Here is a 56,837-nt window from a genome sequence, read left to right as displayed (position 1 = left end):
GTAACTGAAGAATATTTGGATACATTTTTAACAACCAATTTAAAAGGAACATTCTTCACAACACAGGCAATTCTTCCGCAAATGATTAAGCAAAAAGATGGCGTTGTCATCAATGTTGGAACACCGCTTGTTGATCACGCGATTGCACAATCTCCTTCCACTGCGCCGATTTCGAGCAAAGGAGCAATTCACGCTTTGACGTTGCAATTGGCGGCAGAATTTGGAAAAGATAATATCAGAGTAAATACTGTTGCACCGGGCTTAATCAGGACTCCGATGCATGATGAAAGTATTGATAACAATGCGGGAATTCATTTAATCAACCGCATTGGAGAACCGGAAGAAGTGGCGCAAATGATCCACTCGATTGCTAAGAATTCGTTTATTTCAGGCGCTATCATTAATGTAGACGGAGGAATGGGCGCTGGTCATAGTTTATAAAAATGAAAGTTTTAATTGTAATGGCGTGGCTGTTTATTGTACCGATAAACAGCTATGCTCAAAAAATAAATGTCATGAAAACAGACAAAACAGAAGAAACAGCCATAAAAAATGTGATTGAACAATTGTATTTTAAAGGAATTTATGAAGGAAACACCGAACTTTTAAAGGAAATTTTTCATAAAGATGCTTTGCTTTTCGGAGATATTAAAGGTGTACCTTATTACAAAACTGCAGCACAATATATTGAAGGGGTCGGAAGTCGTGTAAGTCCGGAAAAATCTGGAAAAGATTTTAAGCCAACCATCATCTCGATTGATGTCATAAATACTATTGCCACTGCAAAATTAAATGTAAAAATGTACGATTTCAATTACTATAATTTTATAACTTTCCATAAAATTGATGGTAAATGGCTCATCGTAAATAAAACATTAACCGATGTAGAACCTTAACCAAATTTTCTCAACCAAAATCATCAAAAATCATGTGGAACAAAAACAGAATAACCGATTTACTCGGCATAGAATATCCAATTTTCCAAGGACCTTTCGGCGGTGGATTATCAACTGTTGAATTGACAACAACCGTCAGCAAACTCGGCGGATTGGGAGGCTACGGAGCTTATACTTTGTCGCCTCAGGAAATTTATGATGCAGATCAGCAGATAAAATCCATCACAGATAAACCTTATAATCTGAATCTTTGGGTAAATGATCACGACATTATCGATCAGGAACATACTGAAAATCAATATAAAAAAGCAGTTGAAATTTTTAAACCTTATTATGATAGCTTAAGCATTGAGGTTCCACCACTTCCACCTTCTTTTGAATCGAGATTTCAGAACCAATTGCAGGTTATTTTTGATATTAAACCGAAAGTTTTCAGCTTTATGTTTGGGCTTTTGGATCCGGAAATTATTGAAAGATTAAAAAGTCAGGGAACAGTTGTGGTCGGAAATGCAACGACAGTAGATGAAGCCATTGCTTTGGAGAATATTGGCGTTGATGTTATTGCAGCTTCAGGTTTCGAAAGTGGCGGTCACAGACCTTCGTTTTTGGAAAAAGCCGAACTTTCAACAACGGGAACTTTTGCTTTAATTCAATTGGTTAAAGATAAGGTTAAAACTCCGCTCGTAGCCGCAGGTGGAATCGCAAATGGTCGCGGAATCGCAGCCGCAATGACTTTGGGAGCAGAAGCTGTACAAATCGGAACTGCATTTTTAGCAACAGAAGAATCCGGAGCGTTGCCAATTCATAAAGAGTTTTTATTCTCGGAAGCAGCAAAATCCACCACCCTTTCCAGAGCTTATACCGGAAGATTAGGACGCGGAATTACTACAGAAATTACACGAAAATTGTTAACAGCAACCGATCAAACATTACCTTTTCCTTTGCAGACAACCTTTATTGCATCAATGAGAAAAGCAGCATTGGAGCAGAAAAAACACGAATTGGTTTTCTTCTGGTCTGGTCAGATCGCACCGATTTTAAAACATAAAACAGCATCAACTTTAATGAGATCTTTAATTGAAGAGTCGAACGAATTGATGGGATAATTGGCTTTAAAGTTGGAAGATCAATTCTGGAAATTACAACAAATGCAGCCTTTATCTTCCAACTTTAAACCATATATTACACCGTCATACCAATATCAATTCCTTTGATTTTTCTGTATAAATCGGTTGCATAATTATCCGTCATTCCTGAAACGAAGTCAATCACTCCAAGTACTTTCTGATAGTCTGCACCGTCCTTATAAACGAATTGTTTAGGAAGAAGTTTCAGTGCTTTTTTATCGTAAGATTTTCTTTCGTCTTCATGTTTTAGAATAGAAGGAATAAAATGATCTAGCAATTCATACATTACATTGTAACCGGCATTTTCTATTTCTACGACCGCTTTATGATTGTAGATTTTTTCAATTGAAAAGCTTTCAATATCCTGTAGAGCTTTATTTTCAGACTTATAAATATCAAGAAGTCCGTGATCTAAATTACCTTTCAGAATAGTCTCAAAATTACTTTTATATAGATGAATCGACTTATTAATCAAAGCATTGATCACTTTGGCTCTTAAATAAGAAATCTGCTCGTTTTCATTTCCGATGGAGTTCAACTTCTGCTCTACTCTATTCACATCGTCCGTTTCAGATTTTACCAGCTCAAAAAATAGATTTTTACAGTCTGCTGTTGAAACAATCCCCAATCGGTGTGCATCTTCCATATCGATAATATTGTAGCAAATATCATCGGCAGCTTCTACCAACCATACAAATGGATGTCTTTTGAAAATATAAGGTTCTTCGCTTTCTGAAATTAAATTGGTTCCTTTTGCAATCTCTAAGAAAATATCTTTTTCATTCTGAAAGAAACCAAATTTCTTTCTGTGAATAATTCCTTTCTTTTTAGCAATGGCTTCACATGGGTATTTTGCAATACTTGCCAATGTTGAAAATGTCAGCTGAATTCCTCCTTCATCTTTCCCCTGCTGTTGATGCGCCAAGACTCTGATTGCATTTGCATTCCCTTCAAAATTCACTAAATCTGCCCATTCTTTTGCATTGAATTTAGGCTTTAAATCATTTTCATTGCGTTCAAAATAACTGGCAATAGCATCTTCTCCGGAATGTCCAAAAGCGGGATTTCCCACATCATGGCAAAGACAAGCTGCAGCAATAACGTTTCCTAAATTATGAAGGTAAAAACTTTTGGAATCTTCTGTTAAATCATTTTTGAAGTTATCATGAATAAATTCGCCGATGATGCTTCCCAAACTTCTTCCCACCGACGAAACCTCCAAAGAATGCGTCAAACGGTTGTGTACAAAAACACTTCCCGGAAGCGGAAAAACCTGGGTTTTATTTTGTAATCTTCTGAAAGCTGAAGAAAATATAATTCTGTCAAAATCTCTCTGAAAATCTGTTCTTGAAGCCTTTGTATTCGGATTGTTTCCTGTACGTTGATTGGTGAAAATCTGGTTTAAATTCATCATTTTTCAAAATTACTCCAAATTTTATTTTTATGGAATAGTATTTTGTTTTTTTCAAAAAAGTACATCAAAAATCTAGTCTAAACTGAAGCTTCCGCCTGAATATTTTCTAAAAAAATCTGATCTGTAGACTTCCCCCAAAGGGACTTCCGACTCTCCGATATAAATGTTATGATTATCAAACGAATCAATATAATCAATATTGACAACAAAAGATTTGCTCACCCGAAGGAAAATATCTGTCGGAACTTTTTGATGAATTGTTTTTAAATTCATCGCTGTAATCAGCTTTTGAGTCTGGGTATGAATAACCACATAATCTTTCAGCCCTTCTATAAACCGAATATCTGAAAAGTATATTTTATAGTATTTCCTATCTGCCTTTATGAATAAAAAATCAGCCGTATTCGATTCTATTGTATTTTTTACCGTTTTAGATGATAGCAATTCCTTGTAAAGAACAGCTTTTTCAATTGATTTTTCAAGCCGATGCTTATCGATAGGTTTTAACAGATAATCTACCGCATCCAATTCATAACTTTTCAAAGCGTATTGTGAATAAGCGGTTGTGAAAATAACTAATGTATTTTCAGGAAGCATTGCCGCAAATTCTAACCCTGAAATCATTGGCATTTCAATATCAAGAAAAATCAAATCCGTATTTGAAGTTTTTAAAAACTCCATTGCAGCAGGAGCATTTGAAAAGCTTCCCGAAATTTCCAACTGTGAAACTTCCTGAATCAAAGATTTCATTTCTGCTCTTGCTAAAGGTTCGTCATCAACAATTATACAATTCATAGGGGAACGATTAAGGTTACAATATATTCTTTATCTGTCGAAATAATATCTAGTTCGTGGGTATTCTGATATAATAATTCTAATCTCCGTTTAATATTGGCCAAGCCTAAACCTCCGTACTTATTATTAAAAGCAGAAAAGTCTGAGCTTTTAGAATTGATACAGGTAAAATACAGTCTGTTATCTTCCATTTTTATATCAATGTTAATATAATTTTCTTTTCCATTAATACTTACACTATGTTTTACCGCATTTTCCACGAATGTTGTAAAGAGGTTTGGAGGAATAAAAATACTGTTCACGGTACGTTTATCAATTGCCACATGAATATCTACAGACAAATCTTCTCTTCTTATTTTCTCAAGATTAATAAAATTAGAAAGAAAATCAATTTCTGAAGTGAGCAATGTTTTTTCTTCATCATTTTCATACAACTGATACCGCAAAAATTCCGAAAGCTTCATAATGACAGTAGTTGCTTTTTCCGGATCTGTTCTTATCAACGCTTTAACGTTGTTCAGCATATTAAACAGGAAATGAGGATTGATCTGGTTTCTCAGTTCATTCAACTCCATTCTTAATGTAAGATCATTAAGCTCTGTGATTCGTTGACTGTCTTTAATCCATTTCTGTAAAAGTTTAACCGTTGTTGTGGTCAAAATAATAGGAATACACATTAAAACTCCTTCATAAATTCCTCCTTTCTCACGAGGTAAATTAATCACACGATATTCTGAAAAAAACCGGTCGAAACAATATCCAATGCCATTTAAAGCAACAACACCAAGGGCAACCAATAAAATAAAATAGGTTACATAACGGGTTTTGAAGAAAAATAAAGGAACTAATACATATATATTAATATAGACCATCCCAATCAGTATACTATATACAAAAAACAAGATATAATACTTAGAATCTTCCGAATACCAATTCCAAAATCTTGCATTGTAGATCAGCAGAAAAAAGAAAATCAGAAACAAAAAATGTCTCAAAAATCTAAATCGATCTTCAAGCAGAAAATCCATGACAAGGGTTTCTTTAAAATTCTGAGAAGAATATTTCATGTTTTATTTCGGGCTTAATAACTTAACAAAAATAGGTAATAACGTCAATTTCACTTAAAATATTATACCAAACCTCTATTTTATTATACAAATTTTAAAGTTCGGGATTTCGTATAAAATAACGGGGAACTTGTATAAAAAATAAGTTTCCAAAACCCATTCTCCATTCCTTTGCTCTGTAAAATTTTCAAATTATGGAACTGACCACTTTCCAGGAACTGACCGAGCAAATTGCAGTAGAATGTTTTTATATGACCGATTGTGAACAAGAGGAAAAGGTAATTCAGCTTATTGATCTGCATCACTTTATTGATTGCTACCATTCTAACTTTACAATCCTTGAATACATCAATCATCCTGTCAATATTATAGAAGAGCATGGAATAAAAAAAGGAATTTTATTTTATGATATCAAACACCCTATTTCATTAGATTTTAATCTTTTCGAAGCTTTTAAAAGACAGAATCAGCTCAAAGAAATGTGGTTTGTATTTGTAGAGGAAGATGCAATTGCTCATTCTGAAAAATATTTCAGGTTCATTATTGAAAACTGTATTGAAATTTTTTACGATAAAATTTTCCTTTTCAATTTCTTCCAATCTACCATTAAAGAACTTAAATAATTATGAAAATACTCAGAAAAGCAATTCTGCCATTTACTATTCTTCCTTTAAAACACGTAGTATATGCTCAAAAGAGAGACAGTATTCCCTTAAAAGTAAGAGCGTTTGTAGCTGACAAATTTCCGCAAACAAGAGATTTTAATCTTGAATTTACTCAGACTACACCTTATAAATTTTCTTCTGCGTTACAGGGAAACGATTTACCGGAAAATAAAATGAAAGAATTTTACCAGGTAAAAGCAAATGCCAATATCTATTTTATTAAAAGTAAAAGCTGGTTATTAAGTACTTCCTTAAACTACCGCTATACTTCGATGAATATGGAAAACTCTATTTCAAATTATCCTACTAATAAAGATTTTCATTATCATTCGGAAGGAATTAATGCAAGCTATTATTCTAAGCTCTTTAATAAAATCGCCGTATACTCCGCTTCCGTTTCTGTTGACGGAAGTGATCAGCATTTTGAAAGAATTCGTGGGGTTGTAACAGGAGCTCTAATTTTAAAAGCTAATCAGAAAACAAAAATGACAGTAGGAATTGCTGCTTTCATCGATCCTAGCTCACAAGTTCCGGCTCTTCCTATTTTTACTTATGAGCATAAATTTGACAACGGTTGGATAGCAGATATTCTTTTACCTAAAAAAGTCCTGATCAGAAAAAATATGTTTTCCAATGGAAGAGTTTCTTTTGGAACTGAGATGGATAATACTTCTTTTTACCACTACTTATCAGGAAAAACCTATGAATACAGACAGGTGGAAATTAATTCAGGAGCTATTTATGAACATAATTTAGGCGGAAATTTCATCGGTACTTTAAAAACAGGAATCAGAGCAACTCCCAATGCAAGGGTTTTCGAAAAGCAGGAATCTTTTAAAGATTATATTTTTGAAGCCAAATACAAACCTTCATTCTATTTCAATATCGGTGTCTCTTATAATCCTTTTGGAAAGCCCAGAACCAAATAATAAAATAAAACAGTTTCCTATTTCATAGCATAACTTGTTGATATTTAATCTTGAGTCTACCCATTTCGGTAGACTTTTTTCATTTTCTTACAATCTCACTCTCCTTTCATTTTTTGAAACTGAAATACCAAAATAAATTCATCATCAAGTGATAAAAATTACTAGCCGCTGCATAATATTACCAACTGTTAACATTGCGAATCTCTAAATAACAAATATAGAAACATTAATAATTTCACATTTTTTTGAGAATAATTTAATTAAAAACAATGTAAAAAACAGAAAAAACATATCACAAAACGAATATAAAAAAGCTCAAAACAACCTCACAATTAACGTAAAATACTGATAAACATCATTATAATTTAATTTAGATTCCCATATAATTGCCGTAATATTGCAAATGTAAAATTGATAATAAAAAGTCAAATAATTAAAAATAAAACAAATGGTAACTTACATCGGAATTGCAACATGTCTAATAGTATTCTCATCTTACTTCATGACTGCTAGAAAAGAAGGGAATTAATTAAATCCTTTATAAGAATAAATATCTTATAGAGTAGATTTACTAATTGTATTGTTATATGTTTTCAATCTGACACAGATTGTTCGCTCTTTTACTCAATTGGAGTAAAAGGGCAAAAAAAACATAATGTAAGAAAAATTCAACGCAACAAATTTTAATTTTTATAATAGCCGATAGGGTCGAACTTCACGTTCGGCTTTTTTGTTTTATAAACCTTTATCTTTGCATAAATCTTATACAATGAACCTGTACAACCTTATTATTCAAGATAAAGAAGAAGTAACCCTGGATGACGTTTTCCTTGATTCCCACAATAAGGAACAAATTGTACAGCTCATAAAAGAAAATACCTATTCCAAAGAATTGCAGGAATATGGACTTCCTGTAAATAATAAAGTACTTCTGGAGGGAAGTTCCGGTTGTGGAAAAACCATGACTGCAAAAGCGATTGCAAATGCATTAGGTAAGAGTATTATTATCCTTAATCTAAGTAATATCGTTTCTTCCAGAATTGGAGAAACCTCACAGAATATCAAAATGATCTTTGATAAAGCCTCACGTGAAAGATCTGTCCTTTTTCTTGACGAACTTGATCAAATTGGAAAAGCGAGAGGCAGCGATGACAAAGATGTAGGCGAGATGAGACGACTGGTGAATACTTTGATCCAGTTGATCGATTATTATCCCGAGAATGCACTTTTATTGTGCGCTACCAACCATCCTGAAATCATTGATACTGCTTTAATCAGACGTTTTCAGTTGAAGATCAATTATCAAATGCCTTCTGATCAGTTTCTGGACCAGTTTTATGATACTTTATTATCAAAATTCCCGGAAGATTTGAGAAAAATTGATAGAAAATACAATATTTCTTTTGCGGAAACGAAGGATTATACTTTTACCGTGGTGAAGGGAAATTTGATTGAAAAACTGGAAGGAAAGCATGAAATACAGCTATAAAATATATTCTTTATTACTATTTATTAGCCTAACCTCGTGTTCTAAAAAATACAAAGGAGAAGTGAGTTTCAAAAACTGTAAAGCCATTTATCCTGTTCACGATGAGGAAAAAGAAAGGAAACTTTATCAAGGTCACAACACCCCTAATCAATGGGAATACGAATCCGCATTAAGAAAATTAGCAATTTGTCTTTGTGAACAATATATTCAGAAGAGGGATCCTGAAACTAAAGAAAAAATAATAGAAATTTATAACTATAAATTCGAATTTTATAATAGAAACAATACATTCCAAAAAATCAGTTTTGATTCTATTTTAGCAAACAGAAAAGACGTTTTTAATTCTGAAATTTTAATTGATTAAAAGCAAATTATCTATATTTAAATGATTCAAAATTTAATCCTGATAAATTATTTATGAAAACGAATAAGCTTTTAAGAAAACTAGGCTCAGAATTTTTAATGGGAATTGCAGGAATTTTGGGAACTCATATTGAAACCAAAATAGGTTTGGGTATATTTTTGCTCATTCCGGGAATTGCTATATTTTTTTCTAAAGAAGTTGCTCATGAAGATAATCCAGAAGCATCTTATATCATTGGAACTTTTCTAATTTTCATTGCTATTTTGCTATTCTTTATAAGATATAAAGAACTGAGAAAAAAAACTGAATAAACCACCTCTCACTTGAGCTTTAGTATATAAATAAAGAGATTGCTTCGTCGCTTCGCTCCTCGCAATGACATAAAAAAAATCCCTCTCATTACTGAGAGGGATTTTTTATATATAAAAAACTTTTAATTACATATAAGCTTCAATTGGCTCACAAGTACAAACTAAGTTTCTATCTCCGTAAGCTTCATCAACTCTTGAAACAGAAGCAAAGAATTTGTGATCTCTTACCCACTCTAGTGGATAAGCTGCTTTTTCTCTGCTATATGGTTTATCCCAAGAATCAGAGATTACCACTTGCTCTGTGTGAGGAGCGTTTTTCAACACGTTATTTGCAGCATCTGCTTCTCCGTTTGCAATCTCTTCAATTTCTTGTTTAATGGCAATTAGAGCTTCTGCAAAACGATCGATTTCTGCTTTGCTTTCAGATTCAGTCGGTTCAATCATCAATGTTCCTGCAACCGGGAAAGAAACTGTTGGAGCGTGGAATCCGTAGTCCATCAATCTCTTTGCAACATCAGCAACTTCAATTCCTAACGACTTGAACTGTCTGAAATCTACGATACATTCGTGAGCTACTTTTCCGTTTTCGTTTGAATATAAAATCGGGAAATGCTCAGCTAAAATTTCTTTCAGATAATTAGCATTTAAGATCGCATGTTCAGTTGCTTTTTTCAATCCTGAAGTTCCTAACATTTTGATGTAAGCATAAGAAATATTCAGGATCAATCCAGAACCGTAAGGTGCAGCAGAAATACCGTCGATAGCTTCTTTAGCTCCAATTCTGATGTTTGCGTTTGAAGGCAAGAAAGGAACCAAATGTTTAGCTACACAGATTGGACCAACTCCAGGACCTCCACCTCCGTGAGGAATAGCGAAAGTTTTGTGAAGATTCAAGTGACAAACGTCTGCTCCGATGTTTCCAGGACTTGTATATCCTACCTGAGCGTTCATGTTGGCACCATCCATATATACTTGTCCGCCATGTTGGTGGATTAAGTTTGTAATTTCGATAATGTTCGCATCAAAGAATCCGTAAGTTGACGGATACGTGATCATTACACAAGAAAGGTTTTCTGAATGCTGTTCTGTTTTAGCTTTTAAATCTTCGAAATCAATTTCTCCGTTTTCAAGGTTTTTAACAACAACGATCTTCATACCTGCCATTGCTGCAGAAGCCGGATTTGTTCCGTGTGCAGACTGAGGAATCAATACTACATTTCTGTGACCTTCACCTCTTGAGATATGATATTCTCTGATTACCATTAATCCCGCATATTCTCCCTGAGCTCCAGAGTTTGGCTGAAGAGAAGTTCCTGCGAAACCAGTGATTTCAGCTAAATCTTTCTCTAACTCACGAATCATTTCCTGATATCCTCCAGCTTGATTTACCGGTACAAAAGGGTGAACTGCTCCCCAGTTTTCCCAAGAAAGTGGTAGCATTTCAGTTGCTGCGTTCAATTTCATCGTACAAGAACCCAAAGAAATCATTGAATGTGTCAATGATAAATCTTTTCTTTCCAGACGCTTGATGTAACGCATCAATTCTGTTTCCGTATGATATTTATTGAATACTTCTTCTGTAAGAATTTCGTCTTTTCTTAAATTCTCTTCAGGAATACTGTATCCTTCTTTAATTTCTAATTTGAAAGTCTGCTTATCTTTAAATTGAGCGAAAGAAGCCATCAGAACATTTAATTTCTCCAATGTTGTACTCTCATTGATTGCGATACTCACCACTCCTTCTGTGAAGTAGTTTAAGTTCAATCTATGATCAAGCATCATTCTCATCAATCTTCCTTTCTCATCTTCATTCATCGTGATTTTTACCGTATCAAAGATCGGCTCTTCAACGATTTCATACCCTAAAGCTTTCAAACCTCCTTTCAAAGCATTTGCTTTAAAGTGAATCTGATCGGCAATATAATTTAATCCTTTCGGACCGTGATAAACCGCATACATTCCAGCCATTACAGCCAATAAAACCTGAGCAGTACAAATGTTTGAAGTTGCTCTTTCTCTCTTAATATGTTGTTCTCTGGTTTGTAGCGCCATTCTTAATGCACGTCTTCCGTACATATCCTGAGAAACTCCGATGATTCTTCCCGGAATATCTCTTTTATATTCTTCTTTACAAGAGAAAAATGCTGCGTGAGGACCTCCATACCCTAATGGAATACCAAATCTCTGACTTGTTCCAACAGCACAATCAGCACCCATTGAAGCCGGAGACTTCAATTTAACCAAAGCCATAGGATCACAAGCTACAACCACCTGAAGATCTAATTTCTTATATTCAACGATGTTTTCTGTATAGTCTAAAACGATACCGTTTTTACCCGGATATTGTAATAAAACACCATAGTAAGAACCATCAAACTCATGAGTTTTGTGATCGCCTTCTACGATTTCGATATCCAATCCTTCAGCCTTTGTTTTTAAAACTGAAATGGTTTGTGGTAAAACAAGGTCAGAAACAAAGAATTTGTTTGCTCCTGTTTTCTTCTGATCTTTTGTTCTGTTATTAAAGAACATATGCATAGCTTCTGCTGCAGCCGTAGATTCATCTAATAATGAAGCATTTGCCAAAGCAAAACCTGTAAGATCACACACAACAGTCTGGAAATTAAGAAGAGCCTCCAATCTTCCTTGTGCGATTTCCGCCTGATAAGGAGTATACGCTGTATACCAACTTGGATTCTCAAAAATATTTCTCTGAATTGCTGATGGCAACAATGTATTGTGATATCCAAAACCAATGTAGCTTGTATAATCAGTATTTTTCGAAGCCAATTCTTTTGAGTGAATCAGCATTTCGTATTCTGAAAGCGGTTCTGAGATTTCAAGATCTTTTTCTAAACGGATAGAAGAAGGGATGGTTTGAGAAATTAACTCTTCGATACTTGAAACGCCAACTTTTTCCAACATAGCCTGTTTATCGGCTTCATTCAAGGAAATGTGACGGCTCACAAACTGTTCTGTATTCATTTTTTATATTAGATTTTGTTTGTAAAAAAGATGGGTAAAATTACGAATTTTTAGAAAATTGCACAAGTAAGTTGAAAACGCAAACGATTTGAATAATTAATCTATCTTATTCAATATTAGCACTATTTCATTATTGTTAAAATCATAAAAACAGTTAAAATATGTATTAATATTAAATTAACATTAATTTTAAAAACTTCAGATTCCTGTAAAAAGAAGAGATTTTACTTGAAAATTTCATTTTTACCCTCCACTTTAGATTTTAGGAGATTGTTTTTCATTTTTTTCATTCAAAAACCCTCTTTAAAAACATTTAAGCAATTATAAATCAATACAATAATATTTTAACAAATTTTATTATCTGTATTTATTCTAAATTAATATATTTGCAACATGAATATGATTGTCCCTTTCAAAGTTGCACCTTTGACTCCTGCTTTTTCTATGACTCCTGAAGAAATGTATTGTGGCGATAAGAAATCTTGCTGCAAGAAATTCAAAAAAGGAAAAAGATGTAAAAAGTGTCCGGGAAGGAAAAAAATGGCTTAATTGCTAAAGCTTTTTACTAAGAAATAAATTGCCAAAACCAATAATACAATCCCAGCGATTATTTTAATAATTTTTGGTTGCCCATGCGGATTTACGACGGTTCTCGGTTGTGACTTGAATAATTCTTCCGCTTTATCTTTGAATTTTTCTGTATTATTTTCAAAAACTTCAGTAATCGTAATTCCTTGAACTGCCGTTTTATGCAACAGCGAATTCGTTGCATGAAGTAAAATTTGGAATTTCCCGTCTTTAAATTCGGTTATTTTAAAAACTCTTTCCCCGTAAGGTTTTTCCAGTCCAAAAGGCAAGACTTTTACCACATCGGCATTTTGTGTTTGCCAATTGATAATAATCTCTTCTCCTTTTTTCGCATGAATTTTATTGGCTGTAAAAGTTTTAATCGAAGGCGGAACATTATATCTAAAACTCTTCTGATGGCTTTCTAAATTCTGATCATAAGAATATCTTCTGCTTTTGTCGCTCAACGTCTCATAAGCTTCCTGAATTTCACGAAAACGGTCGGCAAAGAAATCATCGTTCTCATTTTTATCAGGATGGTATTTTAAGGATAATTTTCTATAAGCTTTTTTGATGTCCTCTTCTGAAGCATCGTGAGAAATCCCGAGAAAATAGTAGTAATCTTTCATTGAACTCTACAAAAATAAGGATTTTTGTTATTGCGGGCAAAGGGAACCCATCTGTTTTTAATTCTATTTTTTGTCATTTGGGAAGTAGAGAATCTATTCTTTTAACGCGTATTTTAATGCAAAGTCCTCAAAGGTTTTTCTTTGAGATGATTGGGGATATTTTTTGATCGCAAAGGCGTTTCACTCAGCTAAGTATATAGTTTCTATAAAACGCTTAAAAAATTCCCCTTCTTTGAAGGGGTGGATTTTTGCGAAGCAAAAAGACGGGGTAGTTTAATAGCTGCAATGCTAACAAAGACAAAATCATTTAATACGATTTAAAACCACCCCGTCAAAAATTCTTTGAATTTTCGCCACCCCTCCAATGGAGGGAAATGAATGGCAAGTCAGAATACGGCAGGTAAAAGTTTTAAATAAATGTTTGGGAATGTTTTGAGATTGCTTCGCTTTGTTCGCAATGACGTATAAAAAAAGTTCCGGCGCGGGAAGCTTCGCTTCCCGCGCCGGAACTAACAATTTCATTTAGTTACTTTCTATTTATGCTTCCGCAATGTTTTCTTTTCTTTCAAAACCTCTATGGTGGCATCTTGAAGCAAATTCTTTCTTGAATTTCCCTTTTAATTCCTGATATTGCTCCTCATTCATTTCTCTGATTTTATCTGCCAATCCGAAAGGAGATTTTTCTTTGATTCCGTATTCTTCAAAAATACCTTTTACAAATCTTTTTCTTTGGATCGCTTTTTTTGCGATGATGGCAACTCCGGCAACTGCTAATGCTCCCAAAGCTCCTTTTAATACTGAATTTTTCATTTTTTCAAAATTTTAAATTTTACTACTTTGTTTTTTATATAGACGAATGAATCTTTAATTTTACTTTACTACTTCTAAAATTTAATTATTCGTTTGTTCTGTTGTTTCTGTTAAAGAATCCCCCTTCGCATTTACTTCTCCATACTTCTTTGAATTTTTCTCTTTCTTCAAGGGACAAATACATCATTTTCTCTCTCATTTTTCTTTCTTTAAAGTCTTTCATTCCTTTTCCGAAATGGAAACCTCCGAAAAGTATTTTACTTAAAATCAATATTCCCATTGCCTGCCAATATGTTATCGATTTCACTCCTAAAATATCAGGAAGAAGGCAATTCCAAAGTGCCATGACAATCCATGTAACTCCTAAAAAAATCAACGGGGGACATAGTATTAAAAAAATCCACCCTTTTTTATGTTTATGATTCATAATCTTTCTTTTTACTAACTATTTAAATCTTCGTATAATTTTCTCAATCTGTTTCTCAGATGCTTTACAGCATAGTTTTTACGACTGATAATTGTTTTTATGTTTTCGCCATGCTCATCGGCAATTTCCTGGAGTGTTTTGTCGTTGAGTTCGTTTTCTACGTAGACTAACCTTTGCTTTTCGGGTAATTCTTCTAATGCTTCAAACAGCTTTTTCCAGATTTCATCCTGAAACATTTTTACTTCCGGTCCTGCGCTTTCGTCCATCAGTAAAATATCTTTGATGGAAAAATCTCCGTCTTCATCTTCGTAGACGAAATCCTCTAAGTTTTCGGTTTTCTTTTTACGGTATTTATCCGTGATTTTATTAGCCGTAACTCTGTACAGCCAACCACCCACATTCACAATCTCAGACAAATTGGTGAGACTACTGAACTGATACCACACCTCCTGCAGAATATCTTCTGCATCTTCCGTATTTTTCACTTTCGGGCGAATGTACGACATCAGCTTTCCTCCGTACTTTGAAACGGTTTGCGAGATGATATTTTCCTTCTCCTTCTGTGGCATTGTTACTTTTTCGACAACCTCCATATTGCTATGACGATTGAAATTTTTGTTTTACTTTAATAAATTTAAAATATTTTTTGGAATTTTCAATTTTTCTTTTATTAATGGGATTTTGTAAGCTTCTTAATTTAACCACAAAAGTCACAAAAGATTTAGGTAAAATCTTTAAAGTTTATCTTTAGACTAAAAAAAGAACAAATAAGCCTTTAAAAATTCTGATTTTATTCTTTTGAGAGCTTTTATTATCTCATTAATATATTTGTAAATAGCTTTTTGTATCTTTTGTGGTTAAATTTAAAATTGATTTAAACGATTCAAAAAACAAAAACGGAAAGTAAAAAATTACCTTCCGTTCATTAATTATAAAAATATCGGTTTTACTTTTTCAGATTCTCAGCGAAGAAACCAAGCATCGATTTATAAAAATCTAGTCTGTTCTGTTCTTTTCCAAATCCGTGTCCTTCATCATATTTTACCATATACGGAACTTCAAAGCCTTTGCTTCTCAATCCTTTTACAATTTGGTCAGATTCGTTGATATTCACTCTTGGATCATTCGCTCCCTGAACCACAAATAATGGTTTTTTAATTTTATCGATCTGGAAAACCGGAGAAACTTCTTTGGCAATTTTTGCTTCTTCAGGATTATCAAGATCATACCAGATCTGTTTTACCATTTCTTTGTAAGGTTTCCAGTATTCAGGGAATGAGTCGAAGAAGGTAAAGATGTTGGAAACTCCTACATAATCAACCCCACAAGAATATAAATCAGGAGTTTTAATTAAGCCCATCAAAGTAGCATAACCTCCATGGCTTCCTCCATAAATAGCCACTTTATCTTTATCTACCCAACCTTGCTGAATAGCATATTTTACTCCGTCTTCTACATCATCCATTGCTTTTCTTCCGATCTGTTTGTATCCTGAAGTCTGGAATTCTTTCCCGTATCCTCCAGAAATTCTGAAGTTTACCTGTAATGTTGCGTATCCTCTGCTTGCAAACAATTGTGTTTCAGGATTGAATCCCCAATTGTCTCTAATTCCTTGCGGACCACCATGAGGGTTTACAATTAACGGAACTTTTTTACCGTCCAGAGCTGCTTTTGGGAGTGTAATATACCCATGAATCGTCAAACCATCACGGCTTTTAAATTCAATCGGTCTCATTTCTGCCATATCTTCTTCTTTCAGCTGTGGCATTAGATCGAAAAGTAGTTTTAGGCTTTTTGATTTGGTATCGTACTCGTAGTATTTCCCGTACAATTTATCGCTGCTTACGACAACCAGAAGTTTATTTTCATTATCATCTGAGGAAACAACGTAATATTGTTTATCTCCAAATTCTGATTTCAGTTTTGCATATACTTCTTTGTAAAATGTACTTACAGGAATCACCTCGTCTTTAATTCCGTTATAATTAATATAGTCCAGTTCGTAATTTCTATTTTTTTCAGCGGTACTTATTGAACTTACATCAAATGTCGGATTTGAATAGACTTCTTTGATGATTGCATTCTTCTTCAGATCATACAAAACGATTCTTGCTTTATCACTGTCTAAATTGGTTACAATGTAAGCCTCATCTTTATTTTTAGAATTATAATTAAAACCAATCACACTGAACGTATCTTTCCAGTCGGTTGATTTTAAAAGATTAAACTTTCCGGTCTGTAAGTCTTTATAATATGTTTTTGTGGTCAAACCGTTTTCAAGCACAGTATATCCTCTCAAATTTCCGTCTTTATCGAAAATATAGTCATCAATAGGACTTTTAGCATCTTTATTTTCATACAGCTGCGTCATTTCTCCCGTCTTGAAATTGATTTTATAAGGTTCAAAAATCTGCTTATTGTTCTTATTCATTGTCACAACAACATAATCAGTATCTTTAATTAACCTTATGGTTCCTAAAGTAATTCCTTCAAAAGGTGTTAAATCTTTAAGGTTTTTCCCATCGATATCTGCCGCATACAAATGAATATTTTCATTTCCGCCTTTGTCCTGGGTATAAAAAAGACGACTTTTATTGAGCCAGCCATAACTTCTTATAAGATCTTCTTTTTCAACAAGGGCTTTTGTGATTTTTCCGGATTTTAAGTCTTTTACATACACATGGTTTTTCATGTCTTTATCTTTCTCTTTGTAAGAAAGGTATTGTCCGTCCGGAGAAATTTTAAACTGTGAAGCTTTAGGTCTTGCAAAATAATCTTCAACTTTATATTTAAAGTTTCCTTTATCGTAAGAAATCAGTTTTTCTAAAGTAGCTTTGGAAGATACCAAAGTAGGATCGCCCGGTAATTTTGCCGTCGAGCTTTGTGCATGGATCATAATCGTAGATATTACAATGTGAGCGGTGGTTAGGATTTTGTGATTGAGGTTCATAACTTATATTTTAATTAGGTTTGTGATATTCATTTCATATAAAATAAACATTTAATAATAAGACACTTAAACTCCCCAAAAAGTTACATTATTTTTCAAATATTTGTGAAAAAACTTCAATATAAAAACCCGAAAGTTAATTTCCGGGTTATATATTATTTTAAATTGATTTTAAAATTAAGTGAGGTAAATTCCAAAATACCAGGTCCAAGCAATTAAAATGAGCTGCATCGGAATTCTTTCTTTATATAAATAATTCATTCCGGGACCGGTGTAATCGGCTTTGAAAATATTGATCTTTTTCTTTGAGGAATTGATATTGACCACAAAAACCAACACATAAAATATAATCAGCAAAATGGCTGTAGTTTCACGAATGGAAGGAATCATTAATCCAATTCCGGCTGCAATTTCAATAATTCCGGTAAAATATACCCAAAACATTTTAGCAGGAATAAATTCAGGAATCATCATTGCCATTCCTTTCTGAAATTTAAAATGAGAAAGTCCTGTGAATATGATAAAAACAGCCATTCCCAAATTTCCGGAAAATAAAAAATTCCAGCTTCCCTGAAAAATTTTAGTTCCCAACAAAGCCAGAATAAAAGTTACGAAAAGGATTCCTAATAATTTCATACTTTATATTTTCTCATCAATTACAAGAGTCTTTTTAGTTATTTTCAGCAAGGTTTTTTACCACTTCTAATCCTTTTGTAAAGCCTGTGTTCATATGTTCTTGCCATTCTTTTTCTACCTGAACTTCTGTATGAAGTTTCGTTTTCCCATCAAAATCGATCAGAATATATTTCTCAAAACAACCACTCCATTCCATTACTTCTTTACTATGAATATCCTCATTACCTTCTTTATCCACCATTCCTAAATGTTTAAAAATGATCTGATCAGGTTTTTCAATACTGTCAATCGTTGAAACCATTCCCGCTCCTTCTGCACTAAAAAAATAGGTTTTCCCTCCTACTTTCCAATCTGTCTTCATGATACATCCGGGAGCAAAGAATTTTGTCCATTCACCATACGTTTCAGCTCCCCAAAGAATATCCCAGATTTTCTCTTTCGGAGCATCGATTATTTTTTCGTAAGATAAAGTTTCCATAATGTTAATTTTAGCGATGATTTTATATTTTTCAAAGCTGATTTTCAGAGAGATTTTTTACAATTCCCAATGCCTTTGGAAATTTTTCTTCAAAAAATCCTTTGAACTCGGCCGGTGTCTGAATTTCACTTTTCAGTTTTGTACCTTCATCATTTTCTTCCAAGATATATGCTTCCGTTGCTTCTCCCCAATCCTGAGGAGCTTCTACTCCGCTATAAATTTCTCCAAGGTGTAAAAATTTAATTTCTTTTCCGGGAATGCTTTTTTCTACCCTGCTAAACATTCCGTTATTATTAGGATCTAAGAATTTTATTGTATTCCCCTCTTCTAATGTTCCCTGATAAAAGGAACCTTCCGTAAAAGCTGTTGTCCACTGTCTATACGAAATATCATCCCAAAGTACACTCCATACTTTTTCCGGAGATGCATTTATTTGTATTTCAAAAACTAGTTTTTCCATTACTTCAAATATTTTTTAGATTAATTTAAAATCACTTTTCGCAAACAAAATCTTCCCTACATCACATCAAACAACACGCCGAAAAATGAAAATAAATTATCTTTAAGAATTATAGGCATTTTCTAACTCTGCAATACTGATTTTCTGCATTTTCATCATTGCCTGTACCACCTTTTGAGCTTTTGCCTGATCCGGATCGCTCATCAGCTGAATGAGTTTTTTGGGAACAATCTGCCAGCTAAAACCAAATGGGTCTTTCAGCCAGCCACACATGCTTTCTCTTCCTCCATTAGAAGTCAGAGAGTCCCAATACTTATCTGTTTGCTCCTGATCATCGGTCATTACCACCATTGAAATTCCTTCGTTAAAATCAAATGGATGATCGTAAGAATTATCCATGCAGAAGAAATCGTAGCCATTAATTTCAAAGTGTGCGTGCTGAATATTTTCAGCCGGTTCAGGGATTGGATGTCCTTCACTTCCTTCTCCATATTTTAAAATATTACCTATTTTAGAGTTAGGGAAAATACTGGTGTATAATTGCATGGCTTTCATCGCTTTTCCATTGTTTTCATGAATGAACATCAAGGTTGGAATAATTTTCTGTTCGCTTGCTTTTTCTCCCAGAAAAATCTGCCAACTCACTCCGTATTTATCTTTAACCCATCCGTATTTTTTACTCCAAGAATAAGAGTCTAAAGGCATTAAAGCCATTCCGCCATCTAGTAACTGATCCCAATATTTTTGAACTTCAGCTTCTGTATCGCAAATGACCATAAAGGAAACGGAAGCATTTTTTGTAAAATGAGGTCCGCCATTTAAAAGCATTAGTTTTTGACCGAAAAGCTCAATATTCATTACAACAGGCGTATCTGCTGTAATTTTTCCGTCAAAAACTGTACAATAAAAATCTGCAGACTCTTTTGCTTCTCCGTCATACCAAAGACACGGAAAAATATCGTTATTCATAATTTTAAATTTATTTTTTATCGTTTAGTTAAAAGGAAGCAGTTAAGACTTTACTTCTTTTCAATACTAAACAATATTATTGATTTTCTAATTTTCTTTAAAAGAAACATTATTTTCTTTCATATAGTTCTTCAGCTTTTCCATTGTATTTTTCCCGAAACCATGCATCTGCATAATTTCTTTTTCAGAATAATCGGAAAGCTTTTCCAAAGAGTCTATCTTCTCCTTTCCTAAGGCTCTTCTCGCAGGCATTGCAATAACTCCTCTCAAAAAATCATTTTCTACAACATGATTAACAACGCAAATAGAGGTCAAACACTTCGCCATTATTATTAAGTTTATCATGATGGTTCAAAAGGTTTTTAATGATTTTCTACGTACTTATGGAAGTTATTCAGGATGGCATACCAACCGTCTCTTTGCATCTCAACAGAGTTTTGTTTTTCCGGATCGAAGTTTATTTTAACATTCGTCGTATTTTCATCAATTGTATCAAAAACCACTTCTACATTTCTTCCGTCTTCCATATGATATTTTATTTTTTCATTAGGAATCACTTCATCATAAACGCCTTCAAAATCAAACCCAAAGCTTCCGTCTTTTGCTTCCATTCTGTTCTTGAATTTTCCGCCCACTTTTAGATCGTTTTCAGATTTTGGGCATTGCCAAGATTCATGGGCAAAATTCCATTTTGTGATGTGCTTCGGACCGTTATAATAATCCCAAACCTTTTGTACAGGGGCCAAAATAGTGATGTCAATTTTAATAGGTTCCATATTTAATATTTTTGTGGTGGTAGAAAAGGGCAACTACAGTCAGTTACCCTTTTATATAATTTAGTTTTAAAGATAAGATTATTTCGTGTACTCTTCATTATAGTTTACCATCCAATGAACACCATATTTGTCTTGGAAGCTACCAAAATAGTCTCCCCAAAACTGATCTTCAATCGGCATTTCTACATTTCCGCCTTCAGAAAGACCTTTGAAAAGTCTGTCAGCTTCTTCTCTTGATTCCGGGAAAATTGAAACGTAATTGTTATTTCCAACATTCAGGTTCTGTCCGAAACTTGGAACAATATCCGAAGCCATTAACAAATCTCCTCCAATTGGAAGTGCAATGTGCATCACCCTGTTTTTTTCCTCATCTGATAGATTTTCAGTTCCCGGAGCATTTCCCATTTTGTGAATTTCACCTAAAAATTCACCTCCGAAAACGGATTTGTAAAAGTTGAAAGCTTCTTCTGCTTTTCCATCAAAATTTAAGTAAGGATTTAATTTAGCCATGATTTCTATTTTTTTAAGTTTTTTAGTTATTGTGAGCAAAGTAAACAGATTACTTTACTCTGATGTTTTGTTTTTAACGCAAAGAGCGCAAAGGTTTTCTTTAAATTTTTGAAAATATTTTTTTGTTCGCAAAGGCGTTTCACTCAGCGAAGTGCTGAGATTTTCATATACAATTCATTTGTCATTCTGAAGAAGGAAGAATCTATTTTGAATCGTGAGATTCTTCGCTCCACTCCGTTTCACTCAGAATGACAGTATTATCATTGAGTACTGAAACAGATAATTATTTTCTTTAATTCAAAAATTTCTCAACTTCACTTACTGTAAAGTCAATTAATTTTACGTCAACATTGCCCTCAAAATCTGCCATCATATAAGAACCGTGAGTCGCAGGAAGAATCATCAATTGAGAACTTTTCACTAAACGCCACATTTCTACAACATGTTCAGGTTTTATTACATCTTTGTCTCCTGAAATAAACAAAGTAGGAGATTTTATGCCTTTCAAAATATCTTCGTTCCAGTCTTCAAAAGCTTTCATTCTTCCGCTGTCTTTTTCAAACATATTTTCAAGGGCAGAAAAGTCCGGATTTAAGCTCAAAAAATTAATTTTCAAAGGTTCAGGCATTGAATCCAAAGTTGCATCCATCATACTTTCAAAAAAACCTTCTATCATTCCGCTTCTTTTAAAAAGTGCAGAAGCTACAACTAGTTTTTCTACCATTTCAGGATAAAGATGAGCGATTTGCATTACCGTGCTTCCCCCATTACTGAAGCCCCAAAACAAAGCTTTTTCGATATTAATTTCCTTCAGAAGAGCTGCAACATCATGTGCATCCTGTTCAAAAGTCTCTGGAATATCGCGATGTTCGGTCATTCCATGATTTTGCAGATCAATTCCTATTAACTGAAATTGATTTTCTAGTCTAGAAACGATTTCTTTGTAATCGAACAGAAATGAAGAACCTCCTCCGTGAATCAACACCAAAGGTTTTCCGGAACCATATATTTCGTAATACATTTTGATTCCATTCACCTCCTTATATCCTTTTTCTCGAAGATTCATTCTTAATATTTTAAGTCTTTATCAAAATCGTACTTCATTCCTTCGTAGCCCAGAATTCTTCGCATCAATCCGATTTGTCCGCACAGATAATCTTCACGGCCAATGCACATTCCTACAAAATTCAAGACCGTTTCCGGAAAGAAGTCAATATTCATTCCCATAGGAAAAGCTTTATCTAGTTCTTCGTCTGTTGCCTCCAGTAATCTTTGATAGACTAAAGGGGAAATTTTATGAAATTCTTCTTTCAATTCCTGTAAAGTAGGATACGTGAAGCTTTCATCTAAAGCCTTCCCCTGAAAGAAAAAGTCTTTATATTTAAATTCTTCGGTAAACCCGAGAACAAATCCTAATCCATAACGCATATCCAGAAAATTCCCAACCATCCAAATGATGTGATTGGTTCTTCCTTCTATTCTTTTTAAAGCGTCTTCTTCTGAAATTCCGTCAAGAACCAACAAAAAAGTCTGACTGTGTCCTCGATAAGCAGGAATTATGATCTCTAATTTTTTTGATATTGGTGTGTCCATTTTGTTTGATTTTTATTAATTGTTTTAAAAATTATCTCTTTCCGAATAAGGAATATGAAAACCTTCTTCCACAAATTTTCTTAGAATTCGTAAGTACATCGCCCAACAGAAAGAGGTTTGCTTAAAATGCTCATTTGTCAATTTCCAATCGTTGTGGTAAAAACTTAATTTGGTTCCGTTTTGAGTTTCTTTTAAAATAAACCCGACTCTTGTTCCTGTCCAGTCTTGGTCTGCCTCAGTCATGAGATATTCAATTTCAAAAGGTGGATTAAGTTTTGTAACTTTTCCTTTCCACTTATATTCTTCTGAAAATTCAAAAACATACTCTGAACCTAGCTCCGGTTTTCCTTGGGAATAATGCGTCCACCATTCATTTAAAAATTCGGGAACGGAAACCATTCTAAAAGTATTTTCTATGGTTGCCCCGACTTTTAGATCATGTAGAATTGAAAAAGAGTTTTCCATAATGAGTATTTTATTTGATAGCACCGGGTTTCCCAAGAATTCTTCTTACATAACCTAATTGTCCACTATGGTAAATTTCATGAAAACAAAGTATGGAAACATCTTTAATTTGTTCCGGATTGAAGCTTTCCATTGTATTCAATTTTGACTCTAGTCTATCCTGAGATTGTTTTAAATAGGATGTAAGCTCATCAAAAGACACAAATTCATCTTTTCTCTCTAAAGGAATTGCACCTCTGTTATAACATGAAAATTTTTCATTATCCCAAACCGATTCTTCCCCTAAAATATTCAGTAAGGGATTTCTGATGTAGATTAAATGTCCTAACACCCAGTTCAGACAATTGGCTTCACCATTAGGAAAAATCAAAGCTTCCTCATTGGTAGTCCCCTCAATATTCATTAAGATTACTTTATAGTTGCTTGAAATTTGAATCTTGATAATTTCAATATCCTTTTTCATATTTTTGGATTTGGAGGTTTGAATTTTCCCACAGTTTTTTACAAATAATGATGCTTATAGTGAGATTTTTAAATTTATATGTCTTGACCACCCCGTCAAAAATTCTTTGAATTTTCGCCACCCCTTCACTGGAGGGGAATTTGAAGTGCTTTCAATAATTCTGAGTGAGATTAATTTATTCGGTCGGGAGTTGAGAAGAATCTGCAAAAATGACATTCCAACCGTGTCCGTTGATGTCCCAAAAAGAATTTTGATACATCCAACCATGATCCTGCGGTTCTTCATGCTGATAAGCTCCGTTGGCTACAGCAGCATTTACCACCTGATCTACTTCTTCCCGACTATCTAAACCGATTGCCACCAAAACCTGTGTAGTATCTCCTTTTGGAACCGGTCTTTCAGAAAAAGTCTGGAAAAATTCTTCCGTCAGAAACATGATCTGCATATTCTCATTCATCATTACACAAACTGCCTTTTCATCAGTAATCTGTTCGTTGATCGGAAATCCTACGTTTGTCCAGAATTCCTTAGTTTTCTGAATATCTTTTACCGGAAGATTAACATAAATCTGATTGATTTTCATTGTATAATTTTTTAGTGTTAAACTTGAGCAAAGTAGCTGTATTATTCGGTCGGAAGCTTAGACATGTCTGCAAACATTACTTCCCACTGGTGCCCGTTTAAATCTGAAAAAGCACTTTGATACATCCAGCCGTGATCTTGTGGCTCGCTATATTTTGAGCCGCCGTTTTCAATAGCCGTTTTTACCATTCCATCCACTTCTTCACGACTGTTGACTCCAATGGCAAGAAGTGTCTGAGTAGTCTCTCCTTTTGCAACCGGTCTGTCTGTAAACGTCTGAAAAAACTCTTCTTTTAAAAACATGGTATAAATATGATCTTCTTTCATAATGACACAAATTGCTTTTTCATCTGAGAATTGTTCATTAATGGAAAACCCTAGTTTCGTCCAAAATTCTCTTGTTTTCTGAACATCTTTTACCGGAAGGTTTACGTAAATTTGATTGATTTTCATTTTGTAATTTTTTTAGTGTTAAACTTTTATTCAAAATTACCAAGTCACCATGAAAGTCAACTTGCCATAAGGCAAGATTTAATTTTTATTTGGATGTGATACCAATTCTTTACGAATTCGGCTCAAAGAAGTATCGGTAACTCCCAGATAGGAAGCAATTTGCTTTAACGGAGCAAACTGTATCACATGAGGTTTCTGTTCTAATAGATTAAGGTAGCGTTTCGTTGCGGAAAGCGTAAACATTTCTACCGAACGTTGTTTGTATACAAAAAGCTGCTGAGACATCCATGCTCTTCCCCATTCTCTGAGGTTGGGAATCTTGTGGAATAGCTCCTGAAAAGTTTCAAAATCAAATTTCCAGCATTCACAGTCTGTAATGCAGACAATATTTTCCTGTGTCGGAATCCTCTGAAATAATGAAGAAACTTCAATAATCACTTCATTTTCCACAAAAAAGTGAGTCGTCACTTCATTCCCGTTAAAATCATTGACAAATGAACGAACCAGTCCTTTCTCCAAAATATAGTACTCATTGGCTGTTTTTCCTTCTTCCAAGATGAAATCGCCTTTCTGAAAAAATACTTTTTCATGAGCCTGAAATATCTCATCGAGCTCTTCCTGTAGGAAAAACGGGAAATCATAGCAGATCTCTAAGGCTTTATTGCTCATCAAATTCAATGTTTTTTTATAGGGTTTTAAAATTAGAATTTTTATCTGAACTGATGAAGAAAATATTAAACAAAATAATAAATACGACATGACATATTAATGTAATCCATTACATATAAGTACCATAAACTATTTATATTAATTACAAATTATTAAACAATAACTTTATGGTTGTTATTATAAATCTAATAAAGTAAAATGAAGAACCTTAAAATAAAGAAAGCTGAATTGGTTTTGGAGAAGATGGTTTCTGGGCATCTCCAAAAACGGTTTTACCGCCAAAACGCCATGAATTTTGCCTTTCTTCTTCAATAACCTGCTCAATATCAAAATCGGGTGTAAAATCTTTCTCTGTTGCTTCAATAATCTGATGAAGTTTATTAAGTGTATTTAATTTATCCGAGTTTCCAAGCTTGGATTTTTCAATTCCTGTTTTAAGAATTTGAATACTTTCGTCATAGATTTTTGTCGGAACAGGAAAAGGATGGCCGTCTTTTCCGCCATGAGCAAAAGAAAATCTTGCAGGATCTTTGAATCTCGAAGGTGCTCCGTGAATCACTTCACTCACCAAAGCCAAAGACTGCATCGTTCTTGGCCCTACTCCTTCCAACATCAATAAATCTTCAAAGTTTTGCGGCTGTTGTTCTCTTGTTATATACAAAAGGGCACCTAGGCGCTTCAAATCTACATCGGAAGCCTGAACATCATGATGAGCGGGAAGAATAAGTCTTGCGAAATCGCTCATAATTTCCGCAGAATCAGTATGAGAGATTTCTAAAATCCCTTTCCGATTTTCTGAAGCTTCAGAAGCTGTTAAATTTAAAATCTGACCTCTGGAAATTCCATTAATTCCTGTATGAGGTTCTTCAACAAAGGATTTTATATTTTCTGAATGCCAATGATAGCGTCTTGCTGTTCCATCAGATTCGTGCATTCCTTGCTGAACGACGCTCCAATTTCCGTTATCGGATAGAATAAAATTATGCAGATATAATTGATACCCATCCTGAATAGCCGTATTATCAACTTTTGCAGAAAGTTTGCTTGCTTTTACCAGATCTTTTCCATTCAAACCTGTTTTATCAGCAATCTGAAGTAATTCTGAAGGAGTATCTCTGGAAAATTTACCTTTTCCTCCACAAATATAAAGTCCCAGAGACTGAGAATTTGGATTAATCGATCGTTTCAAAGCGCCCATGACAGAGGTTGTAATTCCTGAAGAATGCCAATCCATTCCCATCACCGCACCAAAACTCTGAAACCAAAACGGATCTGCCAATCGACGAAGAACTTCATCTTTACCATAATCCATTAAGATCACCTCCACAATAGAAAGTCCGAGAATTGACATACGCTCATACAGCCAAGGTGGTACTTTGCCATAATGTAAAGGTAAATCTGCTGTTCCGGAGCGTTTCATTTTGTAAAGGTAGGCGTATTGTTTTTAATTTTTATTGATTTGAGTCAGCAATTGTAAATGTAGATTTCTCCTTTCGTCGAAAGCACAGTCCTTATTTTTGAATCATGCATATTTAAACAAAAAGTCCTGCAAAAAATTTTCACAGGACCTTATAGAATTTTTTATTTCTATTATCTTATTTTAATGCTGCTAGAGCTACTTCATAATTTGGTTCGTGTACAATTTCAGAAACCTGTTCTGTATACACTACTTTATTATTTTCATCTGTAACAATTACAGCACGGCTCAAAAGACCTTTCATTGGAGAATCAGCAATTGTCACTTCATAATCATCACCAAAGCTACCTCTGAAATCTGAAAGAGTTTCTACATTGTTCAACCCTTCAGCTGCACAGAATCTTCCTAATGCAAAAGGCAAATCTTTAGAAACGTTGATTACAACAGTGTTTTCTAAATTTGAAGCTTCTTCATTAAATTTTCTTGCAGAAGCTGCACAAATTCCTGTATCAATAGAAGGAAAAATATTGATCACTTTTTTCTTTCCATCAAAGTTTTCCAAAGTCTTCACATTCAAATTAGAATCTACCAAAGCAAAATCTCTGATTGTTGTTCCTACTGACGGAAGAACTCCTACTGTATGTATTGCGTTTCCTTTTAACGTAATAGTCGTTGACATAAATTTATTTTTTAAGTTTTTTCAAATTTAATCAAAATGATGAGCTTTTTAAACTTATTCAAGGTTAAATTAATCATAAAGTGAGAATAAAAATACTTATATCCGACAATCATAATTTTAAATTAAAATTTATTTATCTTCGCAGACTTAAAAAACATTAACCATGCGAAGAAAAATTACTTTCCTTTTATTCGCTGTACCTGTTTTCGGTTTTGCACAATCTGTGATTGGCAATATTAACTCCGGAGCAGTTTCTGCGGATAATTTCACACATTCTGTCGGGGAAATCTACGTGATTCCTATCGATCCTGACCAGGCAAACTCCGGCACAATGGGAATTTATTATCAATCTGTTTTACAAGTATTAGGTATTTCTGAACTTGAAAAAGACGATATAAAAATCTACCCCAACCCTACAGCTGATTTCATTTATGTAAAATTAAATTCAAAATCAAAAATTGAAGGTGTAGAAATTTATGATCTTTCAGGAAAACTTGTTTCAAAAACAAAACTGGAATCAGAAAAATTAGATTTAAGACATCTTCCACAAGGTGTCTATATGATTGTTTTCAAAAATTCTGACATCAAACCAATTAAAATCATTAAAAAACCTTAAAAACCATTTGAACATGAAAAAATTATACGCAACTATAGGATTATTTCTTGCAACATTATTAAGCGCGCAAGTTCCACAAGCTTTTAGTTATCAAACAATTGCATTCAATGCATCCGGAGCGCCTATTGCTAACGGTAATGTTGCTTTGAGAATAAGCATTTTAGAAAACTCTGCGACAGGAACAGTTTTATACACAGAAACCCATACTAAAACAACCAATGCTAAAGGTTTGGTCAACCTAAATATTGGACAAGGTACAGCAACAACAGGAACTTTTGCAGGTATTAACTGGGGAACCAACACAAAATTTGTGAAAGTGGAAATGGATCCTGCAGGCGGAAGTAATTATACAAATGTTGGGGTAAATCAATTAATGACAGTCCCTTATGCTCAAGTGAGTAAAACTGTTGTAACAGGTGCAGGGCAAGGAATTACTTTAGTTTCTCCAAATGGAACAAATTATACTTTAAATGTTGATGACGCTGGAAATTTAAATTTACCTCAATCTTCTAGTGGAAGCAGTTCTTTACCTTTGAATCTTTATCTTTACGGCTCATATAATTCATTTAACCCTTCAGGAGCAGAACTTTTGAGAGTTGTAAATTCTTGGAAACAAGGTTACAAATATTTTCCTGCAAACACTCAATTAAAATTTATTGCTGCACAAAATGCTTCTGCGCAAGTTTATGGAAGTGATACAAACAATCTAATTATTCCTAATGGAAACAGTTATACAGCATCTTCAAACGGCTTTTATTCCATAAAAGTCTTTAATTCCACAATATGGGGAAGTGTTGCAATGTATTCTGCTACTTTAGAAAATTTTACACCTCAAATTGATTTCATAGGTTCAGGTCCTTCTTCAATGACACCTTTAACTTACAATGTTGCGACCAACAAATTTTCAACACAGGTTTATGGAGTTACAAGTAATTCTCCAACATTTGTCATTACATTAAATCAAGAAGAATTAGGTGATAATTTAAATGATGGAAATTTTGATATAGATGGAGCACCAATTATGATTCCTAATACAACGACAACTCCAAAAAATTATAAAATTGAATTTAATGTAAATTTTGACGGAACCGGAACTTACACAATTACTCAAATATAAATTTAAAGAGGCAACAGCCTCTTTTTTTATGTAAAAGAAGTTGAAAAAAGAATCATAATCACTAAATTTGTGAGTCTTAAAAAATCAAATAATAAATAACAGTATAATGTCAGACAAATCAAAAATCTATTACACCCTTACGGATGAGGCTCCAATGTTGGCGACACACTCGTTTTTACCGATTGTAAAAGCTTTTACAAAATCAGCAAACATCGAGATCGCAGTTCCGGATATTTCTTTGGCTGGAAGAATTTTAGCAAACTTCCCTGAATTTTTGAATGATGATCAGAAAATCGGTGATGCTTTAGCTGAATTGGGTCAATTGGCTACTCAACCTGATGCAAACATTATCAAATTACCCAATATTTCAGCTTCTGCGCCTCAATTAGATGCTGCTATCGCTGAATTACAGGCTAAAGGTTTCGCAGTTCCAAATTATCCTGCAGAGCCTAAAAATGACGAAGAAAAAGCAATTAAAGCTAAATATGCTAAAGTTTTAGGAAGTGCTGTAAACCCTGTATTAAGAGAAGGAAATTCTGACAGACGTGCTCCAAAAGCTGTTAAAAATTATGCAAAAGCAAATCCTCACAGAATGGGAGATTGGGCTTCTGATAGCAAAACTGACGTTGCTCACATGGACAACGGAGATTTCTACGGAACTGAAACTTCTACCACTCTTGAGAATGCTACAAAATATAAAATCGTTTTCAAAGGAAATGATGGTGCTGAAACTTTATTAAAAGATTTCGCAGGTCTTCAGGCTGGTGAAGTGATCGATTCTTCTGTAATGAACTTAAACGCTTTGAGAGCTTTTGTACAACAAGCTATTGAAGAAGCTAAAAACAGAAACGTACTTCTTTCTGCTCACCTGAAAGCTACGATGATGAAAATCTCTGATCCAATTATCTTCGGAGCTATCGTAGAAACTTTCTTTAAAGATGTTTTCACTAAATATGCTGAAACTTTCAAGTCTTTAGATATTAATCCAAACAACGGTCTTGCTGATCTTTTCGATAAAATCAAAGGAAATGCTCAGGAAGCTGAAATTAAAGCTGATATCGAAGCTGCTTTGGCAAACGGACCAAGAGTGGCAATGGTGAATTCTGATAAAGGAATTACGAATTTCCATGTTCCTTCAGACATCATTGTTGATGCTTCTATGGCTGCTTTAGTAAGAGGTGGAGGTAAAATGTGGAACAAAGAAGGAAAAGAAGAAGATACAGTGGCTATCATTCCAGATCGTTCTTACGCAGGTTTCTACCAAGCTGTAATTGATGATATGAAAGCTCACGGGAAGTTAGATCCTACAACGATGGGTTCTGTTCCAAACGTTGGTTTGATGGCTCAAAAAGCTGAGGAATACGGTTCTCACGACAAAACATTCCAGGCTTCTGCTGAAGGAACTATTGAAGTTCAGGATGAAAACGGAAACGTTCTTCTTTCTCAGAAAGTAGAAAAAGGAGATATTTTCAGAATGTGTCAAACTAAAGATGCTCCAATCCAAGACTGGGTAAAATTAGCGGTAAACAGAGCTAGACTTTCTGATACGCCTGCTATTTTCTGGTTAGATAAAGGAAGAGCTCATGATAGAGAAATGATTAAAAAAGTTGAAAAATACTTAGCTGATCACGATACAAACGGTCTTGATATTAAAATTCTTGACGTAAAAGATGCAATGACTGAAACGTTGCAAAGAGCAAGAGAAGGAAAAGATACGATTTCTGTTTCTGGAAACGTATTGAGAGATTATTTAACAGATCTTTTCCCAATTCTTGAGCTTGGAACTTCTGCTAAAATGCTTTCTATCGTTCCATTAATGAATGGTGGTGGTTTATTTGAAACTGGAGCTGGAGGTTCTGCACCAAAACACGTTGAGCAGTTCATCGAAGAAGGATATTTAAGATGGGATTCTCTAGGTGAATTCTTAGCACTTCAGGCTTCTTTAGAGCATTTGGCACAAACTCAAGGGAATACAAAATCTCAGGTTTTAGCTGATGCGTTGGATGAAGCAAACGCAAAATTCTTAGCAACAGATAAATCTCCTGCAAGAAAAGTAGGACAAATCGATAACAGAGGTTCTCACTTCTATTTAGCAATGTATTGGGCTGAAGCATTGGCAAACCAGACTGCAGATGCTGAATTAGCTGCTCAGTTCGCTCCTGTTGCTGATGCAATGAAAGAAAACGAAGAAGTGATTAATGCTGAATTAATCGGTGCTCAAGGAAAACCTCAACAAATTGACGGTTACTACAAAACTGACACGTACAAAACGTATGCAGCTATGAGACCAAGCACTGTTTTAAATGAAATCATCGACGGAATTTAATTTTCGGTTTTGATATATAAATAAAAGCTCCTTTTTTAAGGGGCTTTTTTTATTTGAAAAAAGATGATGTAATTGAATCTATTTTTACCACCCCGTCAAAAATTCTTTGAATTTTCGCCACCCCTCCAAAGGAGGGGAATTATGGAGGATGTCCATTATAAAATACCGACGAGCTTTCAAATCATACCGCATCTATTACCTATTACCTAGCCTCTACAATCACTCTCCGATGTTCCCTCCCCCAAATAATCATTTCCTGAATGATATTTCCAAACGTTCGGCAATATTCTGTAGGTTCGTATTCTATTAAGACAGGCGTTTCCGGATAAACGGTTCGTTTTACCAGTTTATTCAGTTCCATATCTTTTAATTCTTTTGAAAGCATTCTTGTAGTAATCCCGGGAATACTTCTTTCAATTTCACGAAAACGTCTGTTACCGTTGCATAATGAATTAATTACAGGAATTCTCCACTTACCTCCGATAAAGTAAAGGGTGTCTTGCAATGCTCTAAGCTCTTCGGTCTGATCTCTTTCCATAGATGCAAAATTAAATGATATCATTGATGATGCTGGTATACTCTGTGATACTGATTACAAAAGTATACCAATTTGAAATAACTTTGTCAAAAATTTTAAAGAAATGAAAAAGTTTAACAACAAATTAGCCATCGTAACTGGCGGAAACAGCGGAATCGGATATGCAACCGCAAAAGAATTAATAGAAGAAGGTGCAAAAGTAATCATCACAGGAAGAAGAAAAGAAGCAGTTGAAAAAGCAGCAGAAGAATTGGGAGCAATTCCGTTTGTGGCAGATCAGGCTAATCTTGATGATATTGAGGTATTAAAAAAAGAAGTTGAATCCCAATATGGAAAAGTAGACATTCTATTTATCAATGCAGGAATTACAGGAGGTTTAATTCCTATTGAAAATATGTCTGTTGAAAATTTTGACAGTGTCATGAATATTAACTTCAGAGGAGCTTATTTCACTTTAAGCAAATTCATTCCTTTGCTGAATGACGGAGCTTCTGTTGTTGTTTTATCATCAATTGTAGCCTCAACTTACAAACCTAACAGTTCAGTTTATCAGGCGAGTAAAGCGGCTTTAAATTCAATTGCAAAAACGGCAGCAGCAGAATTAGCACCAAGAAAAATTCGTGTAAATATGGTAAGTCCGGGACCTACAAAAACCGAAGTAATGACTAAAGCAGGATTGGATGAAGCAACCTTAAACGGATTAAACGACTATTTAATCGATCTTATTCCCTTGAAAAAAATGGGAACGGCAGAAGATGTTGCAAAGCTCGTCACTTATTTATCAGACAATACTATTTCAAGTTTCATCACCGGAACAGAAATCATTGTAGACGGAGGAATGGTATTATAAGAAATCTGTTTACGTTTTTTCTTTAACCACAAAAGAGGCAAAAGCTATTTATACATATATAGATCTTTTACTTCTTTTGTGGTTAATTTTAGCATTAACTTAAACATATTTAAGAATAAAACAGGATGATAGAAGCTCAAAATCGTACAAAACGTTTTTTCATGATCCTTGCTTTCCAATTAAACTTTCAAAATTCCATTTTCACCTTCCGATTTGTCCGGTTCACCTAATTTCATATTTCAAAACCTTCTTCAAGCCTCTACTTTTGAGCCATAAAAAAATCAATTATGGACTCAATAAAGAAAAAAAGAAAGGTAAATCTCATTGCCATAGTGTTTCTAGCAATTCTGGGCATCTTCGGTGTTTTACAGCTTTTCAATAAGCCATTAGAAGGAAAATCTGTTGCAAAGAAAATTGAAGCTCCCCGCGAAGTTCTCGCTATTCTGGAAAATTCATGTTTTGCCTGTCATTCCAACGAGCAAAAACTAGCTTGGTATGATAAAATTGCCCCCATTTCTTGGGCAGTGGATAAAGATGTAAAAAGAGCCCGAGAAGTTCTTAATTTTTCAGAATGGAATTATTCCGAAGGTGAGCATCAAGGAAAAATGTATGCTATCCTTAATATGATGCAAAGCGGAAAGATGCCACTTCACGAATATACACTCCTTCACCCTTCTGCAAAGATTACTCCTGAAAATATTGAAACAATAAGAAAATATACGCTTTCACTTTCCAGTGTTTCACCTGTAAAAAAAGAAACGCAAGATGTTCATGAGAATGCTCAAACATCAGAAAAAATTAGCCCTTCAACATTTCCAGTTTCTCCCAACGGTGTAAAATATACGGATGAATATAAAAAATGGAAAGTTATCAGTATGAGTACGCTTTTTGACAATTCAATCCGTGTCATTTACGGAAATGATATTGCGGTAAAAGCCATTGAAACAGAAAATTTTCATCCTTGGCCAGATGGAAGTGTTGTTGTAAAATCTGTCTGGAAACAGGAAAAATCAGCCAATGGAGAAATTCGAGCCGGAGACTTTGTAAATGCCCAGTTCATGGTTAAAGATTCTAAAAAATATACTGATACAGAAGGTTGGGGATTTGCAAAATTTTCAGGAAATGATCTTCATCCTACAGGAAAAACAGCATCATTTGCAAAAGAATCTTGCATTGCCTGTCACAGACAGTTAGCTGAAAAAACGGGATATCTGTTTGATGTACCCATGAAAGTAAATACCGAAAGATTAATTAAAAACCTACAGAAATAATGAAAAAAATATTCCTAATCATCGTATCAATTTGTGCCCTATTCACTGCCTGTAAAATAGATGAACCCGATAAAGATTTAAAACGAATCGTTTTTGATCCCGGAAATTTACAGTTCATTTCAACTTCATTAAATCCAACAAAAGAAACATCTTCTGCTTTGTATGGAAATCCAGAAGCTTTGAAATCTTTAACCCATGAAAATCATCAGCCAGATCCCAATTCTGAATTTAAACTGGTGACTTGGAAATACCATGAAAATCCGCAGTACATCGGAGGAACCATCACAGGAGAACTGCTAAGTATAGAAACTCTCAGCGTTGATAAAAACGGAAATATTTCCTACAAGATCCAAAACTCTTCAGAAAAAGAAAAAATTCAGCCGAATAAAGAAGAAAAAATACAATATATTTTGAGTTACAACCCCGTCGTAAGACCTTAAATAAAATTAAAAATGAAATCTGAAAGTCTGGAGTTGAAAAATCAGCTCCGGATTTTTGAGTGAAATGTAAATTATCAATTCACTATTAAATTCAAAGCATTTTACCTACCTTAACACCTTTAAAATCCGCAGTTGTCATGCAACAACAAAAAATAAAAATCTCACAGGCCGTTATTTGGATAAGCTCCCTTTTTTTGGGAATATTATCTTCGGTTCCGCAACTCGCTTCCCATGCATTCAACTGGGAAGAAGCGGTAGTAAATTCAGCCATAACCGCTGCTTTTTCTGTCATCATGTGGTATCTCAATATTTATATGCTGAACCGGAATTCAGGAAAAAGACGTCAGAATATTTCCTATTCAAGACTGATGATTGTTCTGGCTTTCGGGATGATCGTGATGCTTGGTTTGGCGTGGATTCAGCAGCTTATCTTATCGCATATTAATTTTGGACCGACCATGTTAATGATCGAAGTTCGCGGAATCCTGATCAACCTCGTATGTTATATGTTTCTCACTTTATTGCAAAATAATTATGCCGGACAACAGGTTCAGCTGGAGTTGGAAAAAGTAAAAAGCGACAATCTGGGTGCTCAGTTTGAGCTATTAAAGCAGCAGATCAATCCACATTTTCTTTTTAACAGTTTAAATACATTAAAATCTATGGCGGAAACGAATGATTCTGAAACCGTGGATTTCATCATGAAGCTTTCTGATTTTTACAGATTTACACTGGAAAGCAGAAAACTGGATCTTATTACCGTTCAGGAAGAAATGAACATCATCAATTCGTATATTTTTCTACAAAAAGCCCGTTTTGGTGAAGGAATTACACTTACTCAGAAATTAAATGAAAATGTTCTAAAAACATTAATTCCTCCTTTTACTTTGCAATTATTGGTGGAAAACTGTATTAAACATAATATTGTTTCACAAAGCAAACCTTTACACATCAAAATCTACGATACGGACAACAAGATCGTCATTGAAAATCCCATTCAGAAAAAAATGACTGTTGAAGATTCACTGGGAATCGGACTCGACAATGTAAAATTACGTTACCAACACCTGCTTGAACAGGAAATTGAAATTAATTCCGACGAAAAAACCTTTCAAATAAAACTCCCTCTTATCCATGAATATAATCATTATTGAAGACGAATTCAGAGCTGCAAAATCCCTTCAGAATTTAATCACAGAATTAAAACCTGAAGCAAAAATCATTGGAGTTTACGACAGCATTGAAATGAGCATTGAAGCGCTGAAAGACAGCAAACCTGATCTTATTTTCATGGATATTCATCTGTCAGACGGATTATCCTTTGAAATCTTTAAGCAGGCTGAAATCACCTGTCCAGTGGTTTTCTGTACCGCTTTCGATCAGTACATGCTCGATGCCTTTAAAAGTAAAGGAGTCGATTATGTGCTGAAACCTTTTTCACGTGAAGATATTGCCGAAGCTTTCAGAAAAGTGGATGAATTAAAGAAATTCTTTCAGAAAACAGAACTTCCCGACCTTGAAGCTCTCATACAGAAAATTACGCAGCCCCAGACTCCTGCAAAAACAAGTTTTTTAGTTTTTAAAAATCAGAAATACACGACTATTCTAACGGAAAACATTGCCTATTTCTTTATTCACAATGAGATTACGCATTTGATGACTTTTGATAAGCAACAGTTTCAGCTTACCCAAACACTCGGGCAAATTGCAGAACAGGTTTCTCAAAAGCAGTTTTTCAGAGTGAACCGACAATACATCGTCAATTTCAGTGCGATCAAAGAAATGGAGCATTATTTTCAGCGAAAAATATTAGTAAAGTTAACCGTTGAAACTCCGGAGCAGCTCTTGATCAATAAAGAAAAATCTCATAGTTTTTTCAGCTGGTTGGAAGACCGCTAAAACTACAATCTTCCCTCTTTCAGCATCCTGCTAAAAAATTTTAAGTTTATAAAATACAGGTTCACCATTCATTTTGTCCGGTTGAACCTTTTTTGTATTCTTTTGCCTCGGAAAGGTATCTACTTTTGAATCAAAATTAAAAGAAATGATACTAAAGAATCTAATAGGAACGGCAGTTTTCGTAGCATTACTATTCGCCGTATCCGCATTCGTTTACCAGGAAAAAAACGAAACGGCACCACAACGTACCTCAACAAAAGCAAACAATAACAGATTTGCCGTGTTGGAATTATTCACTTCCGAAGGCTGTTCAAGCTGTCCACCCGCAGATAAGCTGATGGGAGAAATTGAAGAAAAGTATAAAGATCAGCCGGTCTATATTCTCTCTTATCATGTAGATTACTGGAATAATCTGGGTTGGAAAGATAAATTCAGCAGCGCGGAAAATTCCAGACGCCAACAGCAATATGCCCAGACTTTACATTCACAGGTGTACACACCACAATTGATCGTAAACGGTAAAAAGGAATTTGTAGGTTCTGATCAGGAAGCGGTAGAAAATTCAATCCAAACTGCTTTACTAAATTCTGATAATGCTACAATTGATCTGTCTGCAAAGGCTTCTGAAAAAGAAATCAGTGTAAATTTTAAAACTTCAGAAAGTAATTCTCAAAATAAAGTACTCATTACGCTGGTTGAAAAAAAATCTTCCACTCATGTACAAAAAGGTGAAAATGAAGGCCGTCATCTGATTCACTGGCAGATTGTTCATCAACAGAATCAAATTGCTTTAAAAAACACTACAACAGGAGCAACAAGCTTTAAACTTCCGAAAAATTTCAATACAAATGACTGGGAAATTATCGGAATGATCCAGAATATGAAATCGGGGGAAATTCTTGGTTCTACAAAAGCTTCTTTATAAAACATCATCTCCTTTGTCATTCTGAATGAAGTGAGAGCTAAATGAAGAATCTATTATTTGAAGTTGAGATTCTTCCTTCGTCAGAATGACAACGGACTGCAAAAATTATTATAAAAAATCAACTTAAAAATATTAACAACTTAAAACAATAAAAAAAATGGAAACAAAAACAGAAAAAATCATCTTTTGGTCAGGCGCAATCTTTATGTCTCTTTGGTTTGGAGCAAGCGGTTTCTTTGAACTGACAAAAAATCCGGTAGTTTGGGATATCACACAACAATTAGGTTATCCGTCTCATTTCATCTACATTTTGGGCGTATTCAAATTATCCGGGATTATCGTTTTATTACTTCCAAATAGGTTATTAAGATTAAAAGAATGGGTATTTGCTGGAATGTTCTTTGATATTATTTTCGCCTTTTTCTCAAAAATTGCAGTGCTTGGTTTTCCGGCAACCATTGATGCCATCGTCGCATTCACTGTGCTTTCTGTCACTTATTTTATGTTCAGAAGAATCTATGATCAGAAAGTAGTTTTAGAAAGAATTTAAAGTAAAAATAAAACTCATCCGTCTTTAATAAGACAAATATCAACTTTTCAAATTACTTATGTAAAGATAAAACCTCTCAATATCCGAGAGGTTTTATTGTAGAAAATTATGAGTAGAAAATATAAATATGGGTATTAACGATTAAGAAAGTATTCTGGATGTTAATCAATAAAACAGACATAAGCCTATTATTCTTAAATACAACTTAATGGTTCAAATTCTTTATTTTTAAAATTAAGTATGTGCTTTTCTGAATTTAATCATACTTAAAATAAACAATCCCAGCATTCCTAAGACAAAGTAACCTTCTGCAACCTGTAACTGAATCTGAGGTTTAATGATCGCCACAATTCCGTAGCTGAGTGCCGATGTGATGATAAAAGCAATTCCGCCTGTCAAACCACCTGCAATTCCTGCCGAATTCGGGAATCTTCCGATACAGTATGAAAAATAGTTATTAAAAATAAATCCGGCCGTCACATGAATTAAAAAAGCAAATGCAACCAGGCTGTAAATATTATTTGAGAAATAAGAAGCTGCAAACATCAGAATGATCAACATCAACTGAATAAAGTTAGCATAGCGAATTTTAGGTAAAAATGCTTTATTAATCAATGCTTTTCCTAAAAACCCTCCCGTCATCCATGCAAAACCAAGGATAAGGGAAACGTAGCCTGCAACCACTTCCGAATAGCCCATTTTATGCTCAATGATAAATGATCCACATAGATTGAAAAACATAATCATTGAATAGCTCAATCCGCACATCAGCATTCCGTAGAAGAAATCTTTTGCTTTAAACATAGACTCATATTCTTTCAACAGGAATTCAATGTGAAAAGGATTTCTTTTTTTCAGTGTCTCTCCGGAGAATAGGAATTCTAACACTAAAAGCAATGCACTGTATCCCGCCAATACATAGAAGTTTGACTGCCATCCGAAATTTTTCTGCAAATACCCTCCGATAAACGGTGCAATGATGGGCCCGACAGACCAAACAATGGTCATGATGCTCAAATAATGTTTTCGTTCGTCTCCTTCATACACATCTACGAAAAATGCTCTTTTAGAAACTACGGCAAAACCTGACAAAACACCTTGTAATATACGCATTGCATAGATCACAAAAATATTCTGAGTGGTCGCTGTGATTAAAAACGATACCACAAATAAAGCCAGTGAAGCCATTGAAACTTTATACCTTCCGAAAGAGTCTACGATGCTTCCCGCAAAGAACTGGGTAAGTCCGTAACTGATTAAAAATATGGATAAAGTAAGCTGAATATTGCTTTCCGTCTGATGCAGTTCGGTCGCCATACTCGGCATTGAAGGCAGATAAATATCGGTTGCTAAACCCGACATCGGAATTACGGCGAATGCTAAAATTGTAGCAATAAATTTATTTTTTTCTTTGAGTGTTACCATTTCTTTGATTACATCTTTTCATAAAAAATCAGATTCCTAAACATGCATTCAGGAATCTAAAGTATATCATTTTAGTTATTTACTAATTTCATAGAACCTTCGCTGTATCTTTCACCAATATTGGGATATTTTTTCAAGATCGCATTGATGGTTTCCAAGTCTGATGAAGAAAGGTCGAGGTTGATGGCCTCTACATTTTCTTCTAAATATTTGATACGTTTTGTTCCCGGAATAGGAATAATATCTTCCCCTTGGTTTAATACCCACGCAAGAGCTAATTGAGTTCCTTTCACTCCTTTTGAAGCGGCAAAATCATTGATCTCTTTCGCTAAATTCTTGTTATTTTCAAGATATTCCGCCTGATAACGAGGTAATGATTTTCTGAAATCTTCTTCACCAAAATTCTGAACTTCATTGATATTAGAAAAAAGCCCTCTCGCCAAAGGAGAATAAGGAACTAAAGCAATTCCCAGCTCTCTGATAGTCGGCAGAATTTCTTTTTCAACATCTTTCGTTAAGATAGAATATTCTGATTGCAAGGCGGTAATCGGATGAATCTTATTTACTTTTCTAATAGATTCTGGTGAAGCTTCGGATAATCCTAAATATCTTACTTTTCCTGCTTTTACAAGATCTGCCATTGCTCCTACTGTTTCTTCAACAGGAATATTCGGATCTACTCTGTGAGCGTAATACAAATCAATCTCATCAATTTTTAATCTTTGAAGGCTTAGATCAACGGCCTGTTTGATCCATTCCGGAGAACCGTCAAAATAAGTTCCGGGAGCACCGCTGTGACTGGCTTTTCCGTCTTTAAATCTGAATCCAAATTTCGTAGCGATAAAAATTTTGTCACGGTTCGGAACCAATACTTTGGAGATCAGTTTTTCATTTTCTCCGTTTGCATACATATCTGCTGTATCCCAGAAGTTCACTCCCAGATCTAAAGCTCTATGCAGCGTATTAATACTCTCCTGTTCGTCTGCCGGTCCATACGCAAAACTCATTCCCATACATCCCAAACCGATGGCAGATAACTGCTCTTCTGTGTTTCCTAATTTTCTAAATTTCATGATATGCTGTGATTTTAAATTTACAGGACAAAATTATCACCGAAATTTTTCAATTTCAATATAGAATTCAAACGAAGAATTATAAAATTCAAACAACAGAAGTTCTTACGGCATTCGGAGTTATTCCCGTCTGTTTTTTAAAGTAATTGGTAAAATAGGCAGGTTCTTCAAAACCTAGTCCGTACGCAATTTCAGAGACATTCCAGTCTGTATGTTTCAGCAACGCATTGGCTTCCTGAATAATTCTTGACGTGATCTGCTGACTTGTCGTTTTTCCTGTAATCTCTTTCACAGAACGGTTTAAGGAATTAACATGAATGGATAAATTCTCTGCATAATCCACCGGACTTTTCAATTTTAAAAACCTTTCCGGACTGTCAATCGGAAATTGTCTTTCCAGGAGTTCCATGAATAAAGAAGCTACCCTTTGCGATGCATTCTGATAAGGTTCAAAGTTTTCTGCTGGATGCATTTTCATGGCTTCATGAATCAGAAGATGAAGATAAGCACGCAGCATATCATATTTATGCAGATAGTCCGACTGAATTTCGGTCATCATTTTAATAAAAATATCTGAAACTGTTTTCTGCTGTTCCTCATCTATAAAGAAAATCGGAGTTCCTCCAATCCTGAAAAGTGGTGATTCCTGCAATGTTCCCAAGCGGTTTCCATCATATAAAAAATGATCGGTGAAAAGACAGAAAAACCCTTTCTGATCATCAGCTTCAGCTTCCCATGAATAAGGAATAACAGGATTTGAAAACAGTAAAGCAGGTTTATCTACGTACATCCATTTATCTGCATAATGAAGTTTCCCCTTCCCTATAATTAATGAAATTTTATAGTAATCTCTTCGGCTGTACGGTGTGATTGATGAACAGTTTTCACGCGAAAACACATTGAAATGCCCCACTCCGGGAGTTTTGATGCACTGCAAACCTTCGTTCTGAGCATTACGCTCGTAAAAACCTTTTATTGTTTCTCTAGATTCCATGATTCAAAATTATAAAAATCAAACATAAGTTCTGTGAAAAAATAATTATGATTGATAAAATAAAAAATGGCTAACCTTTCGATGAGCCACTTCAAAATTGAATGTATAGTTGATAATTGGTTTAGTGATGATTTCCGTGTACATTTTTTTCTTTATGAATATACACCTTCTTCTCTGTGTGTTTATACTTTTTATCGTTGTTTTTATTACGGTTGTAAACGGCCACAGGATTTTGTCCTTTATAATATTTATTTTTGAATTTTAAATATTTATCATGCCCCATAATTCTTTCCAGTTCCACATATCTGTCATTTCTCCATCTATCGGGATTATGAACGTAAACTTTATTCCAAGAATTGTAATCGTGATATCGGTCGTTCAGAACATAGATCTGATTTGCCTGTGTCTGTGATAATACCAAATCGGTAATTACTGCTGCCCAGTTGATGTCTGTAACACTTCTTCTGTAATCGTTGTAATAATCTGACTGTGCATATGTTAATCCGAATGTTCCGACAAGCATTGCTGTTAATAATAGTTTTTTCATTTCACACCTTTTTTTTAATTAGACTATTAATCAATTTTCAATTAGAGTGCCAAATCAATTTTAAATAGAAGAATAAAGTGGTTAAAAAAAAACTAAACATCTGATAATCTATCATATAAATATCATCCATTTAAAGAAAACAAATTATCAATATGTTTTCAGACTCTTATTATATTAAAAATCTTAAAAACCAATTATTTCTCATTTTAAATTTGTAATTTTAAGAAGAGAAAAATTATAAAACCTCATTTTTCTACCCAAAAATCTCAATATTATGGAAAATATAAAATTTGAAGTATCTCCATATCAAGACGAGTTGCAGATATTAATTGATGAAAAAAAAGCAGGTTATATGTCAATAGAAATTGACGGCAGACTCCTTATTGTCTATTACACAAAACTTGACGAGGAAATAGAAGGGAAAGGATATGCTAAAATGCTTTTGGATGAGTTGGTACGTTATGCGGAAGAAAAAGATTTACTGGTAGATCCTGAATGTGATTTTGTGAGACAACAGTTTGAAAATCATCCGGCAAGATACAAAGACATTTGGCACGCCTAATTAATCTTCCCACCAGATTTTAAATTGCTGGCTTGATGCATTTAAATCAACAGGTTCACCAATCATTGGGGTTAAAATATTCAGATTTTTTTCTTTTCCAAGATCTACTACCTTTTGTAAAGGCTCATTCCATGGATGCAATGCCAATGCAAATTTCGCAGAGTGTACAGGAATGATCTTCTTTGCTTTCACATCTATACTCGCCTGAATCACGTCTTCAGGTAATGCATGAATGTATTTCCAAGCTTCATTGTATTGACCATTCTCCATAATCGCGTAGTCGAACGGACCAAATTTTTCCCCGATCATTTTAAAATGAGTATCGTATCCGCTATCACCACCTAAAAACATTTTTTTGGTAGGAGTTTCCAAGACATAAGAAGTCCAAAGCGTAACATTTCTCTGGGTTTTTCTTCCTGAAAAATGTCTCGCAGGAGTAAATGTTATTTTAATGTTATTTTTTAAAAAAGCTTCAGCTCCCCATTCTTCTTCAATCAATTGCTCGGGTTGATATCCCCATTGTTCTAAATGAGCTCCTACACCGAGAGGTAAGATCACTTTTCCCACTTTATTTTTGATCGCTTTCACTGTCGGATAATCCAAATGATCGTAATGATCGTGAGTAATGACCAGATAATCGATATTGGGAATATCTTCCGGCTTAAAAATATCTGCTCCAGCAAATGCTTTATTGAAAAATTTAAAAGGAGAACCATATAAACTTAACACCGGATCAATTAAAAAAGAAACACCGTCGGTCTGAATAAAATAAGAAGAATGTCCCATCCAGATAAAAACATCTTCATCTTTTGAAAGGTTTTTCAGATCTGTATGAATGGACGGAAGATTTTTTACCGGTTTTAAAAGCGGATCTTTCTTTTTGAAAAAGAAGTCATACATCACTTTCGGCATAGAATGTCCTTCTGCCAATGAAGGAGTATGACTTAAGTTCTGGAATTGCTTATCTTTAAAATGTTTCGACTGTTGCATTCTTTCCAGCCTTTCTCCTTTGGCTTCAGCTCCGAAAACCTCCTGATTGATCACCATAAAATATAACAGGATGATTAAAACAGTAATGGTAATAATTATATACATCATTTTCTAAAATAGTGTCAAATGTATGACATTATCTTCTATGACGATTAAAAAACAGAATACCTTTATTTTTTACATAAATTTATCTTAATAGATAAACTTTATACTAAACTTTTTTAAATTAGCTCATTAAAATTTCAAAGCATTGAAACATTTTTCACTCATCATATTATTCATTTTTCTCATCACTTCTTGTTCATCTGTCAAGAAGCATAATGAACAGAGATCTTCCTGTATATCACCGGAGGAACTAAGAAAAGATGTTGATTACGCTTATGACAAAATCAAAGAAATGCATCCTAAACTTTACTGGTATATTTCAAAAAACCAGTTGGATCATAAATTTGACAGTCTTAAGCAAACCATCACTCAACCTCTTACTCCCCTTGAGTTTTATTTTAAACTACAACCGGTAATTGCCAGTATAAAGGAAGGTCATCTTTCGCTGAGAATTCCCATCAAAAAATTCACAAAAAAAGAGATCAAATCTCTGGATAATAAAAAGGGAATGTTCAGCCGTTTTGAGTATTATGTAACCGGAGAGCATTTGTACATCATAGAAAATAAAGATTCTATAGAACATATAAAATCGGGAACCGAAATTTTGAAAATCAATGATGTTCCGGTGCCTTTATATCTGAAAAAATATAAAAATTTAATCAGCAGTGACGGATACAACACAACCTTTCAGCCTTATTTTTTAAAAGACATCTTCTTTAATTTTTATAGTGCAGAGTTTGGTTTTAGAGATAGTGCTAAGATTGAGACAGTCTATCATGATCAAATAAAAACCTATACGATAAAAAGAGCTGAAAAATCTAAATTTGATTTCGAAAAAGATAAGGAACAAAAAAAGAGAACACTGGAAAAAAAGGTGAATGATTATGTCGCTTTTAATAACTCTTATAACCGTACATTCAAGTTTTTATCATCCGACAGCAGTGTTGCTTATATCAAAGTGAAAAGCTTTTCAAGAAGCTATTCTGAAAAATTCTACAAGGAAACTTTTGCTAAAATTAAAAACGCAAAAGTAAAATACCTCGTGATAGATATCCGTAATAATTATGGCGGGTCTCTCGATGAAATCAACAACTTGTATTCTTATCTCGCACCGGCACCGTTTACTCTAATCAAACGTTCTCAGGTAACTTCAAAAAGCAGTCCTTTGAAGACTAACTATTTCAGAAAAAGCAACGCTTTGGAATATACTTTTAAAAGCATCCTCTATCCCGCTTATATTGTAAGTCAGACGATGAACACGTATAAAAAAGACAGCATTGTTTATTATAAAATGAAAGCAGATCGAGAAACTAAACCTCAAAATGATGCTTTTCACGGAAAGGTTTTTGTACTCATCAACGGCGGAAGCTTTTCGGCATCTTCCATTCTGTCTGCCAAACTTAAAAATGACAAACTTGCCACGTTGGTCGGAGAAGAAACCGGAGGAGCGAATGACGGTACTATTGCCGGATTTTATTCTTATCAGAAACTGCCTTATTCAAAAATCAGTTTACCGATCGGATTGGCTTTAGTACAACCTAATATTGACTTTACCAATACAGAAAGAGGCGTTCTTCCTGATTTTACCGTCACAGAAAGTATTCAGGATATTTTAGATAAAAAAGACCGCCAAATGGAATGGGTGATGAAGGAAATTGGAAATGAGAAAAATGGGAAATAATTACTTTGACGAATGACAAAAAATATTTTTAAACTCCTTAAAATTCTCGTTTCTGTAGTTATTGTATGGTTCCTTCTTCATTCTCTATACATTACTATTGATGGTTTTTCTGATCATGGTAAAAATGCTGATCTTGCTGTTATTTTAGGAAACAAAGTCAATGAAGACGGGACTTTATCTAAAAGATTAGAAAAACGCCTAGAAAGCGGAATTGATTTATATAAAACTCATCGTATCAAAAAGATTTTAGTGAGTGGTGGATTGGGAAAAGAAGGATTTTATGAAGGGAATAAGATGAAAGAGTTTCTCGTTAAAAAAGGGATTCCTGATTCTTTGATCATTGTTGATAATCATGGAGACAATACAAGAGCTACCGTTATCAATACACTCAAACTGAAATCTCAACTAAAATTCAACAGCATCATTATTGTCTCTCAATATTTTCATGTGACACGAACCAAAAAATTATTTGAAGATCAAGGCTTTGAAAACGTAAGCAGCGTGAGTCCAAATTACTTTGAATTCAGAGATCTCTATTCGATTATAAGAGAATTTCCGGCGTATTATACTCAATAAAATAGTATTCGGCGGGCTGAAAGCCCGCCGAATACTATTTTTTCAACTCTATCAAAAGATCTTCAATCTGTCGGATATGCTTTCCGTAAAATTTTTCAAACCATCTTTTTCCGGATAAATACACTACGGAAGCCCCCACAACAACAAATCCTAGAAGAATCATGAATATATAAAGGAGATTCAGTTCACGCATCCATGGAATCACCTCTATCACAAGAATGATTTCACACACCAAAAACGGAATAAAACTTACGTAAAATGACAGATAGTATTGTTTATTCAGATTAAACTGCATCAACAGATCATTTAAAGCATCATACGTCTGCAAAGCAGGATTACTTAGCTCTTTGTACAGCTTAAAAAACTTACTGAAAAAGAAAATGGTAACAAAAGCCATAGAGGCTACTAAAACCAGCACATACATCTTAAATTTTACAGGAGCATTACAAATAGCAACCACAAAAAAGGAAAAGATAAACACCACAAAAGTGTACCAGAATTCCTTGCGCATATTTTTGCGCATTTTCTCCAAAGGCAAATTAATTTTCTTGGCCTGTTCTATACTGATTTCAGGTGTTTCTTCTATAGAATCATCTTCATTCCAGGTATTTTTTAATTCATCTATATTCATTTTGAGTAATTTTTAATGGATTAAGAACTATGAGAATAATTGTAGTCTCTCGTCTTTAGGGTTTATTTAAAATTTCTTTCAGTTTATTTTTAGCACGATTCATTTTTACCCTTACATTTCCTTCAGAAATACCCATTTGTTCGGCAATCTGTTTCCCAGAAAAATCTTCTAAATAGTAAAAAATAAATGCTTTATCTATTGGAGTAAGCTGATGAATAGCTCGATACATCTCTTTTAACCGATCTTCCTTTTCCTGATCATATTCATCCTGTACAATTTTATAATTGGAAACATTATCGTTTTCTATAAAACTTCTTTTCTTCTCAGACTTTAGAAATATAATAGCGGTATTAAGAGCAATTCGGTACAACCATGTTGCAAATTCACTTTCTCCTTTAAAACCGGAATAAGCTTTCCAGACCTGATACGTAATTTCCTGAAAAAGATCATCGCGATCGTCTTTTTCATCTACGTACATTTTAGAAATCTTAAAAATGATTCCTTTATGCTTTTCGATCTTTTCTAAAAATTCCTGTTCTAGTGAGGTCATGATTTTCGTTGCTCTAAAGAGTTAGTTTCATTTTCAAAAAATTGTTACAAACATTCCTTATAAAAATTTAAAATGACATAAAATAAAATCCCCAATATATCAAAAAGATCATTGGGGATTTCATTATAAAAATAGGTTGGAAGGTAAACCTAGAAAATATAATCGGTACTTAAAAAGTTTGAATCATGCTTTCTTACAATTGTATTTAATAATTCTTTATTGGAATCCGTCACTTTTGCAGCCACCAAAGAACGGATCGAGAACGAACGTAAAGCATCAAAAACAGAAAGCGTTCCTTCTGCACTGTCTTTTCTTCCTGTAAAAGGGAAAACATCGGGACCTCTCTGCGCCTGACAATTGATATTTACTCTACTTACCAAATTTACAAAAGGATCGATCAGTTTAGCGACCTCAGCAGGATCTTCACTGAAAATACTTACCTGCATTCCGTGGTCAGCATTTACCTGATAATCGATTGGTTCTTCAATATCATCAAACGGAACTACAGGAATTACCGGTCCAAACTGCTCTTCATGATACAGTTTCATATCACTATTTACAGGATATACAACAGCCGGGAAAACAAAAGATTCTTCTGTAAACCCTCCATTTTCATTCAATACTTTTGCTCCTTTTGATAAGGCATCTTCAATACATTCTTTTAAATAAGGAGGTTTGTTCACTTCCGGAAGTGGGGTAATTTTCACGTCTTTTTCCCAAGGAAGTCCAGGTTTCATTGCAGAAACAGCAGCAGTCAGCTTTTGGGTAAATGCTTCCGCAACATCTTTCTGAACGAAAATTAACTTTAAAGCCGTACATCTTTGCCCGTTAAAAGAAAGCGATCCTAAAATACATTCACTTACTGCTACATCCAAATCTGCATTTTTCGTAACGATCGCTGCATTCTTAGCGTCTAAGCTCAGAATCGCTCTTAAACGATTAACTTTCGGATGCAGTTTTTTCAGACCATTCGCTACTTTACTGGAACCGATAAATGCCAAAACATTCACTTTACCGCTTTCCATGATCGGGGTAATGATTTCTGAACCTTTTCCGTACAATGTATTCACTGTTCCTTTAGGAAAAGCTTCTTTGAATGCATTCAGTAAAGGATAATGTGCCAAAACTCCATGTTTTGGAAGTTTAAACAAAATCGTATTTCCCATGATCAAAGCAGGAATCAGCGTAGTGAAAATTTCGTTTAAAGGATAATTGAAAGGTCCCATGCTCAATACAACACCAAGCGGAGCTCTTCTGATCTGTGCAATCGTTCCTTCTGCCTGCTGAAAACGGGAAGATTCTCTGTCTAAATCTTTTAAAGCATCGATGGTCTGATTGATATAATCTACCGTTCTGTCGAATTCCTTCGTAGAATCAGCCAGTGTTTTTCCGATTTCCCACATCAACAATTTGATCACCAAATCTCTCTGCTGAATCATTAAGTACACAAACTTCTGCATACATTTGATTCTTCCTTCCACAGACATGGTTGGCCATTCTCCCAACCCGTTATTATAGGCTTTTACACAAGCATCAAGAACTTTCATCGCTTCATCCGGACCAATATTAGGAACACTCCCCAATAGTTTTCTTTCCAGTCCGTTTTCTGTAGGAATGCAGACAGGAGAGTAAATATTCTGAACTTCCCCATTCCATTCTACCAATTCGCCGTTTAATAAATAAACTTTCTGGTGAATCTCAGGAACTTTATATTCTTCCGGAATTTCATTTTCGCCTTTAAATATCTCATGAAATGATGCTGTATTTGCTGAATTCATAAATCTTTTGTTTTTTTAATAGTGTTAGTGTAAACTTTTTGATAGAATAAAGGTAGAGGGAAAAATCGACTTTAAAAAGAGGCGTTTAATAGATTTGCTCTATTTGAAAGAAAATTAATATTGGAACATCGAAAAAAGAATAATTTTGTTTAAAAATAAAATTCATGTATTCAAAATTCGCTTTCGGTGCGTTCCTATTTTTCTCATCGTTTGCTTTGGCACAAAACTCCAAAACAGCAAACACGGTTCTTGCCGGAGGAAAACCCGTACATACTTACGCTAAATTACCAGCTGTAAATAAGCCCGCCCCCAAATTCACTCTTACAGATGTTACCATGAAAGATCAGACTCTGGAATCTTATAAAGGGAAATATCTTATTCTTAATATCTTTCCGAGTGTAGATACAGGCGTTTGTTCCGCTTCCGTACACCATTTCAATGAAGATGCAGCAAGCATTCCGAATACGGTGGTTCTTTGTATCTCTAAAGATCTTCCTTTCGCACAAAAAAGATTCTGTGGTGCAGAAGGAATTAAAAATGTAGTGATGCTTTCCGATTTCCGTTCAGATTTCGGGAAAACGTACGGTGTAGAAATTACAGATTCCGCGATGAAAGGATTATTGAGTAGAGCGGTTGTTGTGATCGATCCTTCAGGAAAAATCGTTTATGAAGAACAGGTTGCCGATATTTCTCATGAACCTAATTATGAAGCGGCTATTAAAGCTGTGAAAAATTAAATTTCACTTTTAAATAATTAAAAACCTTCAATAAATATATTATTGGAGGTTTTATTTTACTCTCCATTTCCTCCGAGAGAATTAAATTCTTTAGTAGAATAATGAAGAAACAATAGAGTAAGTAAATCATCTACCGAATCTTCAGCCTCAACATGAAAAATTGAATCTTTAAACCATCTTTTTTCTTCCCAAATTTCGATTAACAATTTATCCTTCTCAAACAACCTGTTTGTTTTAAGTAATTTAAATTCATAAATTCTCACGTCACTCCCCGACTTTATAATCCTTTCTTTAGCCAAATCCGTAAAATAAATAACACCTTTAGAATTGAAAAGTTCAAGATCATTTCTCAAGAAGCCAACATTTCGAATATCATAACTTATTGAGTTTAAGATGATGTAATGTTTTATTGAAAAAAGCTTACTTATATCTACAATTCTCCCGATTTCTATATTATTCTCCGTAAGTAAAACAAATTGTTTTTTATGATACTGAGCAATGTATTTTTTTATCATTTATTTTTTAGCTTTCTATTCCTTCTTTGTCGTCACCAAAATTACTCCATTTTGAGCTTTTGAACCATATAATGCTTTTGCTGAAAAACCTTTTAGAATATTTATTGTTTTTATTGAATCGGGATCTAATTCCTGTAAATTTTTAAAATCAACTATTTTCCCGTTCAATACCGTCAAAGGTTTAAGATTACTTTTTAAACTTGAATTGGCTCCTCCTATTCTTATCACATTATTTACATTTTGAGGCATCTGATTCATCTGTAGATCTTTTAATTGTACAGCCTCTATTTGAGGATTACTGTTCTTAGCCTTATTCAATGTCTCACCTGACACCACCGTAATCGATCCCAGCAATTCTTTTTTATACTTAGACTGCCCAAATGCAGAAAGCACAACCACCTCACCCAATTCTGCTACTTGCAAAGTATCATTCGCCGGATGCTGCTGTGCCTTTACCGAAACAAGACCTCCTGTCGTAAGAATAAATCCTACTGCAAACTTCACAAAAACAGCATTGATGTAAGAATATTGCAGGTTCCTATTCAGCTGGGATTCATAGAAATTACCGCAGATTTCTTCTGTAGTATTTGAAAACACTTCGATAATTTCATCATCCGAAGCAGTAGTAAAATCTCTTACCGTTTTCGAACAGACAGAACAAAATCTTCCTTTCTCTTCGCGGGTCATTGCTTCCCAGTTTTCATGACAGGGTGTTGGTATTGTGATTTTCATAGTAACCTCTTTATTTATACAGATGTTTTATTTTAATAAAAAGTTGGAAAAGAAAAAATTAATTTGACTTCAGCAATCAAAGTTCTTTTCAATCAATATCCTGATGATTTTTTTATATTTGAAAACTAATTATACCACCATTACGAATCTTTAATTTACAAATGAAGGAAGAAAACATCAATAAGCTAAATACTCTGTTTTCCAATTTAAAGACGGAAGACGAAAAATTGAAAGAAAGTCTGGCTAAAAAGAAAAGTGAAGAAGACCTGTTCATTGAAGCGTTCAAAACACTGTGCAAAAACTTGATCGAGCCAAAGATGCAGGAATTCAGAAGAATGCTGAGAGAAAACGGATATGGCTGCAAAGTAGCCTTTAATGAAGAAAATAAAAATGGAATCGGCATCAATCATCAGTCGAATATCAAACTTCAGATCTCAAGAAATGTGGAATCAAACTTTTATGCAAATGATAAATTTCCACATATCATGTTTGTAGCCGACAAAAATTTGAAAAGAATCGGAATACATCAAGATACCATTTTTCAAAACGGAACAGGAACCGCTGCCATGAAAGAACAAACTTATATCTTGGAACATCTTGATGAAGAAAGTATAGAAAAAGAGATTCTTCATTCCGTTGAAAATATATTGATGAATAAATAATTTTGGCGACTATAGACAATTTTAGACCATTGTCATTCTGACGAAGGAAGAATCTCAGCACGCATAAGAGATTCTTCACTCCACTTCGTGCCGTTCAGAATGACAAAGTCATCATAATAAATTACCTGTTGATACATATTTTTCGAACATATATCAGAACCTGCTTCAAAGCGGGTTTTCTTATGTCATGACCCTGCAGGATGCTGTCATAAAAAATCATTCAGATATTTGTTTAGATCATCTGATCAAATGTTATCCAGCATTTTCATCAGCTTTAAAGACATTCAATTATGAAGAAATCCTCTTTTATTATGCCTTTCCTTGTTGCAGTTATTACTATACAGTCAGTAAATGCGCAACAAAACTATCAACCTTCAGCAAAAGATACGGTTTGGGCAAAACAGTTCCTGCCGATCAGCGGTCCCGGCAAGAAAATCTCCGGTAATGGACTTGGCGGATGGCGAAGCGGGACCGATGGAGTAAAATATCAGGGTAATGATCCGAGACCTGAATATGACCTAAAATTTGAAGGGCTTACGAAAGGAACAGCCGTACAAAAAGGGCTGCTCCCTCCTATCCAACCCGCACTTGAATTACATCTTCGTGACGGCGTAATCACTGTAGGAGGCGATGGATACTATTACCTTACAGGATCTTCAGGAGATAATATCTGGGCTTATACTGCGGGAGTCGAATTATGGAAATCCAAAGACCTGCAAAGCTGGGAATATGTCGGCTTGGTCTGGGATATCAATAAAGATGCAGAAGACTGGGTAAAAGAATGGCGACAACATCCTAAAAGAGCTGTAAGAGCAGTTTGGGCTCCTGAACTTCATTATATTAACAACAACTATTATATCTGTTTCAGCATGTGTCCCGATGGGATCGGAATTCTGAAAAGTACAACCGGAAAACCGGAAGGACCTTATGTGAATGCTTTTGAGAAAAAAGGTTCTATTGTTGACGGGATCGATCCTACCCTGTTTCAGGATGAAGACGGCAAAGTCTATTTCACGTACGGAGCAGGAAAAGAAATTGCCCAGCTTAAGGACGATCTGAGTGGCTTTGCAACACCTTTCAAAAAAATAGATTTCACAGATTATGATACCGATCCTTCCCATCATGCTCCCAAATGCGAAGCGAGAGGAATGCACGATCTCGGACATGAAGGTGTAGTTCTCTTCAAAAGAAACGGAAAATATTATCTGGGGGCTGCCGATAATTATGAACAGAGATATTCCACCTGTCTAGCTGTTTCGGACAATCTGTACGGACCTTATGAACACCGTCATGAATCTGTTCCCAGCGCAGGAGGAACAGGCTTTTTCAAAGATAAAAAAGGAAACTGGTGGAGTACCTATTTCGGAAACGATTCACAGACGCATTTCAGGGAAAAAGTAGGTTTAATTAAAGTAGACTTTACAAAGTCAGGAAAAGTAATTCCTGCTAAAAAACAGCCTTTTGTAAGCAAAAAAGATGAAAAGGAATGGCAAACAAAATGGGAAAAGGTTTGGAAGCCTGTGAAGTAAATTAAAATGTGGTATTCTCTTTCTGGCAAATCATCTCTCACTTATTTAATAAAGAAAGAAATATCCGGTACGCTTGTCATTCTGACGAAGGAAGAATCTCAGCACACATAAGAGATTCTTCACTCCACTTTGTTTCGTTCAGAATGACAGGTTGCTTAAAGATGAAAATACCTCGGATCAGGATACTGAAATTCAAAATCCAGTTCTGCAATTAATTTTGCAGAGGAAATAAGCCTTCCTTTTTCCGTACGTTCTCCCGAATACGGCAGACCATTCTGGGCATTGATAATCTCTTCTTTATTAGGGTGAACAGGTGCTGCAAGATTATACACCTTTCCTTTAGACTGCTGATCCAACATTTTTTCAACAACGGAACAGATATCTGCATAATGGATATGGTTCACCAACTGATCCAAATTGGAAATATTGTAGTTTTTCAGTAGTCTCTGACCTCCCATTAATCCGGACAGTCTCAGAATATTGGCATCCGGAAATCTGCTTTGAAGAAAATACTCGCTTTCCACATTTTCTACGGACTGATCTTCTTCGGTAAATTCTGTTTCATGTTCCGGATAAACACCCGTTGAGCTTGTCAAAAAAAGCTGTCCTTTATAATCTCCAAGGAATTTCAGCACATTTTCCTGTCTTGTTGTCATGGAAATCTGTTTTCCCCTGATTCCTGAAAACGGAATACTAATGATAATGGCATCCAGTTCATTTGCCGCTTTCCATTCGTTCATGTTTTCAGAGTTTTCATCTGAAAAGCTGATCAGAGTCGGGAAATATCCTTTAGATTTAAATTCTTCTATTTTAGATTCGGAGGTTGTTGTCGGGAAGATTTCATATCGGTCTGAAAGACGTTCTGCAATGTGATTTCCTAACCAGCCGCAGCCAATGATTCCTAGTTTTTTCATGTGTTATTCTTTATTCTTAATCGTCAGTTCGAGTGTTTCTCGAAATGAAATGGAGAGAAATGTATCGAGAACTTGTATGGAACCCGACTTCTCAATACGCTGTATCGCATTACGCCTCTGAAGGGAGGAATTAAATACAACTGTTTCATCTCCCAAAAATATAATTTTTAATCATACGATTTCAAAACAAATCCGCCAGTTCGGGTGAAATTTCGAAAGAATTTTATATCAGGAACTTGGGTATAATTTACATAAAAAGTTCTCGATACATTTTTCCTTCGGAAAAACACTCGAACTGACGGAATATAAAACATTCAACACAATGCTGTATTGTTTTTTATGATCTAAGACGGGTTTTCGTCTTTTTTCTTGATCTCGGAATTTTTTGCTGCCTTCACCAACTCATTTGTATCACTATAGAGCAGCTCCCACCCCGGAACTTCCTTCATTACGGTCAGCAGATTAAAGTACGATTTCAGATTTTTCTCCAGTACTTTACGGATAGCGGTAGCGCTTGTCATCTGACGGAGATCTGCATTGGCTTCTGCCTGATCGGCAAAAATCGTTTCAAAAGTTTCGTCCGTTGCAACGTCTTTACCTTTTCCACTGTAGATCTGCTACTCGTTTTAAATCAAAGAAGTTCATAGAAGGGGTTCTATAGTTTTGATTAAAATTGTTTTAAAATAATAAATTTTATTTTTTATAATTACGGATTACCGTAATCACCTACATAACTATTCCCATACATTCGCTAATAAATATATAAAATTATGAATCAAAATGTATTAAATGAACAGCAAAAAAAAGAAATTATTGATGCTTTAAATCAAAAAGGTGTAAAAATGAACTGCCCTAAATGTAGCAATAATAATTAGGTATTATAGATGGTTATTTTAATAATAATCTTCAACAAGACTTAAGAAATTTCAATCTCGGAGGGCCTTCAATACCATCAATTGGCATTATATGCCATAATTGTGGATTCATAAGTCAACATTCTCTAGGAGCGTTGGGCATTCTTCCTAAGTAAATGACTAGAGCACTCTGAAGATTTGTATTAAATAAACGAAAAACTCAGGTATCTTAATTTGGAGTAGATTGAAATTCTCAATCCTTAAAATTTTAAGTTTATATATAAACTTTATTTCAACTTAATAATTAAATAAAAATTTTAGTAAATTTAATACTTTATGAAATTTTCCAATATCCTAATATAATTTATGAAAAAACAATTAGAAGTTGATTTAGAGGTTGAATATCTTCGTTTACCTTCAAGATTTGAAATTTTAGAAAAGGAAGTAAGTGAGAAGGGTTTAAACATGATTCAAATTGTACAAGAAGTTGAAGATAGTAAAACACAAATTCAATTTTTATTGAAACAATTAAACTTCAATAAGATTGGGAGATTTCAAATCTTTTATGGTATTTCAGGAGCTGGGAAAACTACATTTATTAAAACGCTTTCAAATTTTTTTGATGATATTGAGATAATTTCAATTAGTAGAGATTTAGACTTACGTGAAATTCCTCAATTTATTGAGAAAGAAAAAACACATTCACCAAATAATATTTTTATTATGGAAGATCGAGATAATCCAAATGAAGATATTGGGGATTTAAAAGTGTTTTTTGAAGAGTTGAGATATTTGTTTAGGAAAGATAATGGTAAAGTTATAATTATTTGGCCAATTACAGATGCTGAAGCAGCTGAATTTATTGCTACGATAGCGTGGAATGTGGGACGTGATAGTGTTACTCCTTCAAAAAAACCATTTGTTTTTAATGGATTAAATAAGGATTTTTTTTATAGTGTAGCTGACATAACTTCAAAAAATATAAATGGTATTGGTCTAGAAACATACGGTATTACTAAAAAAAGTACAGATAGAATTATCAAAAATTGTGAGACTATAGGTGAATTCTTTTCTGAACTAGAAAATTTATCTATTGAAGTTTCAACTAAGAATGATATTTTCTTAAAAAATAAATTAATTCCTAAAATATGGATATTGCTACCTGGTGATGACTCTGTTGAAATAGATAGAACAGTAAAATCCCTCACTCAAGGAATTAAAAACAAAATTGATATTGATAGATTTATTGCAACTCTTGATGATAAATCAAACCCAAGTAGTTACTTAAATGATTGGAGAAGTAAAAGAGAAATCGCTGCTTTTTTGATGCGTTTACTTGATGTTCGAATAATCCCTATTTTTCCTAATCTATCTTTATCTTCTGTACGTGCTTTTGGAGACGAAAAAATAAAATCAGTTTTAAATAAACCAGATGAAAAAGAAGAAAATGCTATAGATATTTTGAAGAAAAGCACCTTATATAAACTTCTATTCGAAGAATTTTCTTCTACTGAGTCAAGCCCAAATCGAACAACTGAATCACAGGCTAATGAGTATATTAGACTCCAAAAATTAGCAGATAAAGAAGACAAGTTATTAAATAAAGCATTAGGTGATGCGCTAATTGAGACATTAGATAGCGAAAAAGTAAAAGCCATAGTTTATATTGAAAGACAAGAACTAGAAGGATTTAGCCTAAAACCGGATATACAAATTAGAAAAGATGATAAAACTGTAATTTGTTTAGAACCAACTTGGAGGTCAACTGGAAAGGAAATTGAAGGTGAAATTTCTAAAAAACAAAACTCTCTTACTACAGGTCATATCCAACAATATGTTCTTAACAAGGTTATGGAATATGTAAAAGAATTAGGT

At 34.2% G+C, this 56,837-nt stretch carries 64 protein-coding genes (1 of these 64 running past the window's edge); 26 read left to right on the top strand and 38 right to left on the bottom strand.

What is annotated here, in order from left to right:
• The 3 genes in view from RM51_RS17535 to RM51_RS17525 are tightly spaced (at most 32 nt apart) and all read left to right on the top strand, a layout consistent with a single transcriptional unit that may run on beyond the window.
• Positions 1 to 441, top strand: partial view of an SDR family NAD(P)-dependent oxidoreductase gene (locus tag RM51_RS17535; RefSeq protein ID WP_039372655.1) — the 3' portion only. Its footprint begins 291 nt before the window's first position; the window shows 441 of its 732 coding nt (coding positions 292–732); the start codon falls outside the window, past its left edge; it ends in the stop codon at positions 439 to 441.
• A gap of 2 nt (positions 442 to 443) precedes the next feature.
• Complete coding sequence (locus RM51_RS17530; protein ID WP_039372653.1) at positions 444 to 896, top strand: nuclear transport factor 2 family protein; 453 nt, start codon at positions 444 to 446, stop codon at positions 894 to 896.
• Between the two features lie 32 nt (positions 897 to 928).
• Positions 929 to 2,002 (top strand): NAD(P)H-dependent flavin oxidoreductase, encoded by a 1,074-nt coding sequence (locus RM51_RS17525; protein WP_039372651.1) that lies wholly within the window; start codon positions 929 to 931, stop codon positions 2,000 to 2,002.
• 76 nt (positions 2,003 to 2,078) lie between these two features.
• On the opposite strand, the gene RM51_RS17520 is transcribed toward RM51_RS17525, so the two are convergent.
• The 3 genes from RM51_RS17520 to RM51_RS17510 form a co-directional block, all read right to left on the bottom strand.
• On the bottom strand, positions 2,079 to 3,434 hold the full coding sequence (locus RM51_RS17520; RefSeq protein WP_039372729.1) for a deoxyguanosinetriphosphate triphosphohydrolase: 1,356 nt from the start codon (positions 3,432 to 3,434) through the stop codon (positions 2,079 to 2,081).
• A gap of 75 nt (positions 3,435 to 3,509) precedes the next feature.
• Positions 3,510 to 4,232 carry a LytR/AlgR family response regulator transcription factor gene (locus RM51_RS17515; protein WP_039372649.1) on the bottom strand — a complete coding sequence of 241 codons (723 nt, stop codon included), beginning with the start codon at positions 4,230 to 4,232 and terminating at the stop codon, positions 3,510 to 3,512.
• On the bottom strand, positions 4,229 to 5,299 hold the full coding sequence (locus RM51_RS17510) for a sensor histidine kinase (protein WP_039372647.1): 1,071 nt from the start codon (positions 5,297 to 5,299) through the stop codon (positions 4,229 to 4,231). The genes RM51_RS17515 and RM51_RS17510 overlap by 4 nt, the downstream gene beginning before the upstream one ends.
• Before the next feature lie 194 nt (positions 5,300 to 5,493).
• Between RM51_RS17510 and RM51_RS17505 the strand changes: the two genes are divergently transcribed.
• The 5 genes from RM51_RS17505 to RM51_RS17485 all read left to right on the top strand — a co-directional run bounded on the left by RM51_RS17505 (position 5,494) and on the right by RM51_RS17485 (position 9,057).
• On the top strand, positions 5,494 to 5,922 hold the full coding sequence (locus RM51_RS17505; protein WP_039372645.1) for a hypothetical protein: 429 nt from the start codon (positions 5,494 to 5,496) through the stop codon (positions 5,920 to 5,922).
• Positions 5,923 to 5,924: 2 nt separating this feature from the next.
• Positions 5,925 to 6,893, top strand: a complete 969-nt coding sequence (locus RM51_RS17500; RefSeq protein WP_039372643.1) for a hypothetical protein — start codon at positions 5,925 to 5,927, stop codon at positions 6,891 to 6,893.
• A 769-nt stretch (positions 6,894 to 7,662) separates the two neighbouring features.
• Positions 7,663 to 8,382: an AAA family ATPase gene (locus RM51_RS17495; RefSeq protein WP_039372642.1), complete on the top strand. Its 720-nt coding sequence runs from the start codon at positions 7,663 to 7,665 to the stop codon at positions 8,380 to 8,382.
• Positions 8,366 to 8,746, top strand: a complete 381-nt coding sequence (locus tag RM51_RS17490) for a hypothetical protein (protein ID WP_039372640.1) — start codon at positions 8,366 to 8,368, stop codon at positions 8,744 to 8,746. The genes RM51_RS17495 and RM51_RS17490 overlap by 17 nt, the downstream gene beginning before the upstream one ends.
• 53 nt (positions 8,747 to 8,799) lie before the next feature.
• Entirely contained in the window at positions 8,800 to 9,057 is a 258-nt protein-coding gene (locus tag RM51_RS17485) for a hypothetical protein (protein WP_039372638.1), read from the top strand.
• A 126-nt stretch (positions 9,058 to 9,183) separates the two neighbouring features.
• Here the strand turns inward: RM51_RS17485 and gcvP are convergent, their stop codons facing one another.
• Positions 9,184 to 12,042: an aminomethyl-transferring glycine dehydrogenase gene (gcvP, locus tag RM51_RS17480; RefSeq protein WP_039372637.1), complete on the bottom strand. Its 2,859-nt coding sequence runs from the start codon at positions 12,040 to 12,042 to the stop codon at positions 9,184 to 9,186.
• 393 nt (positions 12,043 to 12,435) lie between these two features.
• On the opposite strand from gcvP, the gene RM51_RS19560 reads away from it, so the two are divergent.
• The gene (locus RM51_RS19560; protein ID WP_165585020.1) at positions 12,436 to 12,591 is read left to right on the top strand and encodes a hypothetical protein; all 156 of its coding nucleotides are present in this window, start codon (positions 12,436 to 12,438) and stop codon (positions 12,589 to 12,591) included.
• Here RM51_RS19560 and RM51_RS17475 read toward each other — a convergent pair.
• The 21 genes from RM51_RS17475 to tpx (RM51_RS17370) form a co-directional block, all read right to left on the bottom strand.
• Positions 12,588 to 13,238, bottom strand: a complete 651-nt coding sequence (locus RM51_RS17475; RefSeq protein WP_039372635.1) for a J domain-containing protein — start codon at positions 13,236 to 13,238, stop codon at positions 12,588 to 12,590. The genes RM51_RS19560 and RM51_RS17475 overlap by 4 nt on opposite strands.
• A gap of 537 nt (positions 13,239 to 13,775) precedes the next feature.
• The gene (locus RM51_RS17465; protein ID WP_039372631.1) at positions 13,776 to 14,048 is read right to left on the bottom strand and encodes a hypothetical protein; all 273 of its coding nucleotides are present in this window, start codon (positions 14,046 to 14,048) and stop codon (positions 13,776 to 13,778) included.
• An 85-nt stretch (positions 14,049 to 14,133) separates the two neighbouring features.
• Entirely contained in the window at positions 14,134 to 14,475 is a 342-nt protein-coding gene (locus RM51_RS17460) for a hypothetical protein (RefSeq protein ID WP_039372628.1), read from the bottom strand.
• A gap of 14 nt (positions 14,476 to 14,489) precedes the next feature.
• Positions 14,490 to 15,068, bottom strand: a complete 579-nt coding sequence (locus RM51_RS17455; RefSeq protein WP_039372626.1) for an RNA polymerase sigma factor — start codon at positions 15,066 to 15,068, stop codon at positions 14,490 to 14,492.
• 353 nt (positions 15,069 to 15,421) lie between these two features.
• Complete coding sequence (locus tag RM51_RS17450) at positions 15,422 to 17,425, bottom strand: S9 family peptidase (protein ID WP_039372623.1); 2,004 nt, start codon at positions 17,423 to 17,425, stop codon at positions 15,422 to 15,424.
• Positions 17,426 to 17,602: 177 nt separating this feature from the next.
• Positions 17,603 to 18,061, bottom strand: coding sequence for a DoxX family protein (locus RM51_RS17445; RefSeq protein WP_039372620.1), 459 nt, complete (start codon positions 18,059 to 18,061; stop codon positions 17,603 to 17,605).
• Positions 18,062 to 18,095: 34 nt separating this feature from the next.
• Entirely contained in the window at positions 18,096 to 18,539 is a 444-nt protein-coding gene (locus tag RM51_RS17440) for an SRPBCC family protein (RefSeq protein WP_039372618.1), read from the bottom strand.
• A gap of 31 nt (positions 18,540 to 18,570) precedes the next feature.
• Positions 18,571 to 18,999, bottom strand: a complete 429-nt coding sequence (locus RM51_RS17435; RefSeq protein ID WP_039372617.1) for an SRPBCC domain-containing protein — start codon at positions 18,997 to 18,999, stop codon at positions 18,571 to 18,573.
• Between the two features lie 102 nt (positions 19,000 to 19,101).
• Entirely contained in the window at positions 19,102 to 19,968 is an 867-nt protein-coding gene (locus tag RM51_RS17430; protein ID WP_039372614.1) for a VOC family protein, read from the bottom strand.
• Between the two features lie 87 nt (positions 19,969 to 20,055).
• Positions 20,056 to 20,295: a helix-hairpin-helix domain-containing protein gene (locus RM51_RS17425; RefSeq protein ID WP_117590357.1), complete on the bottom strand. Its 240-nt coding sequence runs from the start codon at positions 20,293 to 20,295 to the stop codon at positions 20,056 to 20,058.
• A 35-nt stretch (positions 20,296 to 20,330) separates the two neighbouring features.
• Positions 20,331 to 20,744 (bottom strand): SRPBCC family protein, encoded by a 414-nt coding sequence (locus RM51_RS17420; protein ID WP_039372608.1) that lies wholly within the window; start codon positions 20,742 to 20,744, stop codon positions 20,331 to 20,333.
• A 78-nt stretch (positions 20,745 to 20,822) separates the two neighbouring features.
• On the bottom strand, positions 20,823 to 21,254 hold the full coding sequence (locus tag RM51_RS17415; RefSeq protein WP_039372606.1) for a VOC family protein: 432 nt from the start codon (positions 21,252 to 21,254) through the stop codon (positions 20,823 to 20,825).
• Positions 21,255 to 21,546: 292 nt separating this feature from the next.
• On the bottom strand, positions 21,547 to 22,320 hold the full coding sequence (locus RM51_RS17410; RefSeq protein ID WP_039372604.1) for an alpha/beta fold hydrolase: 774 nt from the start codon (positions 22,318 to 22,320) through the stop codon (positions 21,547 to 21,549).
• A gap of 2 nt (positions 22,321 to 22,322) precedes the next feature.
• On the bottom strand, positions 22,323 to 22,847 hold the full coding sequence (locus RM51_RS17405) for a DinB family protein (protein ID WP_039372601.1): 525 nt from the start codon (positions 22,845 to 22,847) through the stop codon (positions 22,323 to 22,325).
• A gap of 24 nt (positions 22,848 to 22,871) precedes the next feature.
• Complete coding sequence (locus tag RM51_RS17400) at positions 22,872 to 23,312, bottom strand: SRPBCC family protein (RefSeq protein ID WP_039372599.1); 441 nt, start codon at positions 23,310 to 23,312, stop codon at positions 22,872 to 22,874.
• Positions 23,313 to 23,322: 10 nt separating this feature from the next.
• A complete protein-coding gene (locus RM51_RS17395) occupies positions 23,323 to 23,775 on the bottom strand; it encodes a hypothetical protein (protein ID WP_039372596.1) in 453 nt (150 codons plus the stop codon).
• A gap of 175 nt (positions 23,776 to 23,950) precedes the next feature.
• A complete protein-coding gene (locus tag RM51_RS17390; RefSeq protein ID WP_039372588.1) occupies positions 23,951 to 24,358 on the bottom strand; it encodes a VOC family protein in 408 nt (135 codons plus the stop codon).
• Positions 24,359 to 24,399: 41 nt separating this feature from the next.
• Positions 24,400 to 24,810: a VOC family protein gene (locus RM51_RS17385; RefSeq protein ID WP_039372586.1), complete on the bottom strand. Its 411-nt coding sequence runs from the start codon at positions 24,808 to 24,810 to the stop codon at positions 24,400 to 24,402.
• 78 nt (positions 24,811 to 24,888) lie between these two features.
• On the bottom strand, positions 24,889 to 25,479 hold the full coding sequence (locus RM51_RS17380; protein ID WP_052248552.1) for a Crp/Fnr family transcriptional regulator: 591 nt from the start codon (positions 25,477 to 25,479) through the stop codon (positions 24,889 to 24,891).
• A 208-nt stretch (positions 25,480 to 25,687) separates the two neighbouring features.
• On the bottom strand, positions 25,688 to 26,899 hold the full coding sequence (locus RM51_RS17375) for a DUF763 domain-containing protein (protein ID WP_039372584.1): 1,212 nt from the start codon (positions 26,897 to 26,899) through the stop codon (positions 25,688 to 25,690).
• Between the two features lie 175 nt (positions 26,900 to 27,074).
• On the bottom strand, positions 27,075 to 27,575 hold the full coding sequence (tpx, locus tag RM51_RS17370) for a thiol peroxidase (protein ID WP_039372581.1): 501 nt from the start codon (positions 27,573 to 27,575) through the stop codon (positions 27,075 to 27,077).
• Positions 27,576 to 27,738: 163 nt separating this feature from the next.
• On the opposite strand from tpx (RM51_RS17370), the gene RM51_RS17365 reads away from it, so the two are divergent.
• The 3 genes from RM51_RS17365 to RM51_RS17355 all read left to right on the top strand — a co-directional run bounded on the left by RM51_RS17365 (position 27,739) and on the right by RM51_RS17355 (position 31,634).
• The gene (locus RM51_RS17365) at positions 27,739 to 28,191 is read left to right on the top strand and encodes a T9SS type A sorting domain-containing protein (protein WP_039372579.1); all 453 of its coding nucleotides are present in this window, start codon (positions 27,739 to 27,741) and stop codon (positions 28,189 to 28,191) included.
• 13 nt (positions 28,192 to 28,204) lie between these two features.
• Positions 28,205 to 29,308: a cadherin repeat domain-containing protein gene (locus RM51_RS19210; protein ID WP_052248551.1), complete on the top strand. Its 1,104-nt coding sequence runs from the start codon at positions 28,205 to 28,207 to the stop codon at positions 29,306 to 29,308.
• Positions 29,309 to 29,414: 106 nt separating this feature from the next.
• Positions 29,415 to 31,634, top strand: a complete 2,220-nt coding sequence (locus tag RM51_RS17355) for an NADP-dependent isocitrate dehydrogenase (protein ID WP_039372576.1) — start codon at positions 29,415 to 29,417, stop codon at positions 31,632 to 31,634.
• A 202-nt stretch (positions 31,635 to 31,836) separates the two neighbouring features.
• Here the strand turns inward: RM51_RS17355 and RM51_RS17350 are convergent, their stop codons facing one another.
• Complete coding sequence (locus RM51_RS17350) at positions 31,837 to 32,172, bottom strand: winged helix-turn-helix transcriptional regulator (protein ID WP_039372574.1); 336 nt, start codon at positions 32,170 to 32,172, stop codon at positions 31,837 to 31,839.
• Between the two features lie 103 nt (positions 32,173 to 32,275).
• On the opposite strand from RM51_RS17350, the gene RM51_RS17345 reads away from it, so the two are divergent.
• From RM51_RS17345 to RM51_RS17315, 7 genes are all read left to right on the top strand, one after another.
• On the top strand, positions 32,276 to 33,022 hold the full coding sequence (locus tag RM51_RS17345; protein WP_039372570.1) for an SDR family oxidoreductase: 747 nt from the start codon (positions 32,276 to 32,278) through the stop codon (positions 33,020 to 33,022).
• Positions 33,023 to 33,309: 287 nt separating this feature from the next.
• Positions 33,310 to 34,293: a heme-binding domain-containing protein gene (locus RM51_RS17340; RefSeq protein WP_039372567.1), complete on the top strand. Its 984-nt coding sequence runs from the start codon at positions 33,310 to 33,312 to the stop codon at positions 34,291 to 34,293.
• On the top strand, positions 34,293 to 34,733 hold the full coding sequence (locus RM51_RS17335; RefSeq protein WP_039372565.1) for a hypothetical protein: 441 nt from the start codon (positions 34,293 to 34,295) through the stop codon (positions 34,731 to 34,733). Before RM51_RS17340 ends, RM51_RS17335 begins: the two co-directional genes overlap by 1 nt.
• A gap of 137 nt (positions 34,734 to 34,870) precedes the next feature.
• Complete coding sequence (locus tag RM51_RS17330; RefSeq protein WP_039372562.1) at positions 34,871 to 35,887, top strand: sensor histidine kinase; 1,017 nt, start codon at positions 34,871 to 34,873, stop codon at positions 35,885 to 35,887.
• On the top strand, positions 35,868 to 36,632 hold the full coding sequence (locus RM51_RS17325) for a LytR/AlgR family response regulator transcription factor (protein WP_039372561.1): 765 nt from the start codon (positions 35,868 to 35,870) through the stop codon (positions 36,630 to 36,632). Before RM51_RS17330 ends, RM51_RS17325 begins: the two co-directional genes overlap by 20 nt.
• A gap of 145 nt (positions 36,633 to 36,777) precedes the next feature.
• Positions 36,778 to 37,557 (top strand): DUF1223 domain-containing protein, encoded by a 780-nt coding sequence (locus RM51_RS17320; RefSeq protein WP_039372559.1) that lies wholly within the window; start codon positions 36,778 to 36,780, stop codon positions 37,555 to 37,557.
• A 157-nt stretch (positions 37,558 to 37,714) separates the two neighbouring features.
• Positions 37,715 to 38,107 (top strand): DoxX family protein, encoded by a 393-nt coding sequence (locus tag RM51_RS17315; protein WP_039372557.1) that lies wholly within the window; start codon positions 37,715 to 37,717, stop codon positions 38,105 to 38,107.
• Positions 38,108 to 38,341: 234 nt separating this feature from the next.
• Here the strand turns inward: RM51_RS17315 and RM51_RS17310 are convergent, their stop codons facing one another.
• The 4 genes from RM51_RS17310 to RM51_RS17295 all read right to left on the bottom strand — a co-directional run bounded on the left by RM51_RS17310 (position 38,342) and on the right by RM51_RS17295 (position 42,146).
• Positions 38,342 to 39,532, bottom strand: a complete 1,191-nt coding sequence (locus RM51_RS17310; protein WP_039372555.1) for an MFS transporter — start codon at positions 39,530 to 39,532, stop codon at positions 38,342 to 38,344.
• A gap of 71 nt (positions 39,533 to 39,603) precedes the next feature.
• Complete coding sequence (locus tag RM51_RS17305) at positions 39,604 to 40,605, bottom strand: aldo/keto reductase (protein WP_039372553.1); 1,002 nt, start codon at positions 40,603 to 40,605, stop codon at positions 39,604 to 39,606.
• 88 nt (positions 40,606 to 40,693) lie between these two features.
• Positions 40,694 to 41,599 carry a helix-turn-helix domain-containing protein gene (locus RM51_RS17300; protein ID WP_039372550.1) on the bottom strand — a complete coding sequence of 302 codons (906 nt, stop codon included), beginning with the start codon at positions 41,597 to 41,599 and terminating at the stop codon, positions 40,694 to 40,696.
• A 121-nt stretch (positions 41,600 to 41,720) separates the two neighbouring features.
• Positions 41,721 to 42,146, bottom strand: a complete 426-nt coding sequence (locus RM51_RS17295; RefSeq protein WP_039372548.1) for a hypothetical protein — start codon at positions 42,144 to 42,146, stop codon at positions 41,721 to 41,723.
• A 274-nt stretch (positions 42,147 to 42,420) separates the two neighbouring features.
• Between RM51_RS17295 and RM51_RS17290 the strand changes: the two genes are divergently transcribed.
• Positions 42,421 to 42,708: a GNAT family N-acetyltransferase gene (locus RM51_RS17290; protein ID WP_039372546.1), complete on the top strand. Its 288-nt coding sequence runs from the start codon at positions 42,421 to 42,423 to the stop codon at positions 42,706 to 42,708.
• On the opposite strand, the gene RM51_RS17285 is transcribed toward RM51_RS17290, so the two are convergent.
• A complete protein-coding gene (locus RM51_RS17285) occupies positions 42,709 to 43,806 on the bottom strand; it encodes an MBL fold metallo-hydrolase (RefSeq protein ID WP_084111201.1) in 1,098 nt (365 codons plus the stop codon).
• 142 nt (positions 43,807 to 43,948) lie between these two features.
• On the opposite strand from RM51_RS17285, the gene RM51_RS17280 reads away from it, so the two are divergent.
• Both RM51_RS17280 and RM51_RS17275 read left to right on the top strand, forming a co-directional pair.
• Positions 43,949 to 45,484: a S41 family peptidase gene (locus RM51_RS17280; protein WP_039372543.1), complete on the top strand. Its 1,536-nt coding sequence runs from the start codon at positions 43,949 to 43,951 to the stop codon at positions 45,482 to 45,484.
• Between the two features lie 12 nt (positions 45,485 to 45,496).
• Positions 45,497 to 46,060 (top strand): YdcF family protein, encoded by a 564-nt coding sequence (locus RM51_RS17275; protein ID WP_039372542.1) that lies wholly within the window; start codon positions 45,497 to 45,499, stop codon positions 46,058 to 46,060.
• Between the two features lie 34 nt (positions 46,061 to 46,094).
• On the opposite strand, the gene RM51_RS17270 is transcribed toward RM51_RS17275, so the two are convergent.
• The 3 genes from RM51_RS17270 to RM51_RS17260 all read right to left on the bottom strand — a co-directional run bounded on the left by RM51_RS17270 (position 46,095) and on the right by RM51_RS17260 (position 49,019).
• The gene (locus RM51_RS17270) at positions 46,095 to 46,691 is read right to left on the bottom strand and encodes a hypothetical protein (RefSeq protein WP_039372541.1); all 597 of its coding nucleotides are present in this window, start codon (positions 46,689 to 46,691) and stop codon (positions 46,095 to 46,097) included.
• A 55-nt stretch (positions 46,692 to 46,746) separates the two neighbouring features.
• Positions 46,747 to 47,241, bottom strand: a complete 495-nt coding sequence (locus tag RM51_RS17265; RefSeq protein WP_039372539.1) for an RNA polymerase sigma factor — start codon at positions 47,239 to 47,241, stop codon at positions 46,747 to 46,749.
• A gap of 149 nt (positions 47,242 to 47,390) precedes the next feature.
• Entirely contained in the window at positions 47,391 to 49,019 is a 1,629-nt protein-coding gene (locus RM51_RS17260; RefSeq protein ID WP_039372537.1) for an NADP-dependent glyceraldehyde-3-phosphate dehydrogenase, read from the bottom strand.
• 164 nt (positions 49,020 to 49,183) lie between these two features.
• Here RM51_RS17260 and tpx (RM51_RS17255) point away from each other — a divergent pair, with 164 nt between their 5' ends.
• Positions 49,184 to 49,756: a thiol peroxidase gene (gene tpx / locus RM51_RS17255; protein ID WP_039372535.1), complete on the top strand. Its 573-nt coding sequence runs from the start codon at positions 49,184 to 49,186 to the stop codon at positions 49,754 to 49,756.
• Positions 49,757 to 49,812: 56 nt separating this feature from the next.
• Here tpx (RM51_RS17255) and RM51_RS17250 read toward each other — a convergent pair whose 3' ends face one another.
• Both RM51_RS17250 and RM51_RS17245 read right to left on the bottom strand, forming a co-directional pair.
• Positions 49,813 to 50,271, bottom strand: a complete 459-nt coding sequence (locus RM51_RS17250) for a hypothetical protein (protein ID WP_039372533.1) — start codon at positions 50,269 to 50,271, stop codon at positions 49,813 to 49,815.
• Positions 50,272 to 50,286: 15 nt separating this feature from the next.
• Positions 50,287 to 51,003 (bottom strand): TonB-dependent receptor plug domain-containing protein, encoded by a 717-nt coding sequence (locus RM51_RS17245; RefSeq protein ID WP_039372531.1) that lies wholly within the window; start codon positions 51,001 to 51,003, stop codon positions 50,287 to 50,289.
• A gap of 161 nt (positions 51,004 to 51,164) precedes the next feature.
• Between RM51_RS17245 and RM51_RS17240 the strand changes: the two genes are divergently transcribed.
• Positions 51,165 to 51,665 (top strand): hypothetical protein, encoded by a 501-nt coding sequence (locus tag RM51_RS17240; RefSeq protein WP_039372529.1) that lies wholly within the window; start codon positions 51,165 to 51,167, stop codon positions 51,663 to 51,665.
• 290 nt (positions 51,666 to 51,955) lie between these two features.
• Complete coding sequence (locus RM51_RS17235) at positions 51,956 to 53,194, top strand: family 43 glycosylhydrolase (RefSeq protein WP_052248550.1); 1,239 nt, start codon at positions 51,956 to 51,958, stop codon at positions 53,192 to 53,194.
• Positions 53,195 to 53,349: 155 nt separating this feature from the next.
• On the opposite strand, the gene RM51_RS17230 is transcribed toward RM51_RS17235, so the two are convergent.
• Together RM51_RS17230 and RM51_RS19555 are read right to left on the bottom strand one after the other, a co-directional pair.
• Complete coding sequence (locus RM51_RS17230; RefSeq protein ID WP_039372528.1) at positions 53,350 to 54,108, bottom strand: Rossmann-fold NAD(P)-binding domain-containing protein; 759 nt, start codon at positions 54,106 to 54,108, stop codon at positions 53,350 to 53,352.
• Between the two features lie 344 nt (positions 54,109 to 54,452).
• A complete protein-coding gene (locus tag RM51_RS19555; protein WP_165585019.1) occupies positions 54,453 to 54,629 on the bottom strand; it encodes a hypothetical protein in 177 nt (58 codons plus the stop codon).
• Positions 54,630 to 55,328: 699 nt separating this feature from the next.
• Here RM51_RS19555 and RM51_RS17225 point away from each other — a divergent pair.
• The coding region (locus RM51_RS17225) for a P-loop NTPase family protein (RefSeq protein WP_039372526.1) at positions 55,329 to 56,837 on the top strand (1,509 nt) is incomplete at its 3' end.

The organism is Chryseobacterium taiwanense, from assembly GCF_000813825.1.
Classification (GTDB): domain Bacteria; phylum Bacteroidota; class Bacteroidia; order Flavobacteriales; family Weeksellaceae; genus Chryseobacterium; species Chryseobacterium taiwanense.
Note: the sequence above shows the minus strand (reverse complement) of the source record. Positions and strands in the feature narration are given on the sequence as shown.

Bases quoted from the DNA above. Each gene is read 5' to 3' on its own strand.
- RM51_RS17500 (WP_039372643.1), top strand. From the start codon at position 5,925: ATGAAAATACTCAGAAAAGCAATTCTGCCATTTACTATTCTTCCTTTA.
- RM51_RS17355 (WP_039372576.1), top strand. From the start codon at position 29,415: ATGTCAGACAAATCAAAAATCTATTACACCCTTACGGATGAGGCTCCA.
- RM51_RS17335 (WP_039372565.1), top strand. From the start codon at position 34,293: ATGAAAAAAATATTCCTAATCATCGTATCAATTTGTGCCCTATTCACT.
- tpx (WP_039372535.1), top strand. From the start codon at position 49,184: ATGTATTCAAAATTCGCTTTCGGTGCGTTCCTATTTTTCTCATCGTTT.
- RM51_RS17380 (WP_052248552.1), bottom strand. From the start codon at position 25,479: ATGAGCAATAAAGCCTTAGAGATCTGCTATGATTTCCCGTTTTTCCTA.
- RM51_RS17325 (WP_039372561.1), top strand. From the start codon at position 35,868: ATGAATATAATCATTATTGAAGACGAATTCAGAGCTGCAAAATCCCTT.
- RM51_RS17450 (WP_039372623.1), bottom strand. From the start codon at position 17,425: ATGAACCTCAATCACAAAATCCTAACCACCGCTCACATTGTAATATCT.
- RM51_RS17385 (WP_039372586.1), bottom strand. From the start codon at position 24,810: ATGAAAATCAATCAAATTTACGTAAACCTTCCGGTAAAAGATGTTCAG.
- RM51_RS17395 (WP_039372596.1), bottom strand. From the start codon at position 23,775: ATGAAAAAGGATATTGAAATTATCAAGATTCAAATTTCAAGCAACTAT.
- RM51_RS17250 (WP_039372533.1), bottom strand. From the start codon at position 50,271: ATGATAAAAAAATACATTGCTCAGTATCATAAAAAACAATTTGTTTTA.
- RM51_RS17460 (WP_039372628.1), bottom strand. From the start codon at position 14,475: ATGAATCATAAACATAAAAAAGGGTGGATTTTTTTAATACTATGTCCC.
- RM51_RS17420 (WP_039372608.1), bottom strand. From the start codon at position 20,744: ATGGAACCTATTAAAATTGACATCACTATTTTGGCCCCTGTACAAAAG.
- RM51_RS17485 (WP_039372638.1), top strand. From the start codon at position 8,800: ATGAAAACGAATAAGCTTTTAAGAAAACTAGGCTCAGAATTTTTAATG.
- RM51_RS17400 (WP_039372599.1), bottom strand. From the start codon at position 23,312: ATGGAAAACTCTTTTTCAATTCTACATGATCTAAAAGTCGGGGCAACC.
- RM51_RS17465 (WP_039372631.1), bottom strand. From the start codon at position 14,048: ATGAAAAATTCAGTATTAAAAGGAGCTTTGGGAGCATTAGCAGTTGCC.
- RM51_RS17305 (WP_039372553.1), bottom strand. From the start codon at position 40,605: ATGAAATTTAGAAAATTAGGAAACACAGAAGAGCAGTTATCTGCCATC.
- RM51_RS17435 (WP_039372617.1), bottom strand. From the start codon at position 18,999: ATGGAAAAACTAGTTTTTGAAATACAAATAAATGCATCTCCGGAAAAA.
- RM51_RS17260 (WP_039372537.1), bottom strand. From the start codon at position 49,019: ATGAATTCAGCAAATACAGCATCATTTCATGAGATATTTAAAGGCGAA.
- RM51_RS17320 (WP_039372559.1), top strand. From the start codon at position 36,778: ATGATACTAAAGAATCTAATAGGAACGGCAGTTTTCGTAGCATTACTA.
- RM51_RS17505 (WP_039372645.1), top strand. From the start codon at position 5,494: ATGGAACTGACCACTTTCCAGGAACTGACCGAGCAAATTGCAGTAGAA.
- RM51_RS17530 (WP_039372653.1), top strand. From the start codon at position 444: ATGAAAGTTTTAATTGTAATGGCGTGGCTGTTTATTGTACCGATAAAC.
- RM51_RS17345 (WP_039372570.1), top strand. From the start codon at position 32,276: ATGAAAAAGTTTAACAACAAATTAGCCATCGTAACTGGCGGAAACAGC.
- RM51_RS17455 (WP_039372626.1), bottom strand. From the start codon at position 15,068: ATGGAGGTTGTCGAAAAAGTAACAATGCCACAGAAGGAGAAGGAAAAT.
- RM51_RS17425 (WP_117590357.1), bottom strand. From the start codon at position 20,295: ATGGCGAAGTGTTTGACCTCTATTTGCGTTGTTAATCATGTTGTAGAA.
- gcvP (WP_039372637.1), bottom strand. From the start codon at position 12,042: ATGAATACAGAACAGTTTGTGAGCCGTCACATTTCCTTGAATGAAGCC.
- RM51_RS17475 (WP_039372635.1), bottom strand. From the start codon at position 13,238: ATGAAAGATTACTACTATTTTCTCGGGATTTCTCACGATGCTTCAGAA.
- RM51_RS17290 (WP_039372546.1), top strand. From the start codon at position 42,421: ATGGAAAATATAAAATTTGAAGTATCTCCATATCAAGACGAGTTGCAG.
- RM51_RS17410 (WP_039372604.1), bottom strand. From the start codon at position 22,320: ATGAATCTTCGAGAAAAAGGATATAAGGAGGTGAATGGAATCAAAATG.
- RM51_RS17235 (WP_052248550.1), top strand. From the start codon at position 51,956: ATGAAGAAATCCTCTTTTATTATGCCTTTCCTTGTTGCAGTTATTACT.
- RM51_RS17285 (WP_084111201.1), bottom strand. From the start codon at position 43,806: ATGATGTATATAATTATTACCATTACTGTTTTAATCATCCTGTTATAT.
- RM51_RS17300 (WP_039372550.1), bottom strand. From the start codon at position 41,599: ATGGAATCTAGAGAAACAATAAAAGGTTTTTACGAGCGTAATGCTCAG.
- RM51_RS17445 (WP_039372620.1), bottom strand. From the start codon at position 18,061: ATGAAATTATTAGGAATCCTTTTCGTAACTTTTATTCTGGCTTTGTTG.
- RM51_RS19560 (WP_165585020.1), top strand. From the start codon at position 12,436: ATGAATATGATTGTCCCTTTCAAAGTTGCACCTTTGACTCCTGCTTTT.
- RM51_RS17295 (WP_039372548.1), bottom strand. From the start codon at position 42,146: ATGAAAAAACTATTATTAACAGCAATGCTTGTCGGAACATTCGGATTA.
- RM51_RS17440 (WP_039372618.1), bottom strand. From the start codon at position 18,539: ATGGAAACTTTATCTTACGAAAAAATAATCGATGCTCCGAAAGAGAAA.
- RM51_RS19555 (WP_165585019.1), bottom strand. From the start codon at position 54,629: ATGACAAGCGCTACCGCTATCCGTAAAGTACTGGAGAAAAATCTGAAA.
- RM51_RS17330 (WP_039372562.1), top strand. From the start codon at position 34,871: ATGCAACAACAAAAAATAAAAATCTCACAGGCCGTTATTTGGATAAGC.
- RM51_RS17350 (WP_039372574.1), bottom strand. From the start codon at position 32,172: ATGGAAAGAGATCAGACCGAAGAGCTTAGAGCATTGCAAGACACCCTT.
- RM51_RS17430 (WP_039372614.1), bottom strand. From the start codon at position 19,968: ATGAATAACGATATTTTTCCGTGTCTTTGGTATGACGGAGAAGCAAAA.
- RM51_RS17495 (WP_039372642.1), top strand. From the start codon at position 7,663: ATGAACCTGTACAACCTTATTATTCAAGATAAAGAAGAAGTAACCCTG.
- RM51_RS17230 (WP_039372528.1), bottom strand. From the start codon at position 54,108: ATGAAAAAACTAGGAATCATTGGCTGCGGCTGGTTAGGAAATCACATT.
- RM51_RS17310 (WP_039372555.1), bottom strand. From the start codon at position 39,532: ATGGTAACACTCAAAGAAAAAAATAAATTTATTGCTACAATTTTAGCA.
- RM51_RS17365 (WP_039372579.1), top strand. From the start codon at position 27,739: ATGCGAAGAAAAATTACTTTCCTTTTATTCGCTGTACCTGTTTTCGGT.
- RM51_RS17265 (WP_039372539.1), bottom strand. From the start codon at position 47,241: ATGACCTCACTAGAACAGGAATTTTTAGAAAAGATCGAAAAGCATAAA.
- RM51_RS17515 (WP_039372649.1), bottom strand. From the start codon at position 4,232: ATGAATTGTATAATTGTTGATGACGAACCTTTAGCAAGAGCAGAAATG.
- RM51_RS17525 (WP_039372651.1), top strand. From the start codon at position 929: ATGTGGAACAAAAACAGAATAACCGATTTACTCGGCATAGAATATCCA.
- RM51_RS17390 (WP_039372588.1), bottom strand. From the start codon at position 24,358: ATGAAAATCAATCAGATTTATGTTAATCTTCCGGTAAAAGATATTCAG.
- RM51_RS17405 (WP_039372601.1), bottom strand. From the start codon at position 22,847: ATGGACACACCAATATCAAAAAAATTAGAGATCATAATTCCTGCTTAT.
- RM51_RS17490 (WP_039372640.1), top strand. From the start codon at position 8,366: ATGAAATACAGCTATAAAATATATTCTTTATTACTATTTATTAGCCTA.
- RM51_RS17520 (WP_039372729.1), bottom strand. From the start codon at position 3,434: ATGAATTTAAACCAGATTTTCACCAATCAACGTACAGGAAACAATCCG.
- RM51_RS17240 (WP_039372529.1), top strand. From the start codon at position 51,165: ATGAAGGAAGAAAACATCAATAAGCTAAATACTCTGTTTTCCAATTTA.
- RM51_RS17315 (WP_039372557.1), top strand. From the start codon at position 37,715: ATGGAAACAAAAACAGAAAAAATCATCTTTTGGTCAGGCGCAATCTTT.
- tpx (WP_039372581.1), bottom strand. From the start codon at position 27,575: ATGTCAACGACTATTACGTTAAAAGGAAACGCAATACATACAGTAGGA.
- RM51_RS17340 (WP_039372567.1), top strand. From the start codon at position 33,310: ATGGACTCAATAAAGAAAAAAAGAAAGGTAAATCTCATTGCCATAGTG.
- RM51_RS17245 (WP_039372531.1), bottom strand. From the start codon at position 51,003: ATGAAAATCACAATACCAACACCCTGTCATGAAAACTGGGAAGCAATG.
- RM51_RS17270 (WP_039372541.1), bottom strand. From the start codon at position 46,691: ATGAATATAGATGAATTAAAAAATACCTGGAATGAAGATGATTCTATA.
- RM51_RS17510 (WP_039372647.1), bottom strand. From the start codon at position 5,299: ATGAAATATTCTTCTCAGAATTTTAAAGAAACCCTTGTCATGGATTTT.
- RM51_RS17375 (WP_039372584.1), bottom strand. From the start codon at position 26,899: ATGAAACGCTCCGGAACAGCAGATTTACCTTTACATTATGGCAAAGTA.
- RM51_RS19210 (WP_052248551.1), top strand. From the start codon at position 28,205: ATGAAAAAATTATACGCAACTATAGGATTATTTCTTGCAACATTATTA.
- RM51_RS17275 (WP_039372542.1), top strand. From the start codon at position 45,497: ATGACAAAAAATATTTTTAAACTCCTTAAAATTCTCGTTTCTGTAGTT.
- RM51_RS17415 (WP_039372606.1), bottom strand. From the start codon at position 21,254: ATGGCTAAATTAAATCCTTACTTAAATTTTGATGGAAAAGCAGAAGAA.